This is a genomic window from Pseudomonas sp. RV120224-01b (assembly GCF_003208145.1).
In the GTDB taxonomy this organism is placed as follows: Bacteria; Pseudomonadota; Gammaproteobacteria; order Pseudomonadales; family Pseudomonadaceae; genus Aquipseudomonas; species Aquipseudomonas monteilii.
The window spans coordinates 185081-240411 of record NZ_QKMQ01000008.1; the positions used below are offsets into that span (position 1 = coordinate 185081).

General features: G+C 63.0%; 60 protein-coding genes and 1 riboswitch (1 of these 61 cut by a window edge). Of the genes, 18 read left to right on the plus strand and 42 right to left on the minus strand.

Annotation, left to right across the window (positions count from 1 at the left end):
- Positions 1–431: 431 nt before the first annotated feature.
- The 20 genes from N436_RS14815 to N436_RS14905 form a co-directional block, all read right to left on the minus strand.
- Entirely contained in the window at positions 432–983 is a 552-nt protein-coding gene (locus tag N436_RS14815; protein WP_019099289.1) for a glutathione peroxidase, read from the minus strand.
- Positions 984–1029: 46 nt separating this feature from the next.
- Positions 1030–1152, minus strand: coding sequence for a hypothetical protein (locus N436_RS28765; RefSeq protein WP_016715481.1), 123 nt, complete (start codon positions 1150–1152; stop codon positions 1030–1032).
- Positions 1149–2351, minus strand: a complete 1203-nt coding sequence (locus N436_RS14820; RefSeq protein ID WP_110741420.1) for an MFS transporter — start codon at positions 2349–2351, stop codon at positions 1149–1151. Before N436_RS14820 ends, N436_RS28765 begins: the two co-directional genes overlap by 4 nt.
- 64 nt (positions 2352–2415) lie before the next feature.
- Entirely contained in the window at positions 2416–2820 is a 405-nt protein-coding gene (locus tag N436_RS14825; RefSeq protein ID WP_060500766.1) for a MarR family winged helix-turn-helix transcriptional regulator, read from the minus strand.
- A gap of 71 nt (positions 2821–2891) precedes the next feature.
- Positions 2892–3626 (minus strand): adenosylcobinamide-GDP ribazoletransferase, encoded by a 735-nt coding sequence (locus N436_RS14830; protein ID WP_110741421.1) that lies wholly within the window; start codon positions 3624–3626, stop codon positions 2892–2894.
- A 1-nt stretch (position 3627) separates the two neighbouring features.
- Positions 3628–4194, minus strand: coding sequence for a histidine phosphatase family protein (locus N436_RS14835; RefSeq protein ID WP_110741422.1), 567 nt, complete (start codon positions 4192–4194; stop codon positions 3628–3630).
- On the minus strand, positions 4191–5246 hold the full coding sequence (cobT, locus tag N436_RS14840) for a nicotinate-nucleotide--dimethylbenzimidazole phosphoribosyltransferase (protein ID WP_105945928.1): 1056 nt from the start codon (positions 5244–5246) through the stop codon (positions 4191–4193). The genes N436_RS14835 and cobT overlap by 4 nt, the downstream gene beginning before the upstream one ends.
- Positions 5243–5764, minus strand: a complete 522-nt coding sequence (gene cobU, locus N436_RS14845) for a bifunctional adenosylcobinamide kinase/adenosylcobinamide-phosphate guanylyltransferase (protein ID WP_105945927.1) — start codon at positions 5762–5764, stop codon at positions 5243–5245. Before cobU ends, cobT begins: the two co-directional genes overlap by 4 nt.
- A gap of 1 nt (position 5765) precedes the next feature.
- Positions 5766–7220 carry a cobyric acid synthase gene (locus N436_RS14850; protein ID WP_105945926.1) on the minus strand — a complete coding sequence of 485 codons (1455 nt, stop codon included), beginning with the start codon at positions 7218–7220 and terminating at the stop codon, positions 5766–5768.
- Positions 7217–8209 (minus strand): threonine-phosphate decarboxylase CobD, encoded by a 993-nt coding sequence (gene cobD, locus N436_RS14855; RefSeq protein WP_105945925.1) that lies wholly within the window; start codon positions 8207–8209, stop codon positions 7217–7219. The genes N436_RS14850 and cobD overlap by 4 nt, the downstream gene beginning before the upstream one ends.
- Positions 8202–9110 carry an adenosylcobinamide-phosphate synthase CbiB gene (cbiB, locus tag N436_RS14860; protein WP_105945924.1) on the minus strand — a complete coding sequence of 303 codons (909 nt, stop codon included), beginning with the start codon at positions 9108–9110 and terminating at the stop codon, positions 8202–8204. The genes cobD and cbiB overlap by 8 nt, the downstream gene beginning before the upstream one ends.
- Entirely contained in the window at positions 9107–9757 is a 651-nt protein-coding gene (gene bluB / locus N436_RS14865; protein WP_016715471.1) for a 5,6-dimethylbenzimidazole synthase, read from the minus strand. The genes cbiB and bluB overlap by 4 nt, the downstream gene beginning before the upstream one ends.
- A complete protein-coding gene (locus tag N436_RS14870) occupies positions 9754–11049 on the minus strand; it encodes a cobyrinate a,c-diamide synthase (protein WP_110741423.1) in 1296 nt (431 codons plus the stop codon). The genes bluB and N436_RS14870 overlap by 4 nt, the downstream gene beginning before the upstream one ends.
- The gene (cobO, locus tag N436_RS14875) at positions 11046–11657 is read right to left on the minus strand and encodes a cob(I)yrinic acid a,c-diamide adenosyltransferase (protein ID WP_016715469.1); all 612 of its coding nucleotides are present in this window, start codon (positions 11655–11657) and stop codon (positions 11046–11048) included. The genes N436_RS14870 and cobO overlap by 4 nt, the downstream gene beginning before the upstream one ends.
- 119 nt (positions 11658–11776) lie before the next feature.
- A riboswitch (cobalamin riboswitch) is annotated at positions 11777–11997 on the minus strand.
- Between the two features lie 51 nt (positions 11998–12048).
- Positions 12049–14601 carry a dermonecrotic toxin domain-containing protein gene (locus tag N436_RS14880; protein WP_110741424.1) on the minus strand — a complete coding sequence of 851 codons (2553 nt, stop codon included), beginning with the start codon at positions 14599–14601 and terminating at the stop codon, positions 12049–12051.
- Between the two features lie 137 nt (positions 14602–14738).
- Positions 14739–15272: a C40 family peptidase gene (locus tag N436_RS14885; RefSeq protein ID WP_110741425.1), complete on the minus strand. Its 534-nt coding sequence runs from the start codon at positions 15270–15272 to the stop codon at positions 14739–14741.
- Positions 15273–15411: 139 nt separating this feature from the next.
- Positions 15412–16065, minus strand: coding sequence for a C40 family peptidase (locus N436_RS14890; RefSeq protein WP_110741426.1), 654 nt, complete (start codon positions 16063–16065; stop codon positions 15412–15414).
- Between the two features lie 127 nt (positions 16066–16192).
- Entirely contained in the window at positions 16193–16900 is a 708-nt protein-coding gene (gene hda / locus N436_RS14895; protein WP_003252443.1) for a DnaA regulatory inactivator Hda, read from the minus strand.
- Positions 16901–17052: 152 nt separating this feature from the next.
- Positions 17053–18126, minus strand: coding sequence for an AI-2E family transporter (locus N436_RS14900; RefSeq protein WP_019099297.1), 1074 nt, complete (start codon positions 18124–18126; stop codon positions 17053–17055).
- Positions 18127–18138: 12 nt separating this feature from the next.
- Positions 18139–19197, minus strand: coding sequence for a DUF2066 domain-containing protein (locus tag N436_RS14905; protein ID WP_105945920.1), 1059 nt, complete (start codon positions 19195–19197; stop codon positions 18139–18141).
- A gap of 255 nt (positions 19198–19452) precedes the next feature.
- Here N436_RS14905 and purM point away from each other — a divergent pair, with 255 nt between their 5' ends.
- The 4 genes from purM to N436_RS14925 all read left to right on the plus strand — a co-directional run bounded on the left by purM (position 19453) and on the right by N436_RS14925 (position 22251).
- Entirely contained in the window at positions 19453–20511 is a 1059-nt protein-coding gene (gene purM, locus N436_RS14910) for a phosphoribosylformylglycinamidine cyclo-ligase (RefSeq protein WP_003252437.1), read from the plus strand.
- Positions 20511–21164: a phosphoribosylglycinamide formyltransferase gene (gene purN, locus N436_RS14915; protein ID WP_105945919.1), complete on the plus strand. Its 654-nt coding sequence runs from the start codon at positions 20511–20513 to the stop codon at positions 21162–21164. Before purM ends, purN begins: the two co-directional genes overlap by 1 nt.
- Before the next feature lie 8 nt (positions 21165–21172).
- Positions 21173–21883, plus strand: coding sequence for a DUF3108 domain-containing protein (locus tag N436_RS14920; RefSeq protein WP_016715462.1), 711 nt, complete (start codon positions 21173–21175; stop codon positions 21881–21883).
- A 185-nt stretch (positions 21884–22068) separates the two neighbouring features.
- Positions 22069–22251, plus strand: coding sequence for a hypothetical protein (locus tag N436_RS14925; protein WP_016715461.1), 183 nt, complete (start codon positions 22069–22071; stop codon positions 22249–22251).
- A 46-nt stretch (positions 22252–22297) separates the two neighbouring features.
- Here N436_RS14925 and N436_RS14930 read toward each other — a convergent pair whose 3' ends face one another.
- The 7 genes from N436_RS14930 to N436_RS14970 all read right to left on the minus strand — a co-directional run bounded on the left by N436_RS14930 (position 22298) and on the right by N436_RS14970 (position 30659).
- The gene (locus N436_RS14930; RefSeq protein WP_016715460.1) at positions 22298–22837 is read right to left on the minus strand and encodes a DUF2058 domain-containing protein; all 540 of its coding nucleotides are present in this window, start codon (positions 22835–22837) and stop codon (positions 22298–22300) included.
- 26 nt (positions 22838–22863) lie between these two features.
- The gene (gene mazG / locus N436_RS14935) at positions 22864–23697 is read right to left on the minus strand and encodes a nucleoside triphosphate pyrophosphohydrolase (protein WP_105945918.1); all 834 of its coding nucleotides are present in this window, start codon (positions 23695–23697) and stop codon (positions 22864–22866) included.
- Positions 23698–23789: 92 nt separating this feature from the next.
- A complete protein-coding gene (relA, locus tag N436_RS14940; RefSeq protein WP_016715458.1) occupies positions 23790–26030 on the minus strand; it encodes a GTP diphosphokinase in 2241 nt (746 codons plus the stop codon).
- A gap of 96 nt (positions 26031–26126) precedes the next feature.
- Positions 26127–27485 (minus strand): 23S rRNA (uracil(1939)-C(5))-methyltransferase RlmD, encoded by a 1359-nt coding sequence (gene rlmD / locus N436_RS14950; protein ID WP_110741427.1) that lies wholly within the window; start codon positions 27483–27485, stop codon positions 26127–26129.
- Positions 27486–28385, minus strand: a complete 900-nt coding sequence (gene cysM / locus N436_RS14955) for a cysteine synthase CysM (protein ID WP_110741428.1) — start codon at positions 28383–28385, stop codon at positions 27486–27488. It abuts the gene before it with no gap.
- 159 nt (positions 28386–28544) lie between these two features.
- Positions 28545–29936, minus strand: a complete 1392-nt coding sequence (locus N436_RS14965) for a sensor histidine kinase (RefSeq protein ID WP_105945916.1) — start codon at positions 29934–29936, stop codon at positions 28545–28547.
- A gap of 3 nt (positions 29937–29939) precedes the next feature.
- A complete protein-coding gene (locus N436_RS14970) occupies positions 29940–30659 on the minus strand; it encodes a response regulator transcription factor (RefSeq protein ID WP_105945915.1) in 720 nt (239 codons plus the stop codon).
- Positions 30660–30852: 193 nt separating this feature from the next.
- Between N436_RS14970 and N436_RS14975 the strand changes: the two genes are divergently transcribed.
- From N436_RS14975 to N436_RS14990, 4 genes are read left to right on the plus strand one after another with little or no spacing between them, the layout of a single operon-like run.
- On the plus strand, positions 30853–33606 hold the full coding sequence (locus N436_RS14975) for a response regulator (RefSeq protein WP_105945914.1): 2754 nt from the start codon (positions 30853–30855) through the stop codon (positions 33604–33606).
- A gap of 35 nt (positions 33607–33641) precedes the next feature.
- The gene (locus tag N436_RS14980; protein ID WP_110741429.1) at positions 33642–34631 is read left to right on the plus strand and encodes a 2-hydroxyacid dehydrogenase; all 990 of its coding nucleotides are present in this window, start codon (positions 33642–33644) and stop codon (positions 34629–34631) included.
- Between the two features lie 31 nt (positions 34632–34662).
- Complete coding sequence (locus N436_RS14985; protein WP_060501873.1) at positions 34663–35100, plus strand: hypothetical protein; 438 nt, start codon at positions 34663–34665, stop codon at positions 35098–35100.
- Entirely contained in the window at positions 35097–35501 is a 405-nt protein-coding gene (locus N436_RS14990; RefSeq protein ID WP_019099308.1) for an META domain-containing protein, read from the plus strand. Before N436_RS14985 ends, N436_RS14990 begins: the two co-directional genes overlap by 4 nt.
- Before the next feature lie 115 nt (positions 35502–35616).
- Here N436_RS14990 and N436_RS14995 read toward each other — a convergent pair whose 3' ends face one another.
- Positions 35617–36081, minus strand: coding sequence for a TlpA disulfide reductase family protein (locus N436_RS14995; protein WP_016715449.1), 465 nt, complete (start codon positions 36079–36081; stop codon positions 35617–35619).
- Between the two features lie 85 nt (positions 36082–36166).
- Here N436_RS14995 and arsC point away from each other — a divergent pair, with 85 nt between their 5' ends.
- The 3 genes from arsC to N436_RS15010 are packed head-to-tail and all read left to right on the plus strand — an operon-like array spanning position 36167 to position 37528.
- The gene (gene arsC / locus N436_RS15000) at positions 36167–36520 is read left to right on the plus strand and encodes an arsenate reductase (glutaredoxin) (RefSeq protein ID WP_110741430.1); all 354 of its coding nucleotides are present in this window, start codon (positions 36167–36169) and stop codon (positions 36518–36520) included.
- Positions 36517–37122 (plus strand): NAD(P)H:quinone oxidoreductase, encoded by a 606-nt coding sequence (gene wrbA / locus N436_RS15005; protein WP_110741431.1) that lies wholly within the window; start codon positions 36517–36519, stop codon positions 37120–37122. The genes arsC and wrbA overlap by 4 nt, the downstream gene beginning before the upstream one ends.
- Complete coding sequence (locus N436_RS15010) at positions 37115–37528, plus strand: DUF2069 domain-containing protein (protein WP_110741432.1); 414 nt, start codon at positions 37115–37117, stop codon at positions 37526–37528. Before wrbA ends, N436_RS15010 begins: the two co-directional genes overlap by 8 nt.
- 102 nt (positions 37529–37630) lie before the next feature.
- Here N436_RS15010 and N436_RS15015 read toward each other — a convergent pair whose 3' ends face one another.
- The gene (locus N436_RS15015) at positions 37631–38302 is read right to left on the minus strand and encodes a DNA-3-methyladenine glycosylase I (protein WP_105945909.1); all 672 of its coding nucleotides are present in this window, start codon (positions 38300–38302) and stop codon (positions 37631–37633) included.
- 4 nt (positions 38303–38306) lie between these two features.
- On the minus strand, positions 38307–39131 hold the full coding sequence (ttcA, locus tag N436_RS15020) for a tRNA 2-thiocytidine(32) synthetase TtcA (protein WP_016715445.1): 825 nt from the start codon (positions 39129–39131) through the stop codon (positions 38307–38309).
- Between the two features lie 261 nt (positions 39132–39392).
- Between ttcA and N436_RS15025 the strand changes: the two genes are divergently transcribed.
- Positions 39393–39992: a Yip1 family protein gene (locus tag N436_RS15025; RefSeq protein WP_003252385.1), complete on the plus strand. Its 600-nt coding sequence runs from the start codon at positions 39393–39395 to the stop codon at positions 39990–39992.
- Between the two features lie 131 nt (positions 39993–40123).
- Positions 40124–40618 (plus strand): SprT family zinc-dependent metalloprotease, encoded by a 495-nt coding sequence (locus N436_RS15030; RefSeq protein WP_060501886.1) that lies wholly within the window; start codon positions 40124–40126, stop codon positions 40616–40618.
- 59 nt (positions 40619–40677) lie between these two features.
- On the opposite strand, the gene fpr is transcribed toward N436_RS15030, so the two are convergent.
- Positions 40678–41457: a ferredoxin-NADP reductase gene (gene fpr / locus N436_RS15035; protein ID WP_016501130.1), complete on the minus strand. Its 780-nt coding sequence runs from the start codon at positions 41455–41457 to the stop codon at positions 40678–40680.
- Positions 41458–41575: 118 nt separating this feature from the next.
- Between fpr and finR the strand changes: the two genes are divergently transcribed.
- The gene (finR, locus tag N436_RS15040) at positions 41576–42502 is read left to right on the plus strand and encodes a LysR family transcriptional regulator FinR (RefSeq protein ID WP_016715443.1); all 927 of its coding nucleotides are present in this window, start codon (positions 41576–41578) and stop codon (positions 42500–42502) included.
- Here the strand turns inward: finR and N436_RS15045 are convergent.
- From N436_RS15045 to N436_RS15055, 3 genes are all read right to left on the minus strand, one after another.
- Positions 42499–42864, minus strand: coding sequence for a diacylglycerol kinase (locus tag N436_RS15045; protein WP_010952700.1), 366 nt, complete (start codon positions 42862–42864; stop codon positions 42499–42501). The two genes, finR and N436_RS15045, sit on opposite strands and share 4 nt — an antisense overlap.
- A 73-nt stretch (positions 42865–42937) precedes the next feature.
- Positions 42938–43588: a response regulator transcription factor ErdR gene (gene erdR / locus N436_RS15050; RefSeq protein WP_016715442.1), complete on the minus strand. Its 651-nt coding sequence runs from the start codon at positions 43586–43588 to the stop codon at positions 42938–42940.
- 179 nt (positions 43589–43767) lie between these two features.
- Positions 43768–44478 (minus strand): tRNA-uridine aminocarboxypropyltransferase, encoded by a 711-nt coding sequence (locus tag N436_RS15055; RefSeq protein ID WP_016715441.1) that lies wholly within the window; start codon positions 44476–44478, stop codon positions 43768–43770.
- Positions 44479–44695: 217 nt separating this feature from the next.
- On the opposite strand from N436_RS15055, the gene N436_RS15060 reads away from it, so the two are divergent.
- Positions 44696–45115, plus strand: a complete 420-nt coding sequence (locus tag N436_RS15060; RefSeq protein WP_110741433.1) for a quorum-sensing-regulated virulence factor family protein — start codon at positions 44696–44698, stop codon at positions 45113–45115.
- 15 nt (positions 45116–45130) lie between these two features.
- On the opposite strand, the gene N436_RS15065 is transcribed toward N436_RS15060, so the two are convergent.
- The gene (locus N436_RS15065; protein ID WP_110741434.1) at positions 45131–45340 is read right to left on the minus strand and encodes a hypothetical protein; all 210 of its coding nucleotides are present in this window, start codon (positions 45338–45340) and stop codon (positions 45131–45133) included.
- Between the two features lie 160 nt (positions 45341–45500).
- Here N436_RS15065 and N436_RS15070 point away from each other — a divergent pair, with 160 nt between their 5' ends.
- Entirely contained in the window at positions 45501–46619 is a 1119-nt protein-coding gene (locus N436_RS15070) for an LOG family protein (RefSeq protein ID WP_110741435.1), read from the plus strand.
- A 150-nt stretch (positions 46620–46769) separates the two neighbouring features.
- Here the strand turns inward: N436_RS15070 and recX are convergent, their stop codons facing one another.
- The 5 genes from recX to N436_RS15090 form a co-directional block, all read right to left on the minus strand.
- Positions 46770–47240: a recombination regulator RecX gene (recX, locus tag N436_RS15075; RefSeq protein WP_016715436.1), complete on the minus strand. Its 471-nt coding sequence runs from the start codon at positions 47238–47240 to the stop codon at positions 46770–46772.
- 21 nt (positions 47241–47261) lie between these two features.
- Positions 47262–48329: a recombinase RecA gene (gene recA, locus N436_RS15080; protein ID WP_060501894.1), complete on the minus strand. Its 1068-nt coding sequence runs from the start codon at positions 48327–48329 to the stop codon at positions 47262–47264.
- A gap of 104 nt (positions 48330–48433) precedes the next feature.
- A complete protein-coding gene (locus N436_RS15085) occupies positions 48434–48916 on the minus strand; it encodes a CinA family protein (RefSeq protein ID WP_060501896.1) in 483 nt (160 codons plus the stop codon).
- 46 nt (positions 48917–48962) lie between these two features.
- A complete protein-coding gene (locus tag N436_RS28480; RefSeq protein ID WP_158261452.1) occupies positions 48963–49112 on the minus strand; it encodes a hypothetical protein in 150 nt (49 codons plus the stop codon).
- Between the two features lies 1 nt (position 49113).
- Complete coding sequence (locus N436_RS15090) at positions 49114–49767, minus strand: hypothetical protein (protein WP_110741436.1); 654 nt, start codon at positions 49765–49767, stop codon at positions 49114–49116.
- Between the two features lie 251 nt (positions 49768–50018).
- On the opposite strand from N436_RS15090, the gene mutS reads away from it, so the two are divergent.
- Both mutS and fdxA read left to right on the plus strand, forming a co-directional pair.
- The gene (gene mutS, locus N436_RS15095) at positions 50019–52604 is read left to right on the plus strand and encodes a DNA mismatch repair protein MutS (RefSeq protein ID WP_105945904.1); all 2586 of its coding nucleotides are present in this window, start codon (positions 50019–50021) and stop codon (positions 52602–52604) included.
- Positions 52605–52744: 140 nt separating this feature from the next.
- Positions 52745–53068 (plus strand): ferredoxin FdxA, encoded by a 324-nt coding sequence (fdxA, locus tag N436_RS15100; RefSeq protein ID WP_012270863.1) that lies wholly within the window; start codon positions 52745–52747, stop codon positions 53066–53068.
- A 515-nt stretch (positions 53069–53583) separates the two neighbouring features.
- Here fdxA and rpoS read toward each other — a convergent pair.
- Together rpoS and N436_RS15110 are read right to left on the minus strand one after the other, a co-directional pair.
- The gene (gene rpoS, locus N436_RS15105; RefSeq protein WP_003252351.1) at positions 53584–54591 is read right to left on the minus strand and encodes an RNA polymerase sigma factor RpoS; all 1008 of its coding nucleotides are present in this window, start codon (positions 54589–54591) and stop codon (positions 53584–53586) included.
- Between the two features lie 108 nt (positions 54592–54699).
- Positions 54700–55331, minus strand: partial view of a peptidoglycan DD-metalloendopeptidase family protein gene (locus tag N436_RS15110; protein ID WP_110741437.1) — the 3' portion only. Its footprint extends 229 nt past the window's final position; the window shows 632 of its 861 coding nt (coding positions 230–861); the start codon falls outside the window, past its right edge; its stop codon occupies positions 54700–54702.

Consider the following 55331-nt stretch of genomic DNA (forward strand, 5'->3'; position numbering starts at 1 on the left):
TTGATCTTGATCTTGATCTTGATCTTGATCTTGATCTTGATCTTGATCTTGATCTTGATCTTGATCTTGATCTTGATCTTGATCTTGATCTTGATCTTCGCGACTTCAGGAGGCCGAACGCAGGCCTTGCGGAGGGAGGTGACGGGCATGAATGCCCGTCAAGCGCTGGGCCCCAGGATGGGGCCTGCAGCGCGGTCCTCCCGGGAGCAAGGCCGGAGTGAGGGAACCCCGGAGCGCAGCGCAGGGGCCGGATGACGGGAGCGCAGCGTTTTTTGGTACTTTTTGTCGCGTTTGACAAAAAGTGACTCGCCGTAAGGGCGAAAAGGTGAATCCGCGTCGCCAAAGCAAATGGACCTTGCGCAATACAAGAACCAGCACGTTTTCGCTTTTCGCTATCAGCCCTCAACATCAAGCACAGTCAGAAAACCGCATCACTGCTGCGAAGCGATGGCCTTTTCGATAGCAGCCCTGAACGCCGGGTCATCCGGCTTGGTCAGGCTAGAGAAATTGCCAATCACCTTACCCTTACGATCCACCACGTATTTGTAGAAATTCCACTTCGGCGCACTGCTCTGGCTGGCCAACTCAGCGAACAGTGGTATCGCATCCTTGCCCCGTACCGGCTGCGTCTTGGTCATGGTGAAGGTGACACCGTAGTTGGCATAGCAAACCTTGGCGGTCTTCTCGCTGTCGGCGTCTTCCTGCTTGAAGTCATTGGACGGCACGCCCAGCATTTCCAGCCCTTGCTCGTGATACTCCTTGTACGTCGCCTCAAGCCCCTCGAACTGCGGCGCAAAACCGCAATAGCTGGCGGTGTTGACCACCACCAGCGGCTTGCCCGCAAAGCGCTGGCACAGGTCGACCTGACCCTTCCCACGCAATTCCGGCAGGCTACCCTGCAACACGGCCGGGCAATCGGCAGCCCAGCTCGATGTGCTGGCAAGCAGGGCCAGCACCGGCACCATCAACCAATGTGCACGCATGATTCGTTACTCCCGCAAGACAATCCTTGAGCTTGCAGGGTAGCGCCTAACAAACACCCATGCCCAGTTGCATCAACGCCATCCCTCCCTGATGCCAGCCCCACCACACCAGCGCCAACAGCGCCAAAGCAGCAAGGGCCAGCAGCCCACGGGCCAGGTAGCGGTTCATGCGGCCTGGGCCTGCAAGCGGGCAACCGGACGCTCGCGCACCGGCCAGTTAAGGGCGGCAGCCAGCAGGCTGAGCAGGATGGAAATCTGCCAGACCAGGTCGTAGCTGCCAGTGCGGTCATACACCACCCCACCCAACCAGCCCCCCAGGAAGGCGCCCAGCTGGTGGAACAGGAAGACGATACCGCCGAGCATGGACAGGTTGCGCACCCCGAACACCGTCGCCACGGTGCCATTGGTCAACGGCACTGTGGACAGCCACAGCAGCCCCATGGCGATGCCGAACAGGTAAGCACTGAACTCGCTCACCGGCGCCCACAGGAACAGCAGGATCACCACCGCACGTAGCAAGTAAAGCCCGGTCAGCAGGCGCGGCTTGGACATGCGGCCACCCAGCCAGCCGGCGGTGAAAGTACCCACGATATTGAACAGGCCGACCAACGCCAGCACCGTGGTACCGGTGGTCGCAGCCAGGTGCTGGTCCACCAGATAGGCCGGCAGGTGTACACCAATGAACACCACCTGGAAGCCGCAGACGAAAAAGCCCAGCGCCAGCAACCAGAAGCCGGAATGCGAGCACGCCTCGCGCAGTGCCTGGCCCAGTGTCTGCTCCGCGCCATGGCTGGGCAGCGGACGGTCGCGCAGCAGGCCGACGAAGGGCACGATAAACGCCACCATCAGGCCCAACACCAGCAACGCCGCCGACCAACCCAACCACTGGATCAGGCCCAAGGTGCCGGGCAGCATGGCGAACTGGCCAAACGAACCGGCAGCGCTGGCGATCCCCATCGCCATACTGCGCTTCTCGGCAGGCACAGCACGCCCGACCACGCCAAGGATGACCGAGAACGACGTGCCGGACAGGCCGATGCCGATCAGCAAGCCGGCACTGAGCGACAACGACCAGGCCGAATCGGCCATGCCCATCAGGATCAAACCGACGGCATAGAGAATGCCGCCGATGATCACCACCCGCGCGGCACCCAGGCGGTCGGCCAAGGCTCCGGCGAAGGGTTGGGCCAGCCCCCAGATCAGGTTCTGCAAGGCGATGGCAAAGGCGAACACCTCACGCCCCCAGCCAAAATCGGCGCTCATCGGCGCCAGGAACAGGCCAAAGCCATGGCGCACACCCAAGGAAAGCGCCAGGATCAACGCCGCCCCCACCAATACCCAACCGCTGGTTCGCCACACCGAAGTCATTGTCGTTATCTCCAGCACATCGCAAGGTTGTTGCGGGTATATACCCGCTTATAGTCGTATCAATTCAGGCCAGTTGGCCCAGCAAACGCACCAGCTCATCCCGCTGCCCTGCCCCCAGTCGCTCCACCAGCTCCGTTTGAGCCTGCTCCCAGGCGGGATGGGCGTCACACAATAGCTGCTTACCCGCTTCGGTCAGCAGCACCACGCGATTGCGCTGGTCATCGCCATCCACCAGGGCCAACAGCCCCTCGGCCTCAAGCACCCGCAGGTTGCGGCCCAAGGTGCTGCGCTCCAGGCCCATCGCTTCGGCCAGGGTCGTGATGCTGGGGCGGTCAAGCCGCTGCAGATGGCGTAACAGGGAAAACTGGGCGACATTGACCCCGAAGCCGGCAAGCGCTTCGTCATAATGCCGGCTCACCCCACGGGCAGCGCGACGTAGATGGGTACAGATGCATTCACTGGTCAGCATGGATACGTGTATATACCCGCGTCATAGGTGTTGCAAGAAATTTCGCCTTCGAGGTGACAGCGACCGATCGCTCAGAGCCCCACGGCCAAACCCAGCACCACAGCAAGCTCAAGCAACTCCACCATCGCGCCAGCGGTATCCCCGGTGGTCCCGCCAAGGCGCCGGCACATCAGTTGCCGCAGCCCTGCAAACACAGCGAGTGCCAGCAACAGTATCCAGCACACGCTCCAGCCACCTGCGACCAGGCACATGACCGCACTGCCCAGCAAAGCCCAAGAGGCCTCACGGCGCGGCAGATGATCGGCCAGGGCTTGGCCCAGGCCACCCGAGCGCACGTAGGGGGTACCCAGGAACAGGCCCAACATTGCCGCCCGACCAATCAAGGGCGCCAGCAGCAATTGCGCTCCGATGCCCTGCTCTACCAGCACCCACAAGGCGCAGAATTTCAGCAACAGCACCAACACCAGGGTGACCACGGCAATCGGCCCGCTGCGCGGGTCTTTCATGATCTGCAAGGTGCGTTCACGGTCGCCGAAGCCACCCAGCCAGGCGTCAGCACTGTCAGCCAGGCCATCCAGGTGCAAGGCACCACTGAGCAACACCCACAACGTCAGTAGCAAAGCGGCATGCAGCGGAGCTGGCGTACCTTGCAGCAGATGGCTGGCCAACCACAGCAGTAAGCCGAACAGCAGCCCGACCAGCGGGTAGAACAGCAGCGAACGCCCCATTTCCCGTGGCGCCGGCATGCCTGGCAGGCTCACGGGCAGGCTGCTGAGAAACTGCAAGGCAATCCAGAATGGCAACATCTCAGCACGCCTCGACCCACTGGCCATCGACACCCGGTACCAGCCGCACCAGCGCACCATGCCCCACCTCAACCTGCAGCAGCTGCGCCCTCGGCAAGCCACGGGCTCGGGCCAGCAATAGCCGCATCACACCACCATGGGTGACCAGCAGCACACGCTTGCCAGCATGCTGACGGCTCAGCCGCTCGACAGCAGCCAGCACACGCTCGGCAAACGCCTCGACTGGCTCGCCATTGGGCGGCGTAAAGGCGTAAGGGTTCTCCCAGAACCGACCCAGAGCATCCGCCTGGTCTTCCATGATCTGCGCAGCGCTTCGGCCCTCCCAGTCGCCAAAATGCAGCTCCTGAAGGCCGGGTTCTCGTTGCACCGGCAGATTCAACTGCGCCCCCAGTTCATCGGCAAAGCGGGCGCAGCGCTGCAGCGGCGAGCTGACCAGCACCTCCCAGGGCCCCGCCTCGGCCACGGCACCACGCATCTGCGCCCAGCCCTTGTCAGTCAACGCATCGTCAAGGCTGCCGCGCAGGCCGCCCTGTTCGGTTTCGCCATGGCGCAACAAGTCGAGGATCATGCCGGGCGGTCCGCCACCGCAGCTTCAGCAAACGTCGCCATCTGCCCGTGCAGCGCGCAGGCGAGGCGCAGCAGTGGCACGGCCAGCGCAGCACCACTGCCCTCGCCCAAACGAAGGCCCAGCGCCAGCAGCGGTTCGGCCTGCAATGCCTCGAGCAACGCCTTGTGCCCGGGTTCCGCCCCTTGGTGAGCGAACAGCAACCACGCGCGGCACTGCGGATTAAGGCGCACCGCCGCCAACGCGGCAACACTACAGATGAAGCCATCCACCAGTACGGCGATACCCGCCTGCGCACAACCGATGTAGGCGCCCGCCAACGCAGCGATCTCAAAGCCACCGACGCTACCCAAGGCTTGCAGCGGGTCCGCAGCCTGCAACTTGTGCAAGCGCAGGGCGTGCTCAATGACTTCGGCCTTGTGCCGCACACCCGCGCTGTCCAGGCCCGTGCCAGGGCCGCTCAGCTCAGCAGGCGGGCAGCCCATCAGCACGCTGGCCAAGGCGGAGGCGGCCGTGGTGTTGCCTATTCCCATCTCGCCACCAATGAACAGCTGCGCACCCCGTTCGGCAGCACGCAGCGCGCTGTCGCGGCCCGCCTGCAAAGCCGCTTGCAGTTGGCCTTCGGTCATTGCCGGCTGGCGAGCGAAGTTGGCCGTACCGGCCCCAAGGCGCAAGTGGTGCACGCCCGGCAACGCCAGATCAGGGTCGATGGTGCCCAGGTCGACCACTTCGAGGCTGGCCTGCAGCTCGCGCGCCAGCACGCTGATCGCTGCACCACCCCCTACGAAGTTGCGCAGCATCTGCCCGGTCACCGCTTGAGGGTAAGCTGAGATACCCTCCTCGACCACACCGTGGTCACCGGCAAAAACGGTGATGGCGGCCTTATCCAGCACCGGCCTTTCACGCCCTTGCAGGCCGGCCAGCTGAATGGCCAGACCCTCAAGCTGGCCAAGCGAACCGGCAGGCTTGGTCAGCTGCTGCTGACGGGCGCGGGCCTGGTCCATGGCGGCGTTGTCGAGAGGTTGGCAGGCATCACGCCACCAGGCTTGTGTCATAGTGCAGGTCCTTTAAGCATTAAGGGCAGGCCGGCCACGGTCAGCACCACACGCTGACAACGTTCGGCCACGGCCTGGTGAAGCCAGCCGGCCAGGTCGACATAACGCCGGGTCAGCTCGCCCATGGGCACGACGCCCAGGCCGGTTTCGTTACTGACCAGGATCAGGGTGCCAGGCAACTGCTCAAGGCAGGCCAACAAGGCATCTCGTTCCTCGGCCAGGCGCTGGTCATCTTCAAGCATCAGCAGGTTGGTCAACCACAACGTCAGGCAATCCACCAGCAGGCAGCGCCCTTCGGCTGCTTCAGCACGCAGTACTGCGGCCAGGGCCAAGGGTTCTTCGATCAGCCCCCAGTCGTCCGGGCGGCGCTGACGGTGCAGCAACACACGTTCGTTCATTTCACCGTCCAGCGGCTGGCTGGTGGCAATGTAGGTCACCGGCAGGCCACTGGCACTGGCCAGCTGTTCGGCGAGGCGGCTCTTGCCGGAGCGGGCGCCACCGAGGATCAGGCTGCGCATGTCAGGCCACCCCACAGAGCTGGCGCAAGCGCGCGGTGTCCAGGTGTTTTTCCACCAGGTCGGCCAGGCGCTCGATGTCGCGCTCGCGCAGGGCTTCGTAATCGATGGCCTGGGCATCCTCCAGGCCGGCCCAGCGCAGCAGCGCGGCGCACGAGTGGCTGCCCTCGAACAGGCCATGCAGGTAGGTGGCAAGGATCTGCCCATCATCGCTCACCGCGCCATCACAACGACCATCGGCCAGTTGCACGGCTGGCTGTTCCAGCGCAGGGCCGGTGGTGACGCCTGCATGAATCTCATAACCGGCAACCGGCGCCGCTTCAAGGTTCAGCACCCCGGCAACGTTGCGCAACTGCTTCTCGGCCTCAAGCACCGTGGCGTAATCCAGCAGGCCAAGCCCCGGGCTCGACCCGGCAGGGCCCTCGAGGCCTAGCGGGTCATGTACTTCACGGCCCAGCATCTGCAGGCCGCCACAAATGCCGATCAGCTTGCCGCCGTAGCGCAGGTGCCGCTCGATCGCTTTGTCCCAACCGCGCTCGCGCAGTTGCGCCAGGTCGCCACGCACGCTCTTGGAGCCCGGCAGGATGATCAGGTCGGCAGGCGGAATCGGCTGGCCCGGGCCGATGAACTGGAGGTCCACCTGCGGGTGCAGGCGCAGCGGGTCGAAGTCGGTGTGGTTACTGATGCGCGGCAATACCGGCACGATCACCTTGAGCACACGCTCGCTTTTGGCGCCCTGGCGCACATCGATGCCGTCTTCGGCTTCCAGGTGCAAATCGGTGACGTAAGGCAACACGCCCAGCACCGGCTTGCCGGTGCGTTGCTCCAGCCAGTCCAGCCCCGGCTGCAACAGGGCGATGTCGCCACGGAAGCGGTTGATGACAAAGCCCTTGACCCGCGCCTGCTCACTGGGCGAAAGCAATTCCAGCGTGCCGACAAGGTGCGCGAACACGCCGCCACGGTTGATGTCGGCAACCAGGATCACCGGGCAATCGACGGCCTCGGCAAAGCCCATGTTGGCAATGTCGCCGGCCCGCAGGTTGATCTCTGCCGGTGACCCGGCGCCCTCGACCATGACCACCGGCCAGGCGGCACTCAGCCGCTGGTGCGAAGCCAGCACCGCCTGCATGGCGATGGCCTTGTAGTCGTGGTAGGCCACCGCATTCATGCTGGTGACCGCACGGCCATGAATGATCACCTGGGCACCGGTGTCGCTGTTGGGCTTGAGCAGTACCGGGTTCATGTCGGTATGCGGCGCCAGCCGGCACGCCTGAGCCTGCACCGCCTGGGCCCGGCCGATTTCACCGCCGTCGGCGGTTACCGCGCTGTTCAACGCCATGTTCTGCGGTTTGAACGGCACCACAGCGACGCCCTGGCGCAACAACCAGCGGCACAGTGCGGTCACCAGCGTGCTCTTGCCGGCATCGGAGGTGGTGCCTTGCACCATGAGGGTGGTCATGCCGATTCCTTTTGATAGTCGGCCAGCGCCTGGGCCAGGCGCTGTTCGTCGGCCGCACACTCGGGCAGCCCCAGGCGCACGGCCGGAGGGTGGTCGAACAGGCGCACCAGGATGCCGCGATGGGCGAGAAAGTCATGCAACGGCGCGGCACGCTCGCTGCGCACGTACTGGAACAGGTCACAACCGCCGCTTGGCGCCAGGCCAGTGCTAGCCAACAGGGTGGCAAGGCGCTGACTGGCAGCAGCGCAACGTTCAGTCTGCACGCGCTGCGCAGCTTCGTCGGCCAGGCTTGCCTGGGCCAGCACCCGGGTCGGGCCGTTGACGGTCCAAGGGCCAAGCAACTCGGCCAGGCGCAACAGCAGGCTGCGCTCAGCGGCGACGAAGCCCAGCCGCACCCCGGCCAAACCGAAGAATTTGCCGAATGAACGCAGCACGATCAGGCCCTCGCGACCCGCGCAGTCCACCACGCTGTCTGCCGGGGTGTTGTCCATGAACGCTTCATCGACCAGCAACCAGCCACCGCGCGCAGCCAGGCGCGCATGCCAAGCCAACAGCGTCTCACGCGGCACCCGCCGACCGGTCGGGTTGTTGGGGTTGACCAGCACCAGCACGTCAAGGCTATCGAGCGCTGCGTCAACCTGTGCCTCGTCCAGCTCAACCAACTGATGCCCCGACCGCTGCCAGGCGTACGGGTGCTCGGCATAACATGGCGTCAGCACCCCTGTCCGGCCTGCGGCGCGCAGCAGCGGCAAAGCCTGGATCGCGGCCTGAGAGCCCGCTACCGGCAGCAGCTGGCTGGTACCGTAGTACGCACGTGCAGCGTCTTCCAGGCCGTCCTCGACCTCCGGTAGACGCGCCCACGCATCTGTAGGAATTGGCGGGATCGGGAATGGCCAGGGCGCGATGCCGCTGGACAGGTCGAGCCACTGCTCGCGAGGAATGCCGTACTGCTGCACTGCGCGCAGCAGGCGGCCACCGTGTTCAAGCATTGATGTAAGCCCCCAGGCAGATCAACAACAGCCACAACCACACACCCCGCTGCACCAGGGCCCAACCGCGCTCGATGGCGTCGGCATCGGCCACTGGCCCCTCGCCCAGGCGCGGCCGCTCATGAAGCTCGCCGTGGTACACCGCCGGGCCACCGAGCTCCACGCCCAGCGCACCGGCACCTGCTGCCATCACCGGGCCGGCGTTCGGGCTGTCCCACAGGGGACCCTGCTTGCGCCAGCAGGCCAGGGCCAGGCGGGTCTTGCCCAGCAGCGCATACGTCAGCGCCACCAGCCTTGCGGGAAGGTAGTTGAGCACGTCGTCGATACGCGCCGCGCACCAGCCGAAACGTTCGAAGCGCTCGTTACGGTAGCCCCACATGGCATCCAGCGTGTTGCTCAGGCGATACAGCACCACACCCGGTGCGCCAGCCACCACAAACCAGAACAGCGCGGCGAACACCGCATCGCTGCCGTTCTCCAGCACCGACTCGGTGGCCGCCCGGGCCACTGCCGGCTCGTCCAGTTCGCGGGTTTCGCGGCTGACCAGGTAACCGACGCGCCGTCGCGCCTCTTCCAGGTTGCCTTGGCGCAACGCGTTGGCCACCGGCAGCACATGCTCGCCCAGGCTGCGCAGCCCCACGGCGCAGTAGAGCGCCAGCACATCCACCAGCCAGCCGATGTAAGGCAGCCACGACAGGACCAGCGCCACCAGGGTCAGCGGCACCACCGCCAGAAACCACGCGCTCACCCCATGGCTGCGCCAGCCGCGCCCGCCGGCATTCAGGCGGCGCTCAAGGCTACTGGCCATATTGCCAAAAGCCACCAACGGGTGGCGCCGCTGCGGCTCGCCCAGCAAAGCGTCCAGGGCTACCCCGGCCACGGTCAGCAAGGCCACGCTCATTGACGCTCTCCCCATTGGTTCTCGTAAAGCATTTCGCTCAAGGGCCGCTCTTCGGCCCAGTTTTCCTGCACCAGCATCGGCACCGGGTAGAACTCGGTAACCGGCCCCAGGCACAGCACCGCCACCGGTTTGGCGCCCGCAGGCATGCCCAGCAAAGCGGCCAAAGCCTGCGGTTCGAACAACGACACCCAGCCCATGCCCAGCCCTTCACCACGCGCAGCCAGCCACAGGTTCTGGATGGCACAGGCCAGCGAGGCCAGGTCCATTTCCGGCAGCGTGCGGCGGCCGAAGATGTGCGGTTCCCGGTTATCCATCAAGGCCGCCACCAGCAGCTCGGCGCAGTCGTTGATGCCTTCAACCTTCAGCTTCATGAAGGCATCGGAGCGCTCGCCCAATGCCTCGGCGGTGCGCACCCGCTCCGCCTCCACCAAGGCCTGGATGCGCCCACGCAGGTCGCGCCGGGTAATGCGGATAAAACGCCACGGCTGCATCAGCCCGACACTGGGCGCCTGATGCGCGGCGGCCAGCAAACGGGCAAGCAGCTCTGGCGCCACCTGGCCACCGGCAAAATGGCGCATGTCGCGACGCTCGCCAATGGCCCGGTAGATCGCGGCGCGCTCGACGTCGCTGAAGGCATGTTCGCTCATGGCCGCAACAGCGCCGCCGCCGCATCCGGGTTGGAGGGGAAGTAGAAATGCACGTATGAGGCCGTCAACCGGCCCAAGCGATACACCGCTTCGTTGCCACGCCCGCCATTAGGGCTAAGGCCACGGGCGATCGGTTCCAGCTCGGTGCTGGTCAGCGAGTGATGGTAGGTATGGCCACGCAAGGTGCCCTCCGGCAGCTCTACCGCCTGCAGCGCCAAGGCCGCCAGACGCTTCTGCATGGTCGCCTCGCCCCGCAGCAGGCCCAGCAGCTCGGCACGCTCGCCGGCCACGTCGGTCAAGGCATCGAGCAGGTACAGCATGCCGCCGCACTCGGCCAGCAAGGGTTTGCGCTGAGCATGATGGGCGCGGATTGCCTCGCACATCGACGCATTGGCGGCCAGGGCATGGTGATGCAGCTCGGGGTAGCCGCCCGGCAGGTACAGGCTATCCACCGCCGGCAGTTCGCGGTCGTGCAGCGGCGAGAAGAATTCCAGCTGCGCCCCGAGGTTACGCAGCAGGTCGAGGTTGGCCCCGTAGGTAAAGGCAAACGCTTCGTCGCGTGCCACGCCAATACGCACCCCTGCCAGCGAAGCAGCACACGCTTGTGTTTCGGGCTCGGCAAAGCTCACCGGCGGTGGCAAGGCTGCGTCGCAGCTGGCGCCAAGCGCCTCGGCGGCTGCATCCAGGCGGGCATCCAGGTCGTTCAGCTCGCTGGCCTGAACCAGCCCGAGATGGCGGCTGGGCAACTCGATACCGCGCTCGCGGGACAAGCCGCCGTACCAGCGCAGGCCTTCAGTCAGGCTGCCTTCCAGCAGTTGCGCGTGGCGCAGGCTGCCCACCCGGTTGGCCAGCACGCCGGCGAACGGCAGGGCGGCCTGGTAGCGCGCCAGGCCCAGGGCCAATGCGCCGAACGTCTGGGCCATGGCCGTGCCGTCGATCACCGCCAGCACCGGCACGCCGAAGTGGCGCGCCAGGTCGGCGCTGGACGGGGTGCCATCAAACAGCCCCATCACCCCTTCGATCAGGATCAGGTCGGCCTCGCCCGCGGCGTCCCACAGCAGGCGACGGCTTTCTTCGGCGCCGATCATCCACAGGTCCAGCTGGTACACCGGCGCGCCACTCGCGCGCTCCAGGATCATCGGGTCAAGAAAATCCGGGCCACACTTGAACACGCGCACCTTGCGCCCGAGGTTACGGTGCAAGCGGGCCAGCGCGGCTGTGACGGTAGTCTTGCCCTGGCCAGAGGCCGGTGCCGCGATCAACACGGCGGGGCAATGGCGCGATTGACTCACAGTTCGACGCCCTTCTGTGCGCGAATGCCGGCCTGGAAGGCGTGCTTGAGCATACCCATCTCGGTCACGGTATCGGCCAGTTCGATCATTTCAGGCTTGGCCGCACGGCCCGTGACGATCACATGCTGCATCGGCGGGCGGGCCTGGATGTCTGAAAGAACCTGGTCCAGGTCGAGGTAGCCGTGCTTGAGGGCGATGTTCAGCTCATCCAGCACCACAAACTGCACATCAGGGTCTTGCAGCAGCTGGCGCGACACCGCCCAGGCGGCTTCGGCGGCGGCGATGTCACGCTGGCGGTCCTGGGTTTCCCAGGTGAAGCCCTCGCCCATCACGTGGTAGCGCACCTGCTCAGGAAAGCGGCGGAAGAACAGCTCTTCCCCGGTGCTGTTGCGGCCCTTGATGAACTGCACAACACCGCACTGCATGCCATGGCCCAGCGCGCGCGCGAGCATGCCGAAGGCCGAGCTGCTCTTGCCCTTGCCATTGCCGGTCAGCACCAGCAACAGGCCGCATTCGTTGGGGGAATTGGCGATACGTTCGTCGATGACCGCCTTCTTGCGCTGCATGCGCGCCAGGTGGCGTTCGTCACGTTCGGTGGATTCGCTCATCAGGGTTCTCCGCTGGCTGGCACCGTGGCTACGCACGGTGACAGGTAATAGGCAGGCAAACGGAGTACGCGCAGGGGCCATGGCAGGGCGCCACGGTGCACCGCGCATCACCCTCCGTGATGCCGTTGGCAGTAACAGGCCGGTCTCCGGGCTTGTGAGCGGGCCTCGGCCCAGCCTGCGCGCCTTCCCGGATGCTGGCATCCAGTGGCCCTGCGCGGCCTTCTACTCACCTACCGTTGCGGGGGCAGCGCCGGAATCGCGCCATGCTGGCGCCCACCGGCTTCCCAGTTTCACCCTGCCCAGTCGGGGCTGGCAGGGCACCTGAAACACGCGCGAAGGTTAGAGGGTTGGGCCGGGAGCGTCAATCAAGGTGATCATTCGCCAAAGCGGATCATGGGCGAGGGAAGAAACGTTCGACCACGTTCGCCGCCCGGAACTGCTTGCGATAGAGCTCCAGATCGAAGGCCAGCCCGGTACGCAGATCGTAAACAGGTCGCCCGGTTGCAGGTTTGGGGACCTGCCTGAGTGCCACCTTGATAAAGCGGTAGCTTTCGCCATAGACCTGTTCCAGCCCTTCCACACGGAAGTAATGGCCTGGCAGCATCAACGTTTCGGCCTCCTTCCAATACAGGGAAAACGCGCTGATCGGCGTGGCATCGCTGTACTGCCCCGCAGCCAGCTCGAACACCACCGAACTGTCATCGAACAACCCGGGCAATGCATCAGGCATTCCAGCGTAGGGCAAGCAGGCGAACTCCAGGACCTTGTAGGGGTTCTCGGTAAACGAAGTCAGGTCGGTATTGACCAGCACATCGCCGACACACAGGTGGCCGTATCGATAATACTCGCCGCCCGTTCCCCGGGATCGGTGGCCACCACGGTAGAGTGTGGCCTGATTGCTTTTGGGCAAGCGACCGAGGCTATCAGCCAGATCGTTGATGTACCTGTCCTCGTCGTCGTATTTGTACTTTCCTTTACGGAACACATCATTCACACCCGATTCGTTGCTGGTGTACCACTCGATCAACGAATTGAAGTACTCGCGCCGATAACGGTAGGAGTAGTAGAACCTGCCATTGACATCCACACAGTCCAGGCCTCGGGCGTCCCGGCTCGGTGCTTGCCCCTCCTCAAGCTCGGCAACAGGCCAACCGTCCAGCAAACGCTTCTGGCGCTCCAATGCCCGCTCTGACAGTACCGTGCTCTGCGCATCATCAATGGAGGTGTATACATCCCAGAACGGCGAACGCACGCTCGACATGCGCAGTGCCGGCAGGGGCGTCCCCCCCACCAACCGAGGCGGCACCAACAACTCCCATTCGCCAGCGCTGTTCAAACGCACCGGGCTCAGCGGGACAAAGGCGTAAGGGTTGTCTGCCGGCACCACCAGCCATACCGCCAGCTCATGACTGTAGCGCACCCGGTATTCATGGCCCCTCAAGACAATCCAGCAACTGCCGTCGTCGTTCACGCGAATACCGCGCAGGCGCCCGCTGGTACCCAATTCCCCAAGCTGTACGGTGTTTATTTCCTGGCCTTCCACCGCAAGCTCTGCGTCGGCTGACAGTTGCCAGTGCTGCAGGTCAACACCCGTTTCGTGGGGGGCGGCCTGAGTAGCCGGAGAGGCAATGGTGGTCTGCATACCGATATCGACCAGGTTGAGGCTTGCAAACATGCTCTGCAAAATGGCCGATCGCAGCGCATTTTTGCGGGCTAGCTCATCCTGGGCATGTAAAGCCTCGTTCACATCCAGCGCCACTTTGCCAACGCTTGCACCCAGCAACATCAGAGACATCGGCCAACCCAAAGGCACAAAGCCGCTGAACACACCAAGAAACGCCGACAGATAGCCACTGAGCATCGCCTGGCGCAGGCTGGCGTTATCCCGCATAAGCTCGGCGGTACGCTGCATTTCGGCCTTGGCCTGGTTGGCCAGGTAGGTGAACAGATCTCCCCGCAGCGGACGCTCGAACAACTTCAAGGCCATCAACGCCGCGTCGTCAGAACGACTATCCGCGATGCCTTTCAAATGCACCCTGATCAGGCTCCGCCCATTGGTATCGTGCGGGTTGCTGTGTGTACTGGTGACGAATGCCTCAAGCGTCTGCTCGGACCGCAGATTCACCGCCAACCAACGCGCCATTGCCAGTTCGGACTCGAAGCTTGTCAGTGCTTCATTGAACCAGGGCATGTAAGCAAGCACGCTACCGTCTGCTGCCCGCAAACCGAACAGGCTGCCTTTGTCGCCTTCACCAAAGCCATAGCGGCTGACTGTCAGCGGGCTACCCGTGCTGTCCCTGCGCAGATTATCAATCGTGGGCAGCTCATCGTCTGCCAACTGGTCGGCCACCATGGCACGTAGCCGCCCCCTGTCAGACGCCGAAATCCTGCCGGCATGCCGCGCACTGGCTGTCTCGCCAAGCAAATTGATTTTGGCCAGCACACGAACATCCGCCTCGTTGGTCGCCCAGAAGCGCTCGACGGCCTCACGGTACAACCCGGCAAAGTCCAGCGCCCAAAAGTCGCTCTGGACGGCACTGCCCAACATCGGGATTTCATTGCGTTCATCGTAGGTGGCGGCAAACGGCCCTTGCCAATAAAAACCACCACGCTGGTCCAGCTCGTCTACAGCATCCTGGAAATAGGCGTCGAATCGCTCGACTACCAGCTCTGTGAACACCAATGACTTCTGTGGCGGGCCACTGTGTTGCCATCCAGTGAAACTGCGGCTGCTGGTACTTGAGTTGGTGAACTGATGCCACCAGACAAACCGCGGATCCATGGCCTTGCCGGTGTGCTTCTGCACGATCTGAGCAGCATGCTTGCTCGCCAGCGCATATGGATCGGGGTAATCGCGCAGTATCTTGTCGACCAACGCCACCAGCGGACGCGCTGCATCCGCCAGCTCAAGGTCCTGGCGCATTTTTGCTTCGTTATTGCTCATGGTCCTCTCCAGGCTGCATAAAGAGAGGCAACATGCTCATCCGGCCGTGGCAGTGACCTGAGGTAGATAAGTATTGGCGTACAAGGAAGCGGCCGGCCACTAACCGAGCAGTTAGCAGCCTTGCCCTGAGGGATGCTCTAAGGGTTCTGCGCCAGGTGCCCTTGGGGAATCACCCGCTTTGCCTGCAGATAAGCCTTGGCCCAGTAGCTGTTGGAAAGGTAGTCCAGGCGCACGGTGCCGCCGGTGGAAGGTGCATGCACGAAGCGCCCCTCCCCTACATAGATGCCTGCGTGGCTGACCTGCGAACCACCGCTGGTCGCGAAAAACACCAGGTCGCCGGACTGCAGCGACTGGGCATCTACCGTGGGTGCGCGCATGACGATCATCTCCCGTGTCGAACGCGGCAGGCTGATGCCGGCAGCATCACGGTAGACGTACTTGATCAGGCCACTGCAGTCAAAGCCGGAGTCCGGCGTATTGCCACCCCAACGGTAAGGCGTACCCACCAGGCCAATGGCACGGATCAATACGTCATCGGCAATCGGCGAAGGGCTTGGCTGGCTGTAGGAAACCTGCGACTGAACCACAGGGGCCGGCGCTGGAGCGCGGCTGGAGCAGGCAGCCAGCAAGGCTGCCAGGGAGAGAAATGCGAAGCGCGCCATCTTTACCATGGCCAGAACATCCTGTCTGAGATTGCTGCGCCGCAGCCAAAAAGAGTTGAGAATTTAGATTAGACGCTTTCTGTAAATACGCACGGCGGCGAGCTTTTTTCAAAGCATCGCCGCCGTGGCAGGGTACAGCATTTTGCCATCAGTTGCGCGCGATGTTGGTCGGCGCCATGGCCAAGGCACGCTTGGCTTCGATGAAGGTCTTGCTCCAGTAGCGGTCACCGAGGCTGTCGATGCGCACGCCACCGCTGCGGCGGCTGCTGGAGTGGATGAACTGGTTGTCACCCAGGTAGATGCCGGCATGGCTGACGCGGCCGCGACCGTTGGTGCTGAAGAACAGCAGGTCACCGGGCTTGAGCTTGTTGCGGGCCACTTTCGGGGCATCGACGTTGATCATTTCGCGCGTCGAGCGTGGCAGGGTCATGCCCGCCTCTTCGCGGAACAGATAGCCGATGAAACCGCTGCAGTCGAAACCGGACTTTTCCGAGGTACCACCGAAGCGGTAGCGAGTGCCGATCAACGACATGCCGCGCTCGAGAATACTGTCCGCCAGCACTGGCAGCTGGTAGGGCTTGCTGTTGCTGGAGAAGGCCTCCAGGTCATCTTCAGTGGCCAGCTCTTCCGGTTCGCCGAATACCGACGAGGACGAAGCTTTAGCCTTGATCACCGATTGTGCGGCGACCGGGGTGTGATCCTGAGGCTGAAACTCTGAATGAGAAGCCGGGCCTTGGGCCGCGCAGCCAAAAAGCAGGGTCACGAGTGCGAGTGGCACGAGGGGTGCGAAGCGCTTTAGCATGGGCACGACCGTGTCTGTAATCCTTTAGAAGGGTGAAACTATGCCCTCTATCATGGCCATTTGCAAATTTTATCGAAAAAGATGTGACTTTTTTGTTTTGCCGCTCTGGCCCAGCGTTTGCAGGGGGTTACCAGCCGAGGGTTTCCTTGAGGAACGGAATGGTGAGCTTGCGTTGTGCCTGCAGCGAGGCCTGGTCGAGGCGCTCCAGCAGGTCGAACAACGCGCTCATGCTGCGCGCACCGCGGGTGAGGATGAAGTGGCCGACTTCGTCGGTGAGGTGCAAGCCGCGGCGCGAAGCACGCAGTTGCAGGGCTCGCAGCTTGTCTTCGTCAGACAAACCACGCATCTGGAACACCAGGGCCAGGGTCAGCCGCGACTTCAGGTCCGGCAACTTGATCGGCAATTCGCGCGGGGATGCCGAAGCAGCCAGCAGCAAGCGCCGGCCACTGTCACGCAGGCGGTTGAACAAGTGGAACATGGCCTCTTCCCAGTCCGCCTTGCCGGCAATCACGTGCAAGTCGTCGATGCACACCAGTTCGTACTGGGCCAGGTAGTCAAGCAGCTCTACGCCGCGATCGAGCAGTTGCGCCAATGGCAGATAGACAGCAGGCTCGCCGCGTTGCTGGAAGCGGTGGGTAGCCGCCTGCAGCAGGTGGCTACGGCCAACACCCTGCTTGCCCCACAGGTAGATAAGGCTCTCGGTCCAGCCGGCGTCGGCTTCGCATAGCCGCTCGACGTAGCCCAATGCCGCAGCATTGGCGCCCGGATAGTAGTTGATGAAGGTGGCGTCATCGCGCAGGCGCACACCCAGGGGCAACTGGATCGGTGGTTTCATGCTCGCGGGCGGTCAGCAGGACCGCAGGGGGCCTTTGGTGAACAATGTTGCAAAGTCTATACCCGCAAGGCGGGCCGCACAATCACGGCAACAGATAGCACAAGCAAAATCAACAAGTTGCGCTAATTTGGGGCTGCATCGCAGCCCCAACATCACAACTGCGGGTCGATATCCCCGGCATACATGTCCGATTCCTTGTACATGTCATGCACATGCCGCAGCAGCACCATGATCACGGCCGCCACCGGCAGCGCCAGCAACACCCCGGTAAAGCCGAACAGTTCGCCACCGGCCAGGATGGCAAAGATCACCGCCACCGGGTGCAGGCCAATCCGGTCCCCTACCAGCAGCGGCGTCAACACCATGCCTTCGAGCGCCTGCCCGACCATGAATACCGCGACGATGCCCAGCATCGGATACAGGTCGCCCCCAAACTGGAACAACCCCGCCACCAAGGCCGCACCGATACCTATGATGAAGCCCATGTAGGGCACGATGGCGGCCAACCCTGCGAGCATACCGATGAGCAGGCCCAGCTCCAGCCCGACCAGCATCAGCCCGGCCGAATAAATGACGCCCAAGGCCAGCATTACCATCAGTTGCCCACGCACGAACGCCCCAAGTACTTCGTGGCATTCGCCCGCCAACCCGACCACCTGCGGCTCACGCTGGCGTGGCAGCAGGCTGCGCAGCTTGGCCATCATCAGGTCCCAGTCACGCAGCAGGTAAAAGCCCACCACCGGAATCAGTACCATGTTGGCCAGCCAGGCCATCAGCGCCAGGCTCGAAGCCGTGGCATGCGACAGCAGCATGCCGACAATGTCGGTGGTCTGGCCCATGTGGCCAGCGATGGCAGCTTTGATCTTGTCGAATTTCCAGAAGCCATCAGCCAGGCCCAAGCGGCTCTGCACCCAAGGCAACGCAACATGCTCAAGCCAGTCGAGCATCTGTGGCGCCAACTCGTACAAGCGCACCAGCTGCTTGGCAAGCATCGGCACCAGCACCAGCAGCAGGGCCAGCAACAGCAGGGTGAACAGGCCAAACACCACCACAACGCCCCAGGTGCGCGACAGTCCCAGACGCTCCAGGCGGTCAACCAACGGGTCGGCCAGGTAGGCCAGCAGGATGCCGACCAGAAACGGGGTAAGAATGTTGTGCAAGCTATAAAGCAGCACAGCGACCAGCAGGGCAGCGCCCAGCCAGATCCAGCGACGAACGTCGGTCACGGTATGCTCCCCTTACCAGCGAAAACGCAGGCCGTCGAACGGCTTGGGTGCAGGTTGGGCCGGCGCAGGTTGCTCACCGGCTGCCGGTGCTGGCGTGGCGGGCGCTACCGGCACCTGCTCTGCGGGCAGCTCCTGCAACTTGGCCAGGCCGAGTTGGGCACGCAGCTGTTCGCGGTTGCCGGTCACACCATAGGTCAGCGTGGTGCCTTCAGCCATTTGCAGGCGTGGGCCATAGGGCTCAAGCACACGGGCAAGCTCGGCATAGCGCTGCAAGCTCATCCCCTGCACTTGTACCTGCATCTGGCTGCTGGCACCCGGACGGGTGACATAACGCGGCGCCAGGCGACTGCTGACCGCCAACATGACCGCGTCAGCCAGGGCAGCCGGGTCGCCCCCCTCGGCCGTGCCTTGTTCACGCTGGTCGCCCAGCCACAGCTGCCATTTGCCCTGCCATTTGCCGTCGGCTTCCTGTGCATGCACCGCCAGCAAGGCGTCGGCGCCATAGCGCTCGGCGGCCTCACGCAAAGGTGCCGGGTCGCTGGCTTCGATCTGCTTGGCATTGGCTACCAGTTGCTCCTGCAAGTCGGCCAGCGGCAAGCGCAACGGCAGGCCACGGTGCTGGGCGGCACGGCGCAGGGGCTGGGCGCTGGCCTGGCCGTCACCGACCAGGCTGCTGCCCTCGGCACTGTCATTCAGCCACCAGCCAAGAATCGAAGGCCGATTGCTGCCCCACAGCGCCAGGCCGGCCTTGCGCAAGGCCCGTTCGGTGCTACCGGGGTCGAACTCGACCACCACCGACTCGGGCGGGCCGGCCTCGCTGCCAACCTGGTTGATGATTTGCTGCGGGTCCTTGCGCAACTCGGCAAGTGCCGGGCTTTGCGCTGCCTTGGGGTCGCCGGTCAGGCGCAGCACCAAGGTGTCGAGGGCTTTGGCAGTAGCGGCAGTACGGGCTTCGGCGCCCTGCCCGACCATTGGCTCGCGCACCTGATACAGGCCGGCGACATTTTCAGCCTGGGCTGCAACCGATATCAGGGCCAGGCCGCCGACCGCCAGAATATTGAACAAACGCATGGAGGATTCCTGTCCAGTCGAGCATGAAGCTCGCTACTTGCAGCTTATACACATGCAACCGCATCAACCACCCTCAGCCCTTTTTCAACAATTTACCGCCCTGCCCGTCGGCCTGAGGATGGCCGCTGCCCGGCAACCCTGATAAAATCGCGCGCCTTCACAGACCACTGACGTTTCAGGCAGCCGCCGCTTACCCGCCGGACTTGGCCGCCATGGTCGTTTTTAAGAATCCCTCCCTCCTAAAGGCCTGGATCAATGAGCAAGCAACCCTCCCTGAGCTACAAGGACGCCGGTGTAGACATCGACGCCGGCGAAGCACTGGTCGAACGCATCAAGGGCGTGGCAAAACGCACCGCACGCCCTGAAGTCATGGGTGGCCTGGGCGGCTTCGGCGCCCTCTGCGAGATCCCGGCCGGCTACAAGCAGCCGGTGCTGGTCTCCGGCACCGACGGCGTCGGCACCAAGCTGCGCCTGGCGCTGAACCTGAACAAGCACGACAGCATCGGCCAGGACCTGGTCGCCATGTGCGTGAACGACCTGGTGGTATGCGGCGCCGAGCCACTGTTCTTCCTCGATTACTACGCCACCGGCAAGCTGAACGTTGACGTGGCCGCCACCGTGGTCACCGGCATCGGCGCCGGTTGCGAACTGGCCGGCTGCTCGCTGGTCGGTGGTGAAACCGCCGAAATGCCTGGCATGTACGAAGGTGAAGACTACGACCTGGCCGGCTTCTGCGTCGGCGTGGTGGAAAAAGCCGAAATCATCGACGGCTCCAAGGTTGCCACTGGTGACGCGCTGATCGCCCTGCCGTCCTCGGGCCCGCACTCCAACGGCTACTCGCTGATCCGCAAAATCCTCGAAGTGTCTGCTACCGACATCGAGAACACCCAGCTGGACGGCAAGCCGCTGACCGACCTGCTGATGGCGCCGACCCGCATCTACGTCAAGCCGCTGCTGCAACTGATCAAGAACACCGGCGCCGTCAAGGCCATGGCCCACATCACCGGTGGCGGCCTGCTGGACAACATCCCGCGCGTACTGCCGAAAAACGCCCAGGCCGTGGTTGACGTGGCCAGCTGGCAGCGTCCGGCGGTGTTCGACTTCCTGCAGGAAAAAGGCAACGTCGACGAGCACGAAATGCACCGTGTACTGAACTGCGGCGTGGGCATGGTCATCTGCGTGGCCCAGGACCAGGTCGAAGCTGCCCTGAACGAACTGCGCGCCGCCGGTGAGCAGCCGTGGGTCATCGGCCACATCGCCGAAGCCGCCGAAGGCGCCGCCCAGGTCGAGCTGCAGAACCTCAAGGCACACTGATGCCGAGCAAGACCTGCAATGTAGTGGTACTGCTGTCGGGTTCCGGCAGCAACCTGCAAGCCCTGATCGACAGCTGCCAAGGCCAGGACAGCCCGGTGCGCATCCGCGCGGTGGTTTCCAACCGCGCCGATGCCTACGGCCTGCAACGTGCCGCGGCGGCCGGTATCGACAGCGTGGTGCTCGACCACACCCGGTTCGACGGCCGTGAAGCCTTCGATGCCGCGCTGGTTGCGCGCATCGACGGTTTTGCGCCAGACCTGGTGGTGCTGGCCGGCTTCATGCGCATCCTCAGTGGCGACTTCGTGCGCCACTACCAGGGCCGCCTGCTCAACATCCACCCGTCGCTGCTGCCCAAGTACAAGGGCCTGCATACCCACCGCCGGGCACTGGAGGCAGGCGACGCCGAGCACGGCTGCAGCGTACACTTCGTGACTGAGGAACTCGATGGCGGCCCACTGGTCGTACAGGCTGTGGTACCGGTGGCGTCTGACGACACCGTCGAAAGCCTGGCCCAACGGGTACACCGTCAGGAACACCTGATCTACCCGCTGGCGGTGCGCTGGTTCGCTGAAGGGCGCTTGCGCCTTGGCGAACAGGGTGCATTACTGGATGGCCAGCCCCTGGCGGCCAGCGGTCACTTGATTCGATCCTAGGAGAATTTATGCGTCGTGCCCTGCTTTTGGCTCTCGCCGTGCTCGCCCTGCCCCTCCAGGCAGCTGATCTGAAGCCTTTCTCGGCCAGCTACACCGCCGACTGGAAGCAGCTGCCCATGAGCGGCACCGCCGAGCGCAGCCTGGTCAAGAATGCCAATGGTACCTGGGACCTTAACTTCAAGGCCTCCATGATGATCGCCAGCCTGACCGAGCAAAGCACCCTGCGCATGGAAAACGACACCCTGCTGCCGCAGAAGTATCACTTCGAGCGCGGCGGCCTGGGCAAGGCCAAGAAGGTCGACCTGAACTTCGACTGGACTGGCAAGAAAGTCACCGGCAGCGACCGTGGCGATGCCGTCAGCCTGCCGCTGAACCGTGGCGTGCTGGACAAGTCGTCCTACCAGTTGGCCCTGCAGCATGACGTGGCCGCCGGCAAGAAGAGCATGACCTACCAGGTGGTTGATGGTGACGAGATCGACACCTACGACTTCCGCGTGCTCGGCACCGAAAAAGTCACCACCAAGACCGGCCAGGTCGATGCGGTGAAGGTCGAGCGCGTGCGCGACCCAAGCCAGAGCAAGCGCATCACCGAGCTGTGGTTCGCCAAGAACTGGGACTACCTGCTGGTGCAACTGCGCCAGGTAGAGACCGATGGCAAGGAGTACGTGATCGTGCTGCAGGATGGCACGGTCGATGGCAAGCCGGTGAAAGGCAACTGATCCAGCGCTGCCTGCAACACCCCAAGCCCCGCCCAGTGCGGGGCTTTTTTATGCCCTTGTGCAAAGGCACTGGCCGTTCATGAAACTTGTTTCATGCCCGTTTTATTTACTTAGCCTGCTAACAAACTCTATAAAGAGGGTGTGCGACACACTGTCGCAGCCAACTGAAGAAGTGGAGTTTACCGATGACTGTCCAAGTAACCGAACGCGACGAATCGAAAATGTCCCACGAAAGCCTGGCCGCCGGCATGCGGATCTGGGATGTGCACCAACAAGGCCAACTGGTGGGGATGTTCCACAACGAACACGAAGCGCACCAGTACCGCGTAGAGCTGGAAGACCTGGAAAACCAGCGCACCACGCAATGACCCAGCCTTCAAATAAAAAACCCCGCCAAGGCGGGGTTTTTCGTGTTTACCACATCAGATCATCAGGGATCTTGTAGGCGGCGTACGGGTCATCTTCGTCCGCTTCCTCGACATGGGTATTGAGCAGCAGGATACGGCCAGGGTCGCGCTCCTGGATCTTCACTGCCGCTTCGCGAGGGATAACCTCGTAGCCACCGGCATGAGAAACCACGGCCAACGCGCCGTTACTCAGCTTGGTGCGCATCAAGGCATTGACGGCAATGCGCTTGACCTTCTTGTCATCGACGAAGTTGTAGTAATCCTCGGTGCTCAGCTTGGGCAGGCGCGTGGCTTCGATCAGTTGCTTGATCTGGGCGGCACGGGCCTTCTGCTCGGCCTTTTCCTGCTGCTGGCGATTCAGCTCCTGGTCACGCTTGACCTTTTCGGCCATGGCTTCCTTGGCCATGCGCTGCTGGCTGTCGTCGACTTCGACCTGGCCTTTGTGCTCCATGCGCTTCTGTTTCTTTTCAGCTTTGTTGGTCTGCGAGACCTGTTTCTGGTTGACCAGACCGGCTTTGAGCAATTGGTCGCGAAGGGAAAGGCTCATGAATGTTCACTCACTTATGCAACAGCTCAGCCGCAGCTGGGCAGGTTCTTTTCCTGACGCTTGGCCTCACCCCAAAGGGCGTCCAGTTCGTCAAGGTTACAATCTTCAATGGGGCGACCACTGTCGCGCAATGCCTGTTCGATAAAGCGGAAACGTCGCTCGAACTTGCGGTTGGCGCGGCGCAGGGCGTTTTCCGGGTCATGCTTGAGGTGGCGGGCCAGGTTGACGGTGGCGAACAGCAGGTCGCCCACTTCATCTTCGAGGGCATCGGCATCGCCGTCGGCCATGGCCTGCAACACCTCGTCCAGTTCTTCGCGCACCTTGTCCAGCACCGGCAATGCCGACGGCCAGTCGAAACCGACCGTGGCCGCGCGCTTTTGCAGTTTGGCTGCCCGTGACAGGGCCGGCAAGGCTGACGGCACGTCATCGAGCAGCGACAATTGCTCGGGCGTGCTTTTCTCGGCGCGCTCCTCGGCCTTGATCTCCTCCCAACGCGACTTGACCTGGGCCTCGCTCAGGCTGGGGGTATCCAGCGGCGCATAAAGCTCGCCGGTAGGGAATACATGCGGGTGGCGACGAATCAGCTTGCGGGTGATGCTGTCGACCACGCCATCGAACTCGAAACGCCCCTCCTCCTGGGCCAGCTGGCTGTAGTAGACCACCTGGAACAGCAAGTCGCCCAGCTCACCTTGCAGGTGCTCGAAATCACCGCGCTCGATGGTGTCGGCGACTTCGTAGGCCTCTTCGATGGTGTGCGAGACGATGCTCGCGTAGTTCTGCTTGAGGTCCCATGGGCAACCGTACTGCGGGTCGCGCAGGCGGGCCATGAGGTGCAGCAGGTCTTCGAGGGTGTAGGTCATGTAGGCAGGTCCTTCGGTGGAGCCCTCTTCGCGGGCAAGCCCGCTCCTACAAGGGTAGGAGCGGGTTTACCCGCGAAGCAGGCGCCGCAGTCTCAAGGGGTACGATTACGCCGCGTCTCGATGATGTTCGGCAACTGCGAGATCCGCCCCAGCAGGCGCCCCAGCGCGTCCAGGCCCGGAATCTCGATGGTCAGCGACATCAGCGCGGTGTTGTCTTCCTTGTTCGAGCGGGTATTCACCGCCAGCACGTTGATTTTCTCGTTCAGCAGCACCTGCGAAACATCGCGCAGCAGGCCCGGGCGGTCGTAGGCACGAATGACGATATCGACCGGGTAGGTCTGCACCGGGATCGGCCCCCAGCTCACCTGGATCATGCGCTCCGGCTCCTTGCCCGCCAGCTGCAGCACCGAGGCGCAGTCCTGGCGGTGGATGCTCACGCCACGGCCTTGAGTGATGTAGCCGACAATGGCATCGCCCGGCAGCGGCTGGCAGCAGCCGGCCATCTGCGTCAGCAGGTTGCCGACCCCCTGGATCTGGATATCGCCACGCTTGCCAGTACGCGGGCCGGTAGGCTTGCGCGGCACCAGCTCGATCTGCTCGATACGCTCGGGTTCCAGCAACTGCTGGGCAGCATTGACCAGATGGGCCAGGCGTAGGTCGCCCGCCCCCAGCGAGGCGAACATGTCCTCGGCGGTCTTGACGTTGGTTTTCTCGGCCAGGCGCTCGAAGTCGACCTGCGGCAGGCCCAGGCGGCTGAGTTCACGTTCGAGCAAGGTCTTGCCAGCGGCGACGTTCTGGTCGCGCGCCTGCAGCTTGAACCAGTGCACGATCTTGGCCCGCGCCCGCGAGGTGGTGACATAGCCCAGGTTGGAGTTCAACCAGTCGCGGCTGGGGTTACCGTGCTTGCTGGTGATGATCTCGACCTGCTCGCCGGTCTGCAGGCTGTAGTTCAGCGGCACGATACGGCCGTTGATCTTGGCGCCACGGCAGTTGTGGCCGATCTCGGTGTGCACGCGGTAGGCGAAGTCCAGCGGCGTGGCCCCCTTGGGCAGGTCGATGGCATGGCCGTCCGGGGTGAACACGTAAACCCGGTCCGGCTCGATGTCGACGCGCAGCTGCTCGGCCAGGCCACCGATGTCGCCCAGCTCTTCGTGCCACTCCAGCACCTGGCGCAGCCAGGAGATCTTCTCTTCGTAGTGGTTGGAGCTCGGCTTGACGTCGGTGCCCTTGTAGCGCCAGTGGGCGCATACGCCAAGCTCGGCTTCTTCGTGCATGCCGTGGGTACGGATCTGCACTTCCAGCACCTTGCCCTCGGGGCCGATCACCGCCGTGTGCAGCGAGCGATAGCCGTTCTCCTTGGGGTTGGCGATGTAGTCGTCGAACTCTTTGGGGATGTGCCGCCACAGCGTGTGCACAATGCCCAGCGCGGTGTAGCAGTCGCGGATTTCCGGCACCAGCACGCGCACCGCACGCACGTCGTAGATCTGGCTGAATTCCAGGCCTTTGCGCTGCATCTTGCGCCAGATCGAATAGATGTGTTTCGCCCGACCGCTGATATCGGCCTTCACGCCCGTGGCCAGCAGCTCGTTCTGCAACTGGTTCATCACGTCGCTGATGAAGCGCTCGCGGTCCAGCCGGCGCTCGTGCAGCAGTTTGGCGATCTGCTTGTACTGGTCGGGTTCGAGGTAGCGGAAAGACAGGTCTTCCAGCTCCCACTTGATGTGGCCGATACCCAGGCGGTGCGCCAGCGGCGCATAGATGTCGAACACCTCGCGCGCGACACGCAGGCGTTTCTCGTCGTCAGCAGCCTTGACTGCACGGATCGCGCAGGTGCGCTCGGCCAGCTTGATCAGGGCCACGCGCACGTCGTCGACCATGGCCACGAGCATCTTGCGCAGGTTCTCGACCTGCGCCTGCGAGCCCAGCACCAGCGACTGCCGTGGGCTGAGGCTGGCACTGATGGCAGCCATGCGCAGCACGCCGTCGATCAGCTTCGACACCACCGGGCCAAAACGCTGGCTGACTTCAGCCAGGGTGACCTTGCCTTCGCGCACCGAGCGGTAGATGACCGCTGCCACCAGGGAGTCCTGGTCGAGCTTGAGGTCGGCGAGGATTTCGGCGATCTCCAGCCCCGCCTGGAAGCTGGACGTACCGTCCGCCCAGGAATGCTTGGCCGGGTTGCCCTTTTTCTCGACCTCATGGGCAAACTCGCAGGCCTCTTTGAGCGCTGCGCGATCCAGTGCCGAATCGACGCTTACCACATGGTCCAACCATGCTTCGAGATTGATACTGCCGTCGGTGTTGACCGGCTGGTGCACTCTCACCTGTACCATCTTTGTTTTACCTTTCCATACAGCGCACCACGCGGGTGCGCTGGCGATCACCGTGCGGCTGCCATTCCATGGAAGCCGCACCAAGGGGCCAGTCTGCTAGCCCGCTTCGAATAACGCCATGGCCTCGACATGCGCCGTTTGAGGAAACATGTCGAGAATCCCGGCCCTTTTTAACCGGTACCCCTGGCCGACCAGCACCTGGGCGTCTCGCGCCAGCGTGGCCGGGTTGCACGATACGTAGACCAGCCGTTTGGCCTGGAGGCGTGCGATGCCTTGCACCACCTCGAAAGCACCGTCGCGCGGTGGATCCAAGAGTACCGCAGAAAAGCCCTCGGCGGCCCATCCGGTGCCTGCCAAAGGCTGCGATAAATCGGCCTGAAAAAACCGTGCGTTATGCACATTGTTGTTTCGGGCATTGGCCGCGGCCCGATCGACCATGGCCTGTACACCTTCCACAGCCACCACTTCGCGCGCCTGGCGGGCCAGCGGCAGGGCGAAGTTGCCCAAGCCGCAGAACAGGTCCAGCACACGTTCGTCGGCCTGCGGTGCGAGCCAGGCCAGGGCCTGCTCGATCATCGCCGTGTTGACCTGGGCATTCACCTGTACGAAGTCGCCCGGGCGCCAGGCCAGTTCCAGCTGCCACGGTGCCAGGGCAAAGCCCAGTTGTGCGGCAGCGTCCACCGGCGCGGGTTCACCTTCACCCTGCAACCACAGCTGGGCATTGGCCTGCTCGCAAAACGCCTGCAGTTTCGCCAGGTCTTCTGCCGGCAGCGGCGCGACATGCCGCACCAGCACCGCCTCGGAGGTACCACTGAACAGCTCCACGTGGCCCAGCGCCTGCGGTTTGCTCAACGAACGCAGCACCGTCGGCAAGTGGCGCAGAATCGACTGCAAAGGCTGTACCAGCACCGCGCAATCGTCGATGGCGATGATGGCCTGGCTGGCTTCGGCACGGAAGCCGACCTCCAGCTGACGCGCCTTGACGTCCCAGCGCACGGCCACGCGGGCACGGCGTCGGTAGCCAAATTCCGGCCCGCTCAGCGGTGCGGCCCACTCCTCGGGCTGCACGCCAGCCACTCGCTGCAGCTGTTCGGCCAGCGTGCGCTGTTTGAGCGCCAGCTGCGCTTCGTGCGGCAGGTGCTGCAGGTTGCAGCCTCCGCAGCGGTCGTAATAGCGGCACGGCGCCTCGCGGCGCTCGGGGCTGGCCTGTAGCAGGCGCTCCAGGCGGGCCTCGACCACTTTGCCACGGGCATTGAGCACGCGCGCCTCCACGGCCTCACCGGCCAGGGCGCCACTGACGAACCAGGTGCGCCCGTCAAGGAAGGCAATGCCACGGCCGTCACCGGCCAGGCGCTCGATATCCAGGCGCTGCTTCTTGCCCACGGGGACCTGGGGGCTACGGTTGCCGCCGGCCGGCTGGAAGCGCAGGCCGCTGTTGCTTTTTTTCTTGGACATTTAGCTCGGGTCGAACAGGCCGGTGGACAGGTAACGGTCGCCGCGGTCGCAGATGATCGCGACCATCACGGCATTTTCCACCTCGCGGGACAGGCGCAGCATGGCTGCGACCGCACCACCGGAAGACACGCCGCAGAAAATGCCCTCTTCACGGGCAAGGCGGCGGGTGGTGTCTTCGGCTTCCTGCTGCGACATGTCGAACACGCGGTCTACGCGGGTGGCGTCGAAAATTTTCGGCAGGTATTCCTCGGGCCAGCGGCGAATGCCTGGAATGGCCGAGCCTTCCATGGGCTGCAGGCCGATGATCTGCACCGCCGGATTCTGCTCCTTGAGGTACTGCGAGCAGCCCATGATGGTGCCGGTGGTGCCCATGGAGCTGACGAAATGGGTAATGGTGCCTTGGGTCTGCTGCCAGATTTCCGGGCCAGTGCTGTTGTAGTGGGCGATCGGGTTGTCGCCGTTGGCGAACTGGTCGAGCACCAGGCCGCGGCCTTCGGCCTGCAGCTTCTCGGCCAGGTCGCGGGCACCTTCCATGCCCTCTTCCTTGGTCACCAGAATCAGCTCGGCGCCGTAGGCGGTCATCGCGGCCTTACGCTCGGCGGTGGAGTTGTCGGGCATGATCAGGATCATCTTGTAACCCTTGATTGCCGCCGCCATCGCCAGGGCGATGCCGGTGTTGCCGGAGGTGGCTTCGATCAAGGTGTCGCCGGGCTTGATCTGGCCACGCAGCTCGGCGCGGGTAATCATCGACAGCGCAGGGCGGTCCTTCACCGAGCCGGCAGGATTGTTACCTTCGAGCTTGAGCAGGAGGGTGTTGCTGGTTTCGCCAGCAATGCGCTGCAGGCGAACCAGTGGCGTATTGCCGACGCAATCGGCGATGGTTGGGTACTGCAAGGTCATGGCGTATTTCACAATCCGGACGGCAGGGGCGCCTATCATACCGGCAAACCCTTCGCGGCCATATCACGCAATCCGTGGTCGATATAGCTACAAGCTATAACGTTAGCCTGTGCCGGCCTCTTCGCGGGCATGCCCGCTCCCACAGCGATCGCGCTGTATTCAAGATAAATGCGGTACCTGTGGGAGCGGGCGTGCCCGCGAAGAGGCCGGCACATGTAACGGCAACCTCATGCACAACCGCAGCCCATGCTTGCCATTCTCCGCCCACAAAGTGCCGCCCTGGCGCTGGATGGCACTGCGGGCAATGCTCAGGCCCAAGCCAAAACCACCATCCCCCGGCCGCGAACCGTCCAGCCGCGAGAACGGTGCAAAGATCCGTTCCAGGTCCTCTTCGGCCACACCACCGCCTTCATCCTCCAGCCACAACCACCAGTAACTGCCTTCGCGCTGCCCACCCAGGCGCACCACACCCTCGGCCGGCGAGTGACGAATGGCATTGCGCAACATGTTTTCCAGTGCCTGGGCCAAGTGGTTGAGGTTGCCCTGCACCCAGCAGTCGGCCGGCACTTCACAGCGCAAGCGTTCAAGCGACCAACCGCTCTCGTAGCTGGCATTTTCGGCCAGCAGCTCCCACAACGCATGGACTTCGATCGGCTCCAGGTTCATCGGCGCACGTTCGGCGTCCTGCCAGGCCAACTGCAGGGTGTCTTCTACCAGTTGCTGCATGCCGTCCACTTCACGGGTCAGGCGCTCGCGCAGGCGTTGCAAGTCGGTTTCACCGTCACAGGCCACCCGCAGCCGGCTCAGCGGCGTGCGCATTTCATGCGACAAGTCGCGCAACAACTGCTGCTGCATGGCCACCGTGCCCTGCAGCCGCTCGGCCATCTGGTCGAAGGCGCGGGCCAGCTCGCCCAGCTCGTCATGCCGGGCGATGGTGCGCGAATCCAGGCGTGCCGACAGCTGGTCGGCACGCCAGGCATTGGCCTGTTCGCGCAGCTGGTTCAGGGGCACGATCAACATGCGGTACAGCCCCACGCACAGCAGCAAGGTGAACAGGCCGGGGATGATGCCGTTGGTGACGATGCGCCACAGCAAGCGGTACTGGTCCGGATTGAACCGCTGCGGCAGTTCGATCACCAGCATGCCCTGCTCCGGCGCCGACGGGAACGGTACACGCACCCAAGGCTGGTCGACGCTGCGACGGCTCATAGGCCAATCAACCCCGCGCAGGCGCGTCAGCCGCTGCATGATCTGCGGGTTGAGGGTGGCACTGTCGAGGGGCCGCAGGTTGATATCCAGCACACCCACCCAGCCCCTTTCACGCTGGTGCATCGCCGCCACCCACTGGTCCAGCCCCGCCCGCCCACCGCTACGCCAGGCTTGCTCGGCCTCGGCGGCATAGCCGCGCAGCGTTTGCCGCGCCGGCTCAGAGAGGAAAGCATTCTGGATTTCCATGTGCCGGCCCCAGGTATAACTGAGGCCAATCATCAGCAGGCAGAAGCCCACCAGCAGGATGGCCAGCTTCCAGAACAGCGAATGGCGGTCAAGCATGGCTCACTCCGCCTCGGTGGCGCTGAGCACGTAGCCCTTGCCCCACACGGTGCGGATCTGCCGCTCGTCATAACCGATGCCCTTGAGCTTGCGGCGTATCTGGCTGACATGCATGTCCAGGCTGCGGTCATGCCGCGAATAGCCGCGTTGCAACACCTGCTGGTAAAGGAATGGCTTGCTCAGAACGTCATCGAGGTTACGGTTGAGGATGTCGAGCAGGCGGAACTCGCTGGGCGTAAGGCCTGCCAGGCGGCCATCCAGCCGCACATCGCACAGCCCCTCGTCAAACTGCAGTTCACCGCCGCCGGCCTGGTCCTGCGGCGCCTGATGACGCCGCTCAAGGGCCACCCGACGCAGGATGGCCTCGATGCGCACCTGCAGCTCGGCCATGCTGAACGGTTTGGGCAGGTAGTCATCGGCCCCACGCTGGAAACCACTGATACGGTCGGCCTCGGCACCCAGCGCCGACATCAGGATCACTGGCGTGGCGCTGCGCTTGCGCAACTGTGCCAGCGCCTCAAGGCCATTGAGCCCGGGCAACAGGATGTCCATCAGCACCACATCGAACACCTGACGCCCTGCCGTCTCCAGGCCCTCCAGGCCATTGCGGCACCAGGTCACCTGAAAGCCGCCGCGTTGCAGTTCTTCGTGCAGGTAGGCACCGAGCACCGGATCATCCTCGATGGCGAGGATATTGGAGTTGTGAATAGCTACAGGATTCATTGGCAACTGCCATGCATTCTCAATTGCGCAATTATTGAGCATCCACCGCCTGCCAGGCAACCGCCCTGCGACCAATGCACCGGCAATGGCGCAAAACACGTACTAAAGAGGTGCAATGGTGCCGCAGGCGGAGTAACTTCGCGGCTTGGCCGTCACCACTTGATGGCATCCAGGCACATCACAGGAGGCGAGTGTGCTCGATCGCTTGGGAATCCGCAGCCGGGTCCTGCTGCTGGCACTGCTGCCGGCCGGCCTGATGGCCCTGGTGCTGGGCAGTTACTTCACCTGGCTGCAACAGAATGACCTGCGCACCCAGCTGTTGCAGCGCGGCAAGATGATAGCCGAACAACTGGCGCCACTGGCCGCCCCCGCCATGGCCCGGCTCGCGCCAGCGCAACTGGAGCGTATCGCCGCGCAAACCCTGGAGCAGTCCGACGTACGGGCCGTCGCCTTCCTGGCCCCGGACCGCACACGCCTGGCCCACGCCGGCCCGAGCATGCTCAACCAGCCCCCCAGCGGCGGCACGGGCACCCAACTGCTGCAACGCAGCGGCAATGACGCCACCCGCTACCTGATGCCCGTGTTCGGCCACCACCGTGATCTGGCCACCGATGCCGTACCGGCCGAGGCCGAGCGCCTGCTGGGATGGGTCGAGATCGAGCTGTCGCACGACGGCACTCTCCTGCGCGGTTATCGCAACCTGTTCACCAGCCTGTTACTGATCCTCGCCTGCCTGGCCCTCAGCGGCCTGCTGGCGCTGCGCATGAGCCGCACCATCAACGGCCCCATCGAGCGCATCAAGCACGCGGTCAACCAGCTCAAGGACGGCCACCTGGAAGAACGCCTGCCAACCATGGGCAGCCATGAGCTGGACGAGCTGGCACGCGGCATCAACCGCATGGCCGAAACCCTGCAAAATGCCCATGAAGAACTGCAGCACAGCATCGACCAGGCCACCGAAGACGTGCGCCAGAACCTCGAAACCATCGAGATCCAGAACATCGAGCTGGACATGGCGCGCAAGGAGGCGCTTGAGGCCAGCCGCATCAAATCGGAGTTCCTGGCCAACATGAGCCACGAGATCCGCACCCCGCTCAATGGCATTCTGGGGTTTACCCACCTGCTGCAAAAAAGCGAAATGACGCCGCGCCAGCTGGACTACCTGAGCACCATCGAGAAATCCGCCGACAATTTGCTCGGGATCATCAACGAGATCCTCGATTTCTCCAAGATCGAGGCCGGCAAACTGGTGCTCGACAGCATCCCGTTCAACCTGCGTGACCTGGTTCAGGACACGCTAACCATCCTGGCACCGGCCGCCCACGCCAAGCAGCTGGAATTGCTCAGCCTGATCTATCGCGACACGCCCGCTTCGTTGATCGGCGACCCGCTGCGGCTCAAGCAGATCCTGACCAACCTGGTCAGCAACGCCATCAAGTTCACCCGCGAAGGCACCATCGTCGTACGCGCCATGCTCGAAGACGAGCACGAAGACAGCGCACAACTGCGCATCAGCGTGCAGGACACCGGTATCGGCCTGTCGCCGCAGGATGTACGTACACTGTTCCAGGCCTTCAGCCAGGCCGACAACTCACTGGCCCGCCAACCCGGCGGCACCGGCCTGGGGCTGGTGATTTCCAAGCGCCTGATCGAGCAGATGGGCGGTGAAATCGGCGTCGACAGCACCCCGGGCGAAGGGTCGCAGTTCTGGATCAGCCTCAACCTGCCCAAAGCCCACGACGATGTCGAGGCGTTTGCGCTACAGCCGCTGCTAGGCCGCCGCGCCGCCATCGTCGACGGCCACGAGCTGGCCCGTCAGGCGCTGGAACACCAACTGGAAGACTGTGGCCTCAGCGTCAGCCTGTTCACCTCCTACGACCAGTTGCTGCAGGCGGTGCAAGCTGCCAGCCAGGCCGGCCAGCCGTTCGAGTTCGCCGTACTCGGGGCCAACCTGGGCAACCTGTCGCCCGAGCAACTGGGCCGCTACCACCAGCAGCTTGAGCGCTACCACTGCCAATGCGTGGTACTGTGCCCGACCACCGAGCAAGCCCTTTACCACCCGTTCCTGCCCAATGGTCATGGCCAGTTGCTGTCCAAGCCGACCTGCACCCGCAAACTGCGTCGTCTGCTGCTGGAGCTGGTGCAACCACGCCGCCCGCTGGGCGAAGCGAACAGCATCAACGGCCAGCGGCAGCCGAAAATCCTGTGCGTCGACGACAATGCCGCCAACTTGCTGTTGGTGCAGACACTGCTAGAGGACCTTGGCGCCGAAGTGCTGGCCGTAGACAACGGTTATGCCGCGGTGAAGGCCGTACAGGACGAGCCGTTCGACCTGATACTGATGGACGTGCAGATGCCCGGCATGGATGGCCGCGCCTGCACAGAGCAGATTCGGCTTTGGGAAAATACCCAAAGCGGCAACCCGTTGCCGATCGTTGCCCTTACCGCCCACGCCATGGCCAATGAAAAACGCGCATTGCTGCACGGCGGCATGGACGACTACCTGACCAAGCCTATCAGCGAGCGGCAACTGGCCCAGGTGGTGATGAAATGGACGGGCCTGAGCCTGGGCACACCGCAGCAGGCGCAAACCGAGCTGTTGGCCAACAGCGATGAACTCAAGGTACTCGACCCCGAAGAAGGCTTGCGCCTGGCGGCTGGCAAGGCGGACCTGGCAGCCGACATGCTGAGCATGCTGCTGGCCTCGCTGGAGGCAGACCGCGAAGCCATTCGTGCAGCCCGCGAGGCAGACGACCGCAATGGCCTGATCGAGCAGGTACACCGCCTGAACGGCGCCTCGCGCTATTGCGGTGTGCCGCAGTTGCGCGCGGCCTGCCAGCGCAGCGAGACCTTGCTCAAACAGGAAAATCCGCAGGCACAGCAGGCGCTGGATGAGCTGGACGGTGCGATCAGCCGGCTGGCGGCGCAGGCCAGATTGAGCGCTTGAACAGAGCGGTCGAGTTTTGAATGAGGAGCCCCACCATGCGCGCCCTGTTGTTCAGCAGCCAGCACTACGATCAGGAAAGCTTCACCCGGGCCGCCAGTGGCAGCACCCTGGAGCTGCATTTCCAGCCTGCCCGCCTGACGCTAGACACCGCCGCCCTGGCCAGCGGCTACGAAGTCGTCTGTGCCTTCATCAATGACGAACTCGACGCCCCGGTGCTGCAGCGCCTGGCCGCCGGTGGCACACGCCTGATCGCCCTGCGTTCGGCCGGCTACAACCACGTCGACCTCGCTGCGGCCCAGCGGCTTGGCCTTGCCGTGGTGCGTGTGCCGGCCTACTCGCCACACGCCGTGGCCGAGCACGCCGTGGCGTTGATCCTGGCCCTCAACCGGCGCCTGCACCGGGCCTACAACCGCACCCGCGAAGGTGATTTCACCCTGCACGGGCTCACCGGCTTCGACCTGCACGGCAAAACCGTCGGTGTGGTCGGCACCGGCCAGATCGGCGCGGCCTTTGCCAGCATCATGGCCGGTTTCGGCTGCCAACTGCTGGCCTACGACCCCTACCCCAACCCGGAACTGCTGGCCCTCGGTGCACGCTACCTGACCATGCCCGAGTTGCTGCGCGAAGCCCGCATCATCAGCCTGCACTGCCCGCTGACCGAGCACACCCGTCACTTGATCAATGCACAAAGCCTGGCCCAGCTACAACCCGGTGCCATGCTCATAAACACGGGCCGTGGCGCGCTGGTCGACACCCCGGCACTGATCGATGCGCTGAAAAGCGGCCAACTCGGCTACCTGGGCCTGGATGTCTACGAAGAAGAAGCCCAGCTGTTCTTCGAAGACCGCTCCGACCTGCCCCTGCAGGACGATGTGCTGGCGCGCCTGCTGACCTTCCCCAACGTGATCATCACGGCTCACCAGGCCTTCCTCACCCGCGAGGCGCTGGATGCCATCGCTGCGACCACGCTGGACAACATCAACCGCTGGGCGGCGGGCAATCCACAGAATCTGGTGATGGGTTAATGCTAGGATACGCGGCATTTCTGGAGGACCCATGGTCGAGCACGATTTCCGCTACACCCTTTTCAACCCGCAACACACCCTGATCGAGTGCCGCGCACTGGTGCCAGGCCGCTACCAGGTCACTGGCAACGGCGGCTCGATGCACAAAGGCGACACCCTGCTGGTCACCCTCAAAGGCAGCAAGGACCTGTCCATGCGCCTGACCGTGGAAAGCGTGCGCCACCTGATCAACCCGCGCGGCCAGTGGGTTGCCGTGGCCAGCGGCCCGGTGTTCAACGAGCTGGAAATCCTCACCTGGCAGGTCGAGTGCGACAGCTGCGATGCCGTGCTGGACTTCGAGTTTGCCGTGGACGCCAAGCTGGGCAAACAAGCCCGCCAACCCGCTGCCAGCGCGCGCATTGCCGAACTGGGCTGGGCCAGCCGTGGCGACAAACACCTGTGCCCGCGTTGCCAGGAGAGCGCCGAGTGAAAAATCTGCTGACCGGCGTGCTGATTGCCACCGGCCTGCTCGGCTGCGCCGCAGAACCTTCGAAGCTGCAGCAGGAACGCAGCTATGTGCTGGAATGGATTGGCGAACGCCCGCTGATCGACTACAGCCACCTCACCCTAACCCTGGCCAGTGACGGCCGCGCCTATGGCAATGGCGGTTGCAACCACTGGTTTGCGCCGTACACGCTGGACGGTGAGCACCTGAGCTTCGGCAAGGTCGGCAAGACCCGCAAGCTGTGCGCGCCAGCGTTGATGGAGCAGGAAAAGCGCTTCTTGCAGGCACTGGAAACGGTGCAGCGCTGGGATGTGTCGCCGGTGGAGCAGATGCGCTTCTGGCCAGCCGAGGGTAAACCGCTGCGGTTCTGGCCTGAGGAAGGCTGATAATCATTGGGGCCGCTTTGCGGCCCTTCGCGGGCACGCCCGCTCCCACAGTTTTCCCACTCCACCTGTGGGAGCGGGCGTGCCCGCGAAGGGCTGCAAAGCAGCCCCAAATGTATCAAGCGCCTTTCAGGGCCTTGATCTTGGCTTGCAAGCCTTCCAGGGTCTGCTCGCCCAGCAACTGCTCACGCACCTTGCCCTTGTCATCGATGATGTAGGTCACCGGCAGCGCTTCGCTGCGCGGCAGGTCATAACGCTCGGCCGGGTCCTGGGCCAGCACGGTAAAACCGATGCCCAGGGTTTCAGCGGCCTGTTTCAGGTCCTGACCCTGCAAGCCATCGAAATTCACCCCCACCACCTTGATGCCATCGGCCGCCCACTGCTTGGCCGCCGCGTTCAGTTCAGGGATTTCGGTACGGCACGGCCCGCACCATTCAGCCCAGTAGTTGAGCACCAGCCAGTGCCCGTCGATCTGTTCGGCCTTAACCGTATTACCGTGTTGGTCCACGCCATAATCGGCACCGCAACCACCGAGCAACAGGCTCGCGGTGATGGCCAGTACTGCTGCCAGACGCCTTGCCATGGGTCAATCCTTCTCGAGTTTTAAAGCAAATTGGTCAGTCGCTGCGGTTAGAATAGCCGCCACACCCTGCTGGATGCGACCCGACATGACCGACCTCACGCTCTATCATAACCCGCGCTGCTCGAAATCCCGCGGCGCGCTGGAACTGCTCGAAGCCCGCGGCCTGGCGCCAACCATCGTGCGCTACCTGGAAACCCCGCCCGACGCCGCCACCCTCAAGGCCCTGCTCGCCAAACTGGGTATCACACCCCGCCAACTGCTGCGCACAGGTGAAGACGCGTACAAGGACCTGAACCTGGCTGACCCGGCTTTGACCGATGCACAACTGATCGACGCGATGACCCAGCACCCCAAGCTGATCGAACGCCCGATCCTGGTCGCCGGTGACAAGGCCGTGGTCGGTCGCCCACCGGAAAAAGTGCTGGAGATCCTGCCGTGAGCGCCCCGTACATCCTGGTGCTGTATTACAGCCGCCATGGTTCGACCAGCGAAATGGCCCGGCATATCGCTCGCGGCATCGAACTGGCCGGCATGGAGGCGCGCCTGCGCACGGTGCCTGCGATCTCCACCGAATGCGAAGCCATCGCGCCGGATATTCCGGCCAGTGGCGCGCTGTACGCGACCCTGGACGACCTGCGCCACTGCGCCGGCCTGGTGCTGGGCAGCCCGACCCGTTTCGGCAACATGGCAGCGCCGCTGAAGTACTTCCTGGACGGCACCAGCAGCCTGTGGCTGGGTGGCGAACTGGTCGGCAAGCCGGCTGGCGTGTTCACCTCCACCGCCAGCCTGCACGGCGGCCAGGAAACCACCCTGCTGTCGATGATGCTGCCGTTGATGCACCACGGCATGCTGGTGATGGGCCTGCCCTACAGCGAATCGGCCTTGCTGGAAACCCGCGGCGGCGGCACCCCTTACGGCGCCAGCCACCATGCCGGTGCCGATGGCAAGCGCGAGCTCGACCAACACGAGATCACCCTGTGCCGCGCCCTTGGCCAACGCCTGGCGACCACCGCCAAGGCCCTGGAGGCCGCGCGTGGCTAAAAAGCCCAAGGTGTTGCCGCCACTGGAGTGGCTGGCACCGCGCCTGCGCCTGACACGGGCGTTGAGCCTGGCGTTCTTCTTCGGCCTGATCGCTTTGCTGGTGGTGAACAACCTTTGGTTCGCCAACCTGCATGGCGCACGGGTCGAGGTGATCCTGGCGATCGAACTGGTGCCGCTGCTGTTGCTGCTGCCGGGCATGCTGACAGGCAGCGCCCGGGCACATGCCTGGACCTGCTTCGTGGTGAACATCTATTTCATCAAGGGCGTGCTGGCGGCGTTCGACCCGGCGCGGGCGGTGTTTGGCTGGGTTGAAGTGCTGGTGAGCCTCGGGTTGTTCATTGCAGGGCTGCTGTATGTGCGCTGGAAGTTCCAGCATGAGCGGCGTATGGCAGGAGAAGGGCGTTAGTTTCTTCGCGGGCTTGCCCGCTCCCACAGGATTTGCATCGTCATTGAAACCGGTGCATTACCTCTGGGAGCGGGCAAGCCCGCGAATGGGGCGACACAAATCTCAATGGTTGACGGTATGCGCCAGCATTACCGACAACTGGCACAGTGGCCGCCCGCTCTCGGCATGCCACTGGTTGAACGCGTGCTGCACCAACGCCAGGTCACGCTGACTGGTCGGTTGCTTGTCGATCACCTTCTGCGCAATCAGCGCCGCCGCCATGTCATCGGTGGGGATGAAGGTATCCTTGCCGACCATGCGCAGGAAGCGCGGCGCCGACAACCCGCCCAACTGATTGCCATGCTTGGCCAGGTACTTCCATAACCCGACAATGTCGGTCACCGGCCAATCGGCGATGAACGCACCAAAGCTGCCGTTTTCTTTGGCGATATCAAGCACCATCTGCGCATTGCGCGGCACGCTCTTGAGCTTGCCCATATGACGGATGATGCGCTCATCCTGCATCAGCCGCTCCAGGTGCTCGGCGCCCATCAGCACCACCTTCTCCGGGTCGAAACCGAAGAACACCTGCTCGAACGCCGGCCACTTGGCGTCCACCAGGCTGTGCTTGAGCCCAGCGCGGAACACACGCAAGGCCAGGGTCGACAGGTAGCGGTCATCACTGATGCCCCGCAGCTGCGCCGGCGTGCGCGGCTGCGGCAGGAATGCCTCCAGCGCCTGGGCCGAGCCAAAGCGGTTCAGGCAGTACTCATGCAGCCACTGGTAATCGCGCATAGGCTCAGATGTTCACCACGTCGAGGAAGCGCGGGGTAGCGTTTTCGTCGATCTTCAGGCTGGTGAAGTCGAACAGGTTGCGGTCGGCCAGTTGCGACGGTGCCACGTTCTGCAGGGCGCGGAAAATGCTCTCGGTACGGCCCGGGTGCTTGCGCTCCCACTCCACCAGCATGTCCTTGACCACCTGGCGCTGCAGGTTTTCCTGCGAGCCGCACAGGTTGCACGGGATGATCGGGAATTCCTTCATGTCCGAGTAAGCCTGGATGTCCTTCTCGCTGCAGTAGGCCAACGGGCGGATCACCACGTTGCGGCCATCATCGGCGCGCAGCTTCGGCGGCATGCCCTTGAGCGCACCGTTGAAAAACATGTTGAGGAAGAAGGTTTCGACGATATCGTCGCGGTGGTGCCCCAGGGCCATCTTGGTCGCGCCGATTTCATCGGCAAAGGTGTACAGGGTGCCACGGCGCAAGCGCGAGCACAGCGAGCAGGTGGTCTTGCCCTCGGGTACCAGCTCCTTGACCACCGAGTAGGTGTCCTTCTCGACGATGTGGTACTCGACGCCCAGCTCCTTGAGGTAGGCCGGCAGCACGTGCTCGGGGAAGCCGGGCTGCTTCTGGTCCATGTTCACCGCAACGATCTCGAACTTGATCGGTGCCACCTTCTGCAGGTGCAACAGAACGTCGAGCATGGTGTAGCTGTCCTTGCCGCCAGACAGGCAGACCATGACCTTGTCGCCATCCTCGATCATGTTGTAGTCGGTGATGGCTTCGCCGGCGAGACGACGCAGGCGTTTTTGCAGTTTGTTCTGGTTGACCGAGAGGGTGCCCATAGCGCTTGAATCCGCGAGGTGTGACAAAAGGCGGCTATTTTACGCACAAACGCGGCGCCACTGTAGGCATTCCGATAAAGACTTCGTTGTAATCAACAGTGCGCCTGACAGCGCAATTTGCTCTAAAAAGCACGGTTTATGCCGGCAACAGCTTCCTATACTGCGACATAAGGCCACATTACCGCTTGCATCGGTGTTCGGGCCTCGGGCCGCTTGCGCTCCATCTGGGGGGCGTTTGGCAACATTGAGAGGAGTGACGGCATGATTCATCACGTTGTGGGGCTGTTTACCCATCCCGACCAGGAATGGCGGGAAATCCGTGGCGAAGAAGAAACCATCAGCCACATGTACCTGACGCACACCCTTATCCTGGCGGCGATTCCCGCCGTTTCGGCGTTCATCGGCACCACCCAGGTCGGCTGGGTGATCGGCGACCGGCCAGCCGTGATGCTGACCATGGAAAGCGCCATCTGGATGAGCATCATGTCGTACCTGGCAATGCTCGCCGGGGTAGCGGTAATGGGCGCATTCATCCACTGGATGGCCCGCACCTACGATGCCAACCCGTCCATGGCGCAGTGCATCGCCTTTGCCACCTACACCGCCACCCCTTTGTTCATCGGCGGCCTGGCAGCGCTCTACCCGCACTTGTGGCTGGGCATGCTGATCGGCACGGCCGCCATCTGCTACACGGTGTACCTGCTGTATGTCGGCTTACCGACGTTCATGAACATACCGTCCGACGAAGGCTTCCTGTTCTCAAGCTCCGTGCTGGCGGTGGGCCTTGTGGTACTGGTGGCGATCATGGCTGCCACGGTGATTATCTGGGGACTGGGCGTGGGGCCCGTCTACACCAACTAGAACAGATTCAACCAACACTGGGGCATCAACCAGGGGCCGCCGCAAGGTGGCCTCTGGCTGTGCGCTGACCGGTGGCTCGGCACCCCCGCTGCAGTTGCGGCATAATGCCCGGTCAGGAGAACCACCCCGCCATGCCCGAGCTGCTCAGACAACGCGTCGAAACCTGTTACCAGCAAGCCGAAACCTTCTTCAAACGCCCCTTCCCGCGCCCGGAAGTCAGCTTCAAGCTGCGCGGGCAAAAAGCCGGGGTTGCCCACCTGCACGAGAACCTGCTGCGTTTCAACCTGCAGCTCTACCGCGAAAACCAGGAAGACTTCCTGCGCCAGACCGTGGCCCATGAAGTGGCACACCTGGTGGCCCACCAGCTGTTCGGCGACCGCATCCAGGCCCATGGCGAGGAGTGGCAGCTGATCATGCGCGGGGTGTACGAGCTGCCGCCCAACCGGTGCCACAACTACGAAGTGCAACGGCGCGCGGTCACCCGCTACATTTACCGTTGCCCGTGCCCGCAGGGTGACTTCCCGTTTACGGCGCAGCGGCACAAACTGGTGCGCCAGGGGCGGCGGTACCTGTGCAAGCGGTGCCGGGGGATTCTGGTGTACAGCGGCGAGACGCGCGTCGAATAGATTGTGTTCAGGCATAAGAAAGGCGACCCAAGGGTCGCCTTCTTGTACCAGCCTGCGCCTTACTTCTCGACGAAGGCACGCTCGATCAGGTAGTCACCCGGCTCGCGCATGCGGGCGGAGACCTTCAGGCCGAAGCTGTCCAGCACTTCGCTGGTCTCGTCGAGCATGCTCGGGCTGCCGCAGATCATCGCACGGTCGTCCTGCGGGTTGATCGGTGGCAGGCCGATGTCGCTGAACAGCTTGCCGCTGCGCATCAGGTCGGTCAGACGGCCCTGGTTCTCGAACGGCTCACGGGTCACGGTCGGGTAGTAGATCAGCTTGTCGCGAACCGACTCACCGAAGAACTCGTTCTGCGGCAGGTGCTCGGTGATGAACTCGCGGTAGGCCACTTCGTTCACGTAACGCACGCCATGCACCAGGATCACTTTTTCGAAGCGCTCGTAGGTTTCCGGGTCCTGGATGACGCTCATGAACGGCGCCAGGCCAGTGCCGGTGCTCAGCAGGTACAGGTGCTTGCCCGGATTCAGGTCATCGAGTACCAGGGTACCGGTAGGCTTCTTGCTGATGATGATCTCGTCGCCTTCCTTCAGGTGTTGCAGCTGCGAGGTCAGCGGGCCGTCCGGCACCTTGATGCTGAAGAACTCCAGGTGCTCTTCCCAGTTCGGCGAAGCGATGGAATAGGCACGCATGAGCGGACGGCCGCTTTCCTGCTGCAAGCCGATCATCACGAACTGACCGTTCTCGAAGCGCAGGCCCGGGTCGCGGGTGCACTTGAAGCTGAACAGGGTGTCGTTCCAGTGGTGCACACTGAGGACACGTTCGTGGTTCATGTTGCTCATCGATGGGGCTCCTGAAGAAAAACGCGGCGCGCAAAACGCGCAGTTGCGCGATAGTTTAGGGGCAGCGACAATATCTGTTAACTGGATTATCAAGATATGTGTTATCGGTTATATCGATATGCGATTCACACTTCGTCAACTGCAGGTCTTCGTCGCCGTCGCCCAGCATCAAAGCGTCTCTCGGGCCGCTAGCCTGCTGGCGTTGTCGCAGTCGGCCGCCAGCACTTCAATTACCGAACTGGAGCGGCAATCGAGCTGCCAGTTGTTCGACCGTGCCGGCAAGCGACTGGCCCTCAACGCCTTGGGCCATCAGCTGCTACCGCAGGCGGTGGCCCTGCTCGACCAGGCCAAGGAAATCGAAGACCTGCTCAATGGCAAGTCCGGTTTCGGCTCGCTGGCGGTCGGCGCCACACTGACCATCGGCAACTACCTGGCCACCCTGCTGATCGGCAGCTTCATGCAGACCCACCCGGAAAGCCAGGTGAAGCTGCATGTACAGAACACTGCGCATATCGTGCAACAGGTGGCGCACTACGAAATTGATCTGGGTCTAATCGAAGGTGACTGCAACCACCCGGACCTGGAAGTGCAGCCCTGGGTGGAGGACGAACTGGTGGTGTTCTGCGCGCCGCAGCATCCGCTGGCCACGCTGGGCCGCGCCGATATCGAAAGCTTGTCGCAAGAAGCGTGGATACTGCGCGAGCAAGGCTCAGGCACGCGCCTGACCTTCGACCAGGCCATGCGCCATCACCGCGCCAACCTCAATATCCGCCTGGAGCTGGAACACACCGAAGCCATCAAGCGCGCCGTCGAGTCGGGCCTGGGCATTGGCTGCATTTCACGCCTGGCGCTGCGGGATGCCTTCCGCCGAGGCAGCCTGGTAGCGGTCGAAACCCCCGAGCTGGACCTGATGCGCCAGTTCTACTTCATCTGGCACAAACAAAAATACCAGACCTCGGCCATGCGTGAGTTTCTGGAACTTTGCCGCAGCTTCACCGCGGGCTTTACCCGCAGTGATGAAATCGTACTGCCGCCAATCGCTTAAAGCAGGATCACGCCCCACACCAGCGCGACCATGGTCAGAGCCACCAGCTGTGCGGCGCTGCCCATGTCCTTGGCGTTTTTCGACAGGGGGTGACGCTCCAGCGAGATGCGGTCGATGGCCGCTTCCACTGCCGAGTTGAACAGCTCGACGATCAAGCCCAACAGGCACACCGCGATCATGATCGCCCGTTCCGCACGGCTGACCGGCAACCAGAAGGCGATCGGGATCAGCAGCACGTTGAGCAGTACCAGCTGGCGGAACGCAGCCTCCCCCTTGAAGGCGGCGCGCAGGCCGTCCAGCGAGTAGCCGGCGGCGTTGAAGATGCGTTTGAGGCCGGTCTGGCCCTTGAATGGCGATGTCATGTGAGTCACTTCACAACGGAAAGGCCAGCAGACTAGACCGGCACGGGTCAAAAAAGCGTGAAGCCACGCGCAGTCAGTTGCTGGCAACCGATTCAAGTTGTTGCAGCAGCAGCGCAGCCTGGGTGCGGGTGCGCACGCCCAGCTTGCGGAAGATCGCGGTCACGTGGGCCTTGATGGTTGCCTCCGACACGTTCAGCTCATAGGCGATCTGCTTGTTCAACAAGCCTTCACAGACCATGGTCAGTACGCGGAACTGCTGCGGCGTAAGGCTGGCCAGGCCTTCGCTGGCGGCTTTGGCCTCAGCCGACACATCCACCTTTTCGAACGCCTGCGGCGGCCACCAGACCTCGCCATCGAGCACCTTGCGCACGGCATCCTGGATGACTTCCAGGGTGCTGGACTTGGGAATGAAGCCACTGGCGCCAAACTCGCGGGACTTGACCACCACGGCAGCCTCCTCCTGCGCCGATACCATCACCACGGGAATCTGCGGGTATTGCCCGCGCAACAGCACCAGCCCGGAAAAACCGTAAGCACCCGGCATGTTCAAGTCCAGCAGCACCAGGTCCCAGTCGGCTTTTTCGCTCAGACGGGTTTCCAGTTCGGCAATGCTCGCGACTTCGACCAGGCGTACATCCGGGCCCAGGCCGAGGGTAACGGCCTGGCGCAGGGCGCCACGGAACAGTGGGTGGTCATCGGCAATCAGGATTTCGTAAGTGGCCATCGATCTAAGGATCCTGTTCTGTGCCAGGCGCTCGAGGGTAAGGGAAGCGTCCGGCGGGGAATCGGCGCCAAGGATGCCGAGCACGGTCAAGGGTGGTCAAGCCGATCGCCCTGCCGTCTCGCCCACCCTGGCTGCCAGCTCCGTCATTATGAACCAAAGCAGGGGTTGTGCCCCTTGGACTATAGGAAGGTATGCAAACGCTGGTGGGTGTCGTCCTGCTCGTCCAGCGGCAGGCGCCGCTTGCCGCTCAGGTAATGCAGGCTGAACACATCCAGGTAGGCATCCAGTGCCTGCGAGGCCTGGCTGTCGCCGGCCAGGTCCAGGCACATGGCGGCCACCTCTGCCGTGCAGAAGTGATCGTCACGCTTGGAACGCCGCAGGCGGTAACGCGACATCTGCTCGGCCTGCAGGCTCAACACCGGGAAGCGGTCCAGGTACGGGCTTTTGCGGAACATCTTGCGCGCCTCGGTCCAGGTGGCATCCAGCAGGATGAACAACGGGCGCTTGCCCGGCTCGCGCACCACCTCGCTGACCACCCGCTGTTCAGCCACGAACTCGCCCGGGAAGACGATATAAGGCTGCCAGCGCGGGTCGTCGAGCAGGGCCAGCAAACGCTCGTCCACCGAGGTGCGCAGCCAGCCAAAAGCGGAGGTGTCTTCGATCAGGTCGGCAATCAGCCAGCCGGTGTTGGTAGGCTTCAACGGCTCGGTGTCATGCATCAGCAGGCACACGCCGGAGTCAGCCTGTACACGGGGTTTCCAGGCACACAGGCAATGGGTGGCAATCACCCGGCAATCCGGGCAACGCTCTGCACGCGAACCACGGGCGATGAATGGCTTGTTGCTGCGGGCCAGGCGTTCGGCGCGCAGGCGCGCTACCGCATGGCTCATGCCGGCAGGCCTCTGGTCGATTTGGAAATGGGCACAAGGATGACTCGGAGAACACAAGGGCGCCAGTCTACCAGAACAGGGGGCAATTGCTGTGCAGGCTGCAAGGCGGTCTTTATAATCGGGCCTTTACCGTGCCCGGATCTTGCCTTGCGCGATTTCACGGAACACCGTCGACCCGCGCATGTCAAAGCGCCAGTCATCGAACCAGGAGAGATTCATGCTGCGCCTTATCGCCCCCGCCCTGAGCCTGTTGCTCGCCCTGCCGTTGGCAGCACAGGCGGCATCCAAGCAGGACTACGACCTTAACAGGATGCTGCAGAAGGTTGCCAAAGAAAGCAGCGTCGGCACCCCGCGCGCCATCAACGAGGACATCCTCGACCAGGGTTACACCGTAGAGGGCAAGGCGCTGGTCAACCACCTGAGCGTGCGCCAGAGCCACGCCGAGCGCATGCAGGCCAACCCCGAGCAGGTACGCAGCCAGCTGGGCGACAGCGTTTGCCGCAACAGCGGGTTCCGTAACCTGATGTCCAAGGGTGCGGTCATGGTCTACCGTTTCACGGTCTACAAGACCAACCAGCCAATCATGGATCAGGCCTTCGACAGTGCCAGCTGCGTGGCCGGCAACAAGAAGAAGTAACCACCGCGTATCACGCTACACCTGCTCCTTCTCGCGGGCGCACCAGCGCCCTTCGGCGGCATCGGCGCGCATCTCGGCCAACAACGCCTGCAGGTAGCGCGACTGGCACTCCAGCCCCTCCAACCTGCGGCGGCACTCGGCCTCGAGGCTCAGGTGATGCACCTGGGCCGCGCTCTCCAGCAGCCGGTAGAGCTGCCCGTCCACTTCGATGATCAAGCGACGCATACCGCCACCTCCTGCATCGACACGTTTCGCTTTCCCAGTTAACCAAACCCATGCCGCCAATGGGTGCATGCCGACAGGCGGCGCTGCCAAACAACCCGGCACGATCGGGCGCGACGGTCTAGATTGAGGTCATAGGCATTGGTGCAGAAGGAGACGTTGCATGCCTTACCAATCGAATGAACTGCTGTTCAGCCACTTCCGCGACAACAACATCGACCTGAGCAACATCGACGCACAACTGCAACTGGTAGCACCCGACAGCCCCAACTTGCCGCTGTACCGCGACATGATGCTGACCATCCTGCGCATGGCTCATGACGACAGCGACCGCTGGAGCGCCAAGATCACCTTGCAAGCCCTGCGCGAACTGGACCAGTCGTTCCGCACCCTGCAGCGCTACAAGGGTCGGCGCAAGGTGACCGTGTTCGGTTCGGCACGTACCCCGCTGGAACACCCGATGTATGCCTTGGCCCGCGAACTGGGCGCCACCCTGGCACGCTCCGATCTGATGGTCATTACCGGAGCGGGTGGCGGCATCATGGCGGCCGCCCACGAAGGCGCCGGCAGCGAGCACAGCCTGGGGTTCAACATCACCCTGCCCTTCGAACAACATGCCAACCCCACGGTGGGCGGTACCGACAAGCTGTTACCGTTCCACTTTTTCTTCATCCGCAAGCTGTTTTTTGTCAAAGAGGCTGATGCCCTGGTGCTGTGCCCTGGCGGTTTCGGCACCCTGGATGAAGCGCTGGAGGTTCTGACCCTGATCCAGACCGGCAAAAGCCCATTGGTGCCGGTGGTGCTGCTGGACTCGCCTGGCGGCAGCTTCTGGCGAGACTGCCTGGACTTCATCAGCCGCCAGCTGGAAGAAAACCGCTACATCCTGCCCAGCGATCTGAAGCTGGTGCGCCTGGTGCACAGTGCCGACGAGGCAGTGGAGGAAATCAACCAGTTCTACAGCAACTACCACTCCAGCCGCTGGCTGAAGAGCCAGTTCGTAATCCGCATGCACCACCCGCTCAGCGAAGCAGCGCTGTATGACATCCAGGAAGGTTTTGCCGACTTGCGCCTGAGTGGCAAGTATCACCAGCAGCCAGACAGTGGCGCCGAGCATGAGGTGGGTAATTTCAGCCACCTGACCCGCCTGTCGTTCGCCTTCAATGGCCGGGATCAGGGCCGGCTGCGCGAGCTGGTGGATTTCATCAACCTGCCGGAAAACTGGGCCAAGCCGCAGCCGATGCATACCACGCAGCGGGCCAGGGAGGCGTTGAAAGTGACTTGATAACGCGTCGTTTGGGGCCGCTTTGCGCCCCATCGCCGGCAAGCCAGCTCCCACAGGGATCGCGCAATGCTGAAGACCTGCGCAGTACTTGTGGGAGCTGGCTTGCCGGCGATGGGCTGCGCAGCAGCCCCAATAGCGCTAACTGACCGATCAGTAATCGTCGAGATCACGCCCACTGAGCAGGCGACCGATCAAATCCATGGGGAAGCCCCGGTAAGCGAGAAACCGGGTCTGCTGGGCACGGCTGCGCGGGTCTTGCGGGCGCTGCCCGGCGAACTTGCGCTGCCACACATCACGCATGCGCTCTGCCCAATCCACCTCGCTCTCGCGTAGCGCCTGCTCGATATCAGCACGCGCCAAACCACGCTGCCCAAGCTCTTCGCGAATACGCGCAGGGCCATAGCCAGAGCCGGAACGGTAGCGGATAAAGCTTTCAAGGTAGCGGGCTTCACTCAGCAGCCCTTCTTCGGCGAGCCGATCGAGCTCAGGCTCGATCAACTCATCCGAAGCGCCGCGCTGACGCAGCTTGCGCGTCAGCTCGACGCGACCATGCTCACGTCGCGCGAGCAGGTCCATGGCTGTCCGCCGAATGGCGACAGGGGTGTCGAGTACGGCGGACATGTTCAGCTATCTACCGCGCAATCAATAACCGGCTTCAGCGTCGGCCATGTCATCGGCATCAGCTTCGGCAGCCGCAGCTTTGCCAGCAGCAGCGACAGCGCCAGAAGTCAGCAACTTGTCGCGAATCTGCTTCTCGATCTCGGCACCAATCGCCGGGTTCTCAGCCAGGTACTTGGCGGCGTTGGCTTTACCTTGACCGATCTTGTTGCCCTGGTAGGCATACCAGGCACCGGACTTCTCGACCAGACCTTGGGAAACACCCAGGTCGATGATTTCGCCGTTGCGGTAGATACCCTTGCCGTAGAGGATCTGGAACTCGGCCTGACGGAACGGTGGCGAAACCTTGTTCTTGACGATCTTGACGCGGGTTTCGCTGCCGACCACCTCGTCGCCTTCCTTGACCGCACCCGTACGACGGATGTCCAGGCGCACCGAGGCGTAGAACTTCAGGGCGTTACCACCGGTGGTGGTTTCCGGGCTGCCGAACATTACGCCGATCTTCATACGGATCTGGTTGATGAAGATGACCAGGCAGTTGGCGTTCTTGATGTTACCGGTGATTTTGCGCAGCGCCTGGGACATCAGGCGAGCCTGCAGGCCCACGTGCATGTCACCCATTTCGCCTTCGATTTCGGCCTTCGGCACCAGGGCAGCCACGGAGTCGACGATGATCACGTCAACAGCGTTGGAACGCACCAGCATGTCGGTGATTTCCAGGGCCTGTTCGCCGGTGTCCGGCTGCGAAACCAGCAGGTCGTCGACGTTGACGCCCAGCTTGCCCGCGTATTCAGGGTCGAGGGCGTGCTCGGCGTCGACGAAGGCGCAGGTGGCGCCGTTTTTCTGGGCTTCGGCGATGACCGACAGGGTCAGCGTGGTTTTACCCGACGATTCCGGGCCGTAGATCTCGACGATACGGCCTTTTGGCAGGCCGCCAATGCCCAGTGCGATGTCCAGGCCCAGCGAGCCGGTGGAGATGGCAGGGATAGCCTGGCGCTCGTGGTCGCCCATGCGCATGACTGCGCCTTTACCGAATTGGCGTTCGATCTGACCCAGGGCCGCAGCCAAGGCGCGCTTCTTGTTGTCGTCCATTGAAATCCTCACGTGTTCGACGTGGCCCTGACGGCCGGAATACCTGTATAAGTAGCCAGTATTATTCCACAGGCCGGCGCTCACGCAAACCCCCTGTCGTCGATTTACTCGGCACCAAGCTGTAACAAGCCGTCTAACGCGGCGATCACCGTCTGTCGGCGCACCGCCTCGCGGTCACCGTCGAACTGCCGGCGCTCGCTGAAGACCCGGCTGCCATCGCCCCAGGCCAGCCACACGGTACCCACCGGCTTGGCGGGCGAGCCACCGTCCGGCCCGGCCACCCCGCTTACCGCCACGGCAAAGCGCGCGCCACTGGCGGCCTGGGCGCCTTTGACCATGGCTTCGACCACTTCCTGGCTAACCGCGCCCACCTGGCCGAACAGCACCTCTGGCACCCCCAGCTGGCGGGTTTTCTGGGCATTGGAATAGGTGACATAACCGGCCTCGAACCAGGCCGAGCTACCGGGTACACGGGTGATGGCTTCGGCGATGCCGCCGCCGGTGCAGGATTCGGCAGTGGTCACCTGCGCGCTGAAGCGGCGCAGATGCTCACCCAGACGCGTGGCAAGCGTGGTGATCGGGTCCATACAGGGCTCCTTGAAGGCTGCCCTCTACCCTATCAGTTAGTTGCTTTCACTGATATTCGGCCAGGTCACGAAGCGGGCAGCCACAACGGCGACAGACCTGCCGCGAAATGACGATCTCGCCAATGAACAGGCGTTCGACCTCGACCGGTTTGTGCCTGTACAGCCCGCAGATCATGCGCCTGAGCCAATGGGGCATGTCAGAAGTTCAGCCGCAGCACGGTACGCCAGAAGTTCTTGATCGGTGAACGCTGGTGCTTGGCCCAGTTACGCTCCCACCACTCATCCTCATTGCGCACTACCTGCTCCAGATCGCTACCCGCCACGGCTGCAGCATGTTGGCGATACAGCATCGGGAACACGCAGTGCTGACGAATCTTGTGCTTGACCACCACATCCACAGGCGTGCCATCGTAAGGCGTCTCTGCCAGGATCCGGCAGCCTTCGCGCGACAGTACATAAGCGTGCAGTGCAACCACCCGCCCCCTGGCAATGAACGGGAACCACGTCAGCCAGGTTCGCCCCATGGAATAGCCCAGATGCAGGGCCTGGAAAGAGCGTGTCTGCATGAAGCGGTTCACCCAGCGCACCCGCGAAGCCTTGAAATCATAAGCCTTGGCATCGTCTTCGAAGATCAGGATTCGATCCAGCCCGTTGTCCAGTGCGTGGCGTGCCAACTGCTGGTGGGATTCGTAGCAACCCCGCTTGGGGTCACTGTTTTTCGCCACGACATGAAAGACCACTTCATTGTCCAGCTGCCGCCCGATGGTTTCACTGAACAGCTTGCGCCGGTCATCCCGCGTGTCGAGGGAAATACAAAACACCGCATCGACATCAAAACGAATTCCACTCACTGCACTAACCAACCTGATTGCAATAACGGTTAACTTGGCACGGCCAAAAGGGCGCAATCTTCCATGGGAGCCCCATGCTGTCAACAAGCCATGCCCCCACGCCTGCACTGCCCGGCGTTGCAGGTTCTGCCTGTGCGGCAGCCGTGGTAACCTATGCGGCTTGAAAATTCAGGTGGGTCTCGGCGCCGCGCATGCAACACGGAACGCCTCAATTTGCCCCACAATGTTGAGACCTACACTCTAAGTCTTTGATGAATAAAGCACTCTCCGATCTTTCCGCACACACCCCGATGATGCAGCAGTACTGGAAGCTGAAAAACCAGCACCCGGACCAGCTGATGTTCTACCGCATGGGCGACTTCTACGAGATCTTCTACGAAGATGCCAAGAAGGCCGCAAAACTGCTGGACATCACCCTGACCGCGCGCGGTCAGTCGGCTGGCCAGTCCATCCCCATGTGCGGCATTCCGTTCCATTCGCTGGAAGGCTACCTGGCCAAGCTGGTCAAGCTGGGCGAATCGGTGGTGATCTGCGAACAGATCGGCGACCCGGCCACCAGCAAGGGCCCGGTCGAACGCCAGGTGGTGCGCATCATTACCCCCGGCACGGTCAGCGACGAAGCTCTGCTCGACGAGCGCCGCGACAACCTGATTGCCGCGCTGCTCGGTGACGAACGCCTGTTCGGCCTGGCCGTACTGGACATCACCAGCGGCAACTTCAGCGTGCAGGAGATCAAGGGCTGGGAAAACCTGCTGGCCGAACTCGAGCGCCTGAACCCGGTCGAGCTATTGATCCCCGACGACTGGCCACGCGACCTGCCGGCCGAGAAGCGCCCAGGCGCCCGCCGCCGCGCCCCGTGGGACTTCGACCGCGACTCGGCGCGCAAGGCGCTGTGCCAGCAGTTCGCAACCAAGGACCTCAAAGGCTTTGGCTGCGACAAGCTGACCCTGGCCATTGGCGCCGCCGGTTGCCTGCTGACCTACGCCAAGGAAACCCAGCGCACGGCCCTTCCACACCTGCGCAGCTTGCGCCACGAGCGCCTGGACGACACGGTCATCCTCGATGGCGCCAGCCGGCGCAACCTGGAGCTGGACGTCAACCTGGCGGGTGGGCGTGACAACACCCTGCAATCGGTGGTCGATCGTTGCCAGACCGCCATGGCCAGCCGCCTGCTGAGCCGTTGGCTGAACCGCCCCTTGCGCGACCTCAAAGTACTGCAGGCACGTCAGGACTCGATCCGCTGCCTGCTCGACGGCTACCGCTTCGAGAAGCTGCAGCCACAGCTGAAGGAAATTGGCGATATCGAGCGCATCCTCGCCCGTATCGGCCTGCGCAATGCCCGCCCTCGTGACCTGGCGCGCCTGCGCGATGCCTTGGGCGCGTTGCCCGAGCTGCAAAACGCCATGACCGAGCTTGAGGCGCCGCACCTGGCGCGCCTGGCAGCCATCACCGGCACCTACCCGGAGCTGGCCAGCCTGCTGGAGCGTGCAATCATCGACAACCCGCCGGCGGTGATCCGCGACGGCGGCGTGCTCAAGGCCGGCTATGACAGCGAGCTGGACGAGCTGCTGGCCATCAGCGAAAACGCCGGCCAGTTCCTGATCGACCTGGAAGCCCGGGAAAAGGCCCGCACCGGCCTGGCCAACCTCAAGGTCGGCTACAACCGCGTGCATGGCTACTTCATCGAGCTGCCGACCAAGCAGGCCGAACAGGCACCGGGCGACTACATCCGCCGCCAGACGCTCAAGGGTGCCGAACGCTTCATCACCCCTGAGCTGAAAGCGTTCGAGGACAAGGCACTGTCGGCCAAAAGCCGTGCCCTGGCCCGCGAGAAGATGCTCTACGACGCCCTGCTGGAAACCCTGATCAGCCACCTGGCGCCGCTGCAGGACAGCGCCGCGGCCCTGGCCGAACTGGATGTACTCAGCAACCTGGCCGAACGTGCGCTGAACCTCGACCTGAACTGCCCACGCTTCGTCGACGAGCCGTGCCTGCGCATCGAGCAGGGCCGCCACCCGGTGGTGGAACAGGTGCTGACCACGCCATTCGTGGCCAACGACCTAGGCCTGGACAACAGCACGCGCATGCTGATCATCACCGGCCCGAACATGGGCGGTAAGTCCACCTACATGCGCCAGACGGCCCTGATCGTGCTGCTGGCGCACATCGGCAGCTTCGTACCGGCAGCCAGCTGCGAGCTGTCACTGGTCGACCGCATCTTCACCCGCATCGGCTCCAGTGACGACCTGGCTGGCGGGCGCTCGACCTTCATGGTCGAGATGAGCGAAACCGCCAACATTCTGCACAACGCCACCGACCGCAGCCTGGTGCTGATGGATGAAGTAGGCCGTGGCACCAGCACCTTCGACGGCCTGTCGCTGGCCTGGGCCGCCGCCGAGCGCCTCGCGCAATTGCGTGCCTACACCTTGTTCGCCACCCACTACTTCGAGCTCACCGTGCTGCCGGAGAGCGAGCCGCTGGTGGCCAACGTGCACCTCAATGCCACCGAGCACAACGAACGTATCGTGTTCCTGCACCACGTCCTGCCTGGCCCCGCCAGCCAAAGCTACGGCCTGGCCGTGGCGCAACTGGCCGGCGTGCCGACGGCGGTCATCCAGCGCGCCCGCGAACACCTGGGCCGCCTGGAAACCACCAGCCTGCCGCATGAGCCGGCTCCGGCGCAAAAAGCCAAGGACACGCCACAAGTGCCGCACCAGAGCGACCTGTTCGCCAGCCTGCCACACCCGGCCATCGAGAAGCTGGGCAAGCTGCAACTGGACGACATGACCCCGCGTCAAGCTATCGAAATGCTATATCAACTAAAGAACCTGTTATAACGGCAGCCACTACAAGCTGGTAGAATCCGCCGCGGTTTGCTGGTGCTGCAGGTTATTAGCCTGGCCTGCAGCCACATACCTGTAAACCGCGCGGCCCTGAGAGGAAGGGCCGCCGCCGTCGCCTGAGGAGAGAACTAGAAATGACCTTCGTCGTCACCGACAACTGCATCAAATGCAAATACACCGACTGCGTGGAAGTCTGTCCGGTGGACTGCTTCTACGAAGGCCCGAACTTCCTGGTCATCCACCCGGACGAGTGCATCGACTGCGCCCTGTGCGAACCGGAGTGCCCAGCACAAGCCATCTTCTCGGAAGACGAAATCCCAGCCGGGATGGAGAACTTCATCGAGCTGAACGCCGAACTGGCGGAAGTCTGGCCGAACATCACCGAGCGTAAGGACGCCCTGCCGGACGCTGAAGAGTGGGACGGCAAGACTGGCAAGATTGCAGACCTGGAGCGCTGATAGCGCCCGGACACGAAAAAGGCCCCTCGGGGCCTTTTTTGTTTTTCTGCGGGCAAAAAAAAGGGGCGGTTTGACCCGCCCACATTTTTTCCGTAGTCCCTGCTTGTCCCAAACATCATCCTGATGAAATCGCGTCTTGCGATGTCCTTGGCCTCCTCCCTGGAAGCCTGTGCATGTCCGTGTGCACAGTTCGAATACTAGCGGCTTCAGCTGAGCGGGCAAGCGCGAAACCTCACAAGGTATTACACGGGACACATTTCCACACAGCCGAATAACGCATGAATTTCAATGAGTTGGAAAAATACCGGGGCTGAAAACGACAATGATTTACTGAGACTTGCATAGATAGCTTACAAAACAAGTAAGAAAAGGCTTACATGCAATGTTACCGAGGTGGCGCCATACATCACGGGACTGCTTTGTAGCCCCTCGACAGACGCACACGAAAGACCTGTTTTCATCACACACAAAAACGCCCCGAGGTCATCGGGGCGCTTTTGATTTACAGGCTTTCGCTACTGGAACAACGACTCGCTGGACAGGCCGTTCTTCTCCAGGATCTCACGCAGGCGCTTGAGCCCTTCTACCTGGATCTGCCGCACCCGTTCCCGGGTCAGGCCGATCTCCAGGCCAACATCCTCCAGGGTGCTGCTTTCATGCCCGCGCAGGCCAAAGCGGCGTACCACCACTTCACGCTGCTTATCGGTCAACTCTCCCAGCCACTGGTCGATGCTCTGCGACAGGTCGTCATCCTGTAGCAGCTCGCACGGGTCTGTCGGTCGGTCGTCGGTCAGGGTGTCGAGCAGGGTCTTGTCCGAATCCGGGCCAAGCGACACATCCACCGAAGACACCCGTTCGTTCAGGCCGAGCATGCGTTTGACCTCGGCGACGGGCTTCTCCAGCAACGTGGCGATTTCTTCCGGGGAGGGTTCGTGGTCCAGCTTTTGGGTCAGCTCACGGGCCGCGCGCAGGTAGACGTTCAGCTCTTTGACCACGTGGATCGGCAAGCGAATGGTGCGGGTCTGGTTCATGATCGCCCGCTCGATGGTCTGGCGAATCCACCAGGTCGCATAGGTCGAGAAACGGAAACCACGCTCCGGGTCGAACTTCTCGACCGCACGGATCAGCCCCAGGTTGCCCTCCTCGATCAGGTCGAGCAGCGACAGGCCACGGTTCACGTAACGACGGGCAATTTTAACAACCAGGCGCAGGTTGCTTTCGATCATGCGCTTGCGGCCAGCAGGGTCACCCTTTTGCGACAAACGCGCAAAATGCACTTCCTCTTCCGGCGAAAGCAGCGGCGAGAAGCCGATTTCGTTCAGATACAGCTGGGTGGCATCGAGCGCCCGGCTGTAATCGATGTACTTGTGTTGCTTGAGCGAAGAGCCCGACTTGGCCCTCGTCCGAACCGAAGATACAGCAGGTTCGTCTGACACCACATCCGTTTCCAAAACGATACCCGTCTCCATCAGGAGGACGTCATCGTCGATGTCAAACTCCGGCACTTCTTTACTGAGAGCCATTGTTATAGTCCTTTGCTGAGTTCGAACTCAGACTCGAGCGGCACCTTTATCCCTGGCAGCGCTTGAGCCTGTCCCCTCTACATCACAGGAACAGGCCGGGTACAACGATCAACGGCGTGGCAGGAACTGGAGTGGATCGACGGGTTTGCCCTGGCGGCGAATCTCGAAATGCAGCTTCACCCGATCTGTGCCCGTAGACCCCATTTCAGCAATCGACTGCCCTGCCTTGACCTGCTGCCCCTCCCGAACCAACAGCCTGCGGTTATGGCCGTAGGCACTGACGTAGGTATCACTGTGCTTGATGATGATCAGCTCGCCGTAGCCCCTTAAACCACTCCCGGCGTAAACCACCGCACCATCAGACGCAGCAAAAACAGGCTGTCCCAAATCACCGGCGATATCAATGCCTTTATTCAAACTACCGTTTGAAGCAAATTTTCCAATCAGCACGCCGTTGGCAGGCCAGGTCCAGCCGCCTACGGCGCGCTCTGCCGCAGGCACGGTGGTGGCAACCGGCGTACTGGTGGAGGTTGCCGGCGTTGCCGGTTTGCTGGTGTTGGCAGGCGTCACAGCAGTCGTGCCTACGGGCCTGCGGGTGACCGTGGTGCGGCTCGATGAAGAGGGGCTGGACACCACCGTGGTACTGCTGCTGGAACCGCTGCTGAAACGAATCGCTTGCCCCGGGCGAATGGTATAAGGCGCCGCGATGCCGTTGCGTGCGGCCAGCTCCTTGTAGTCCC

Excerpts from the sequence above, each read along its gene's own strand:
- N436_RS14835 (WP_110741422.1), bottom strand. The coding sequence starts at position 4,194 with ATGATCCTCGACTTGTTGCGCCATGGCGAAACCGAACAGGGCGGCCTG.
- N436_RS14815 (WP_019099289.1), bottom strand. The coding sequence starts at position 983 with ATGCGTGCACATTGGTTGATGGTGCCGGTGCTGGCCCTGCTTGCCAGC.
- N436_RS14850 (WP_105945926.1), bottom strand. The coding sequence starts at position 7,220 with ATGACCACCCTCATGGTGCAAGGCACCACCTCCGATGCCGGCAAGAGC.
- relA (WP_016715458.1), bottom strand. The coding sequence starts at position 26,030 with ATGGTACAGGTGAGAGTGCACCAGCCGGTCAACACCGACGGCAGTATC.
- N436_RS15030 (WP_060501886.1), top strand. The coding sequence starts at position 40,124 with ATGCCCGAGCTGCTCAGACAACGCGTCGAAACCTGTTACCAGCAAGCC.
- N436_RS14985 (WP_060501873.1), top strand. The coding sequence starts at position 34,663 with ATGGTCGAGCACGATTTCCGCTACACCCTTTTCAACCCGCAACACACC.
- N436_RS14880 (WP_110741424.1), bottom strand. The coding sequence starts at position 14,601 with ATGAGCAATAACGAAGCAAAAATGCGCCAGGACCTTGAGCTGGCGGAT.
- cobO (WP_016715469.1), bottom strand. The coding sequence starts at position 11,657 with ATGAGCGAATCCACCGAACGTGACGAACGCCACCTGGCGCGCATGCAG.
- N436_RS28480 (WP_158261452.1), bottom strand. The coding sequence starts at position 49,112 with ATGCCCCATTGGCTCAGGCGCATGATCTGCGGGCTGTACAGGCACAAA.
- N436_RS15055 (WP_016715441.1), bottom strand. The coding sequence starts at position 44,478 with ATGAGCCATGCGGTAGCGCGCCTGCGCGCCGAACGCCTGGCCCGCAGC.
- N436_RS14995 (WP_016715449.1), bottom strand. The coding sequence starts at position 36,081 with ATGGCAAGGCGTCTGGCAGCAGTACTGGCCATCACCGCGAGCCTGTTG.
- N436_RS15015 (WP_105945909.1), bottom strand. The coding sequence starts at position 38,302 with ATGCGCGATTACCAGTGGCTGCATGAGTACTGCCTGAACCGCTTTGGC.
- N436_RS14830 (WP_110741421.1), bottom strand. The coding sequence starts at position 3,626 with ATGTTGCCATTCTGGATTGCCTTGCAGTTTCTCAGCAGCCTGCCCGTG.
- N436_RS14970 (WP_105945915.1), bottom strand. The coding sequence starts at position 30,659 with ATGAATCCTGTAGCTATTCACAACTCCAATATCCTCGCCATCGAGGAT.
- arsC (WP_110741430.1), top strand. The coding sequence starts at position 36,167 with ATGACCGACCTCACGCTCTATCATAACCCGCGCTGCTCGAAATCCCGC.
- N436_RS15085 (WP_060501896.1), bottom strand. The coding sequence starts at position 48,916 with ATGGACCCGATCACCACGCTTGCCACGCGTCTGGGTGAGCATCTGCGC.
- cbiB (WP_105945924.1), bottom strand. The coding sequence starts at position 9,110 with ATGAGCGTGGCCTTGCTGACCGTGGCCGGGGTAGCCCTGGACGCTTTG.
- N436_RS14905 (WP_105945920.1), bottom strand. The coding sequence starts at position 19,197 with ATGCGTTTGTTCAATATTCTGGCGGTCGGCGGCCTGGCCCTGATATCG.
- N436_RS15065 (WP_110741434.1), bottom strand. The coding sequence starts at position 45,340 with ATGCGTCGCTTGATCATCGAAGTGGACGGGCAGCTCTACCGGCTGCTG.
- N436_RS15060 (WP_110741433.1), top strand. The coding sequence starts at position 44,696 with ATGCTGCGCCTTATCGCCCCCGCCCTGAGCCTGTTGCTCGCCCTGCCG.
- rpoS (WP_003252351.1), bottom strand. The coding sequence starts at position 54,591 with ATGGCTCTCAGTAAAGAAGTGCCGGAGTTTGACATCGACGATGACGTC.
- N436_RS15070 (WP_110741435.1), top strand. The coding sequence starts at position 45,501 with ATGCCTTACCAATCGAATGAACTGCTGTTCAGCCACTTCCGCGACAAC.
- N436_RS14930 (WP_016715460.1), bottom strand. The coding sequence starts at position 22,837 with ATGAGCCTTTCCCTTCGCGACCAATTGCTCAAAGCCGGTCTGGTCAAC.
- cobD (WP_105945925.1), bottom strand. The coding sequence starts at position 8,209 with ATGCTTGAACACGGTGGCCGCCTGCTGCGCGCAGTGCAGCAGTACGGC.
- recA (WP_060501894.1), bottom strand. The coding sequence starts at position 48,329 with ATGGACGACAACAAGAAGCGCGCCTTGGCTGCGGCCCTGGGTCAGATC.
- cobT (WP_105945928.1), bottom strand. The coding sequence starts at position 5,246 with ATGACACAAGCCTGGTGGCGTGATGCCTGCCAACCTCTCGACAACGCC.
- cobU (WP_105945927.1), bottom strand. The coding sequence starts at position 5,764 with ATGCGCAGCCTGATCCTCGGTGGCGCCCGCTCCGGCAAGAGCCGCCTC.
- erdR (WP_016715442.1), bottom strand. The coding sequence starts at position 43,588 with ATGGCCACTTACGAAATCCTGATTGCCGATGACCACCCACTGTTCCGT.
- N436_RS14890 (WP_110741426.1), bottom strand. The coding sequence starts at position 16,065 with ATGCTAAAGCGCTTCGCACCCCTCGTGCCACTCGCACTCGTGACCCTG.
- bluB (WP_016715471.1), bottom strand. The coding sequence starts at position 9,757 with ATGAGCGAACATGCCTTCAGCGACGTCGAGCGCGCCGCGATCTACCGG.
- N436_RS15045 (WP_010952700.1), bottom strand. The coding sequence starts at position 42,864 with ATGACATCGCCATTCAAGGGCCAGACCGGCCTCAAACGCATCTTCAAC.
- N436_RS14825 (WP_060500766.1), bottom strand. The coding sequence starts at position 2,820 with ATGCTGACCAGTGAATGCATCTGTACCCATCTACGTCGCGCTGCCCGT.
- N436_RS14925 (WP_016715461.1), top strand. The coding sequence starts at position 22,069 with ATGACTGTCCAAGTAACCGAACGCGACGAATCGAAAATGTCCCACGAA.
- N436_RS14820 (WP_110741420.1), bottom strand. The coding sequence starts at position 2,351 with ATGACTTCGGTGTGGCGAACCAGCGGTTGGGTATTGGTGGGGGCGGCG.
- N436_RS14980 (WP_110741429.1), top strand. The coding sequence starts at position 33,642 with ATGCGCGCCCTGTTGTTCAGCAGCCAGCACTACGATCAGGAAAGCTTC.
- cysM (WP_110741428.1), bottom strand. The coding sequence starts at position 28,385 with ATGACCTTGCAGTACCCAACCATCGCCGATTGCGTCGGCAATACGCCA.
- N436_RS28765 (WP_016715481.1), bottom strand. The coding sequence starts at position 1,152 with ATGAACCGCTACCTGGCCCGTGGGCTGCTGGCCCTTGCTGCTTTGGCG.
- mutS (WP_105945904.1), top strand. The coding sequence starts at position 50,019 with ATGAATAAAGCACTCTCCGATCTTTCCGCACACACCCCGATGATGCAG.
- N436_RS14920 (WP_016715462.1), top strand. The coding sequence starts at position 21,173 with ATGCGTCGTGCCCTGCTTTTGGCTCTCGCCGTGCTCGCCCTGCCCCTC.
- fdxA (WP_012270863.1), top strand. The coding sequence starts at position 52,745 with ATGACCTTCGTCGTCACCGACAACTGCATCAAATGCAAATACACCGAC.
- N436_RS14885 (WP_110741425.1), bottom strand. The coding sequence starts at position 15,272 with ATGGTAAAGATGGCGCGCTTCGCATTTCTCTCCCTGGCAGCCTTGCTG.
- ttcA (WP_016715445.1), bottom strand. The coding sequence starts at position 39,131 with ATGGGCACCCTCTCGGTCAACCAGAACAAACTGCAAAAACGCCTGCGT.
- purN (WP_105945919.1), top strand. The coding sequence starts at position 20,511 with ATGCCGAGCAAGACCTGCAATGTAGTGGTACTGCTGTCGGGTTCCGGC.
- fpr (WP_016501130.1), bottom strand. The coding sequence starts at position 41,457 with ATGAGCAACATGAACCACGAACGTGTCCTCAGTGTGCACCACTGGAAC.
- recX (WP_016715436.1), bottom strand. The coding sequence starts at position 47,240 with ATGTCCGCCGTACTCGACACCCCTGTCGCCATTCGGCGGACAGCCATG.
- finR (WP_016715443.1), top strand. The coding sequence starts at position 41,576 with ATGCGATTCACACTTCGTCAACTGCAGGTCTTCGTCGCCGTCGCCCAG.
- hda (WP_003252443.1), bottom strand. The coding sequence starts at position 16,900 with ATGAAACCACCGATCCAGTTGCCCCTGGGTGTGCGCCTGCGCGATGAC.
- mazG (WP_105945918.1), bottom strand. The coding sequence starts at position 23,697 with ATGACCTACACCCTCGAAGACCTGCTGCACCTCATGGCCCGCCTGCGC.
- N436_RS15025 (WP_003252385.1), top strand. The coding sequence starts at position 39,393 with ATGATTCATCACGTTGTGGGGCTGTTTACCCATCCCGACCAGGAATGG.
- rlmD (WP_110741427.1), bottom strand. The coding sequence starts at position 27,485 with ATGTCCAAGAAAAAAAGCAACAGCGGCCTGCGCTTCCAGCCGGCCGGC.
- purM (WP_003252437.1), top strand. The coding sequence starts at position 19,453 with ATGAGCAAGCAACCCTCCCTGAGCTACAAGGACGCCGGTGTAGACATC.
- N436_RS14965 (WP_105945916.1), bottom strand. The coding sequence starts at position 29,936 with ATGCTTGACCGCCATTCGCTGTTCTGGAAGCTGGCCATCCTGCTGGTG.